48 protein-coding genes and 1 rRNA gene (1 of these 49 running past the window's edge) are annotated in these 57,671 nt (G+C 51.3%); 22 read left to right on the top strand and 27 right to left on the bottom strand.

Features of this window, described 5'->3' with window-relative positions; genetic code table 11:
• Positions 1–83: 83 nt before the first annotated feature.
• From rrf to AB4876_RS12030, 5 genes are all read left to right on the top strand, one after another.
• Positions 84–199, top strand: a 5S ribosomal RNA gene (gene rrf, locus AB4876_RS12010).
• Positions 200–959: 760 nt separating this feature from the next.
• Positions 960–1,769, top strand: coding sequence for an alpha/beta hydrolase fold domain-containing protein (locus tag AB4876_RS12015; RefSeq protein WP_368381908.1), 810 nt, complete (start codon positions 960–962; stop codon positions 1,767–1,769).
• A 311-nt stretch (positions 1,770–2,080) separates the two neighbouring features.
• Positions 2,081–2,722: a substrate-binding domain-containing protein gene (locus AB4876_RS12020; protein ID WP_368381909.1), complete on the top strand. Its 642-nt coding sequence runs from the start codon at positions 2,081–2,083 to the stop codon at positions 2,720–2,722.
• 135 nt (positions 2,723–2,857) lie between these two features.
• A complete protein-coding gene (locus AB4876_RS12025) occupies positions 2,858–3,469 on the top strand; it encodes an SOS response-associated peptidase (protein ID WP_368381910.1) in 612 nt (203 codons plus the stop codon).
• A 384-nt stretch (positions 3,470–3,853) separates the two neighbouring features.
• On the top strand, positions 3,854–5,101 hold the full coding sequence (locus AB4876_RS12030; protein ID WP_368381911.1) for an OmpP1/FadL family transporter: 1,248 nt from the start codon (positions 3,854–3,856) through the stop codon (positions 5,099–5,101).
• Between the two features lie 47 nt (positions 5,102–5,148).
• Here AB4876_RS12030 and AB4876_RS12035 read toward each other — a convergent pair whose 3' ends face one another.
• Genes AB4876_RS12035 through AB4876_RS12045 form a run of 3 tightly spaced genes read right to left on the bottom strand, consistent with a single transcriptional unit; the run spans position 5,149 to position 6,552 of the window.
• Positions 5,149–5,904, bottom strand: a complete 756-nt coding sequence (locus AB4876_RS12035; protein ID WP_368381912.1) for a hypothetical protein — start codon at positions 5,902–5,904, stop codon at positions 5,149–5,151.
• A complete protein-coding gene (locus tag AB4876_RS12040; protein WP_368381913.1) occupies positions 5,888–6,322 on the bottom strand; it encodes a hypothetical protein in 435 nt (144 codons plus the stop codon). The genes AB4876_RS12035 and AB4876_RS12040 overlap by 17 nt, the downstream gene beginning before the upstream one ends.
• Positions 6,322–6,552, bottom strand: coding sequence for a hypothetical protein (locus AB4876_RS12045; RefSeq protein ID WP_368381914.1), 231 nt, complete (start codon positions 6,550–6,552; stop codon positions 6,322–6,324). Before AB4876_RS12045 ends, AB4876_RS12040 begins: the two co-directional genes overlap by 1 nt.
• Positions 6,553–7,120: 568 nt before the next feature.
• Between AB4876_RS12045 and AB4876_RS12050 the strand changes: the two genes are divergently transcribed.
• Both AB4876_RS12050 and AB4876_RS12055 read left to right on the top strand, forming a co-directional pair.
• Complete coding sequence (locus tag AB4876_RS12050) at positions 7,121–8,740, top strand: thrombospondin type 3 repeat-containing protein (RefSeq protein WP_368381915.1); 1,620 nt, start codon at positions 7,121–7,123, stop codon at positions 8,738–8,740.
• 42 nt (positions 8,741–8,782) lie between these two features.
• Positions 8,783–9,532: a hypothetical protein gene (locus tag AB4876_RS12055; protein ID WP_368381916.1), complete on the top strand. Its 750-nt coding sequence runs from the start codon at positions 8,783–8,785 to the stop codon at positions 9,530–9,532.
• A 249-nt stretch (positions 9,533–9,781) separates the two neighbouring features.
• On the opposite strand, the gene AB4876_RS12060 is transcribed toward AB4876_RS12055, so the two are convergent.
• Positions 9,782–12,379: a TonB-dependent receptor plug domain-containing protein gene (locus AB4876_RS12060; RefSeq protein ID WP_368381917.1), complete on the bottom strand. Its 2,598-nt coding sequence runs from the start codon at positions 12,377–12,379 to the stop codon at positions 9,782–9,784.
• A 269-nt stretch (positions 12,380–12,648) separates the two neighbouring features.
• Between AB4876_RS12060 and AB4876_RS12065 the strand changes: the two genes are divergently transcribed.
• Together AB4876_RS12065 and AB4876_RS12070 are read left to right on the top strand one after the other, a co-directional pair.
• Complete coding sequence (locus AB4876_RS12065) at positions 12,649–14,466, top strand: long-chain-acyl-CoA synthetase (protein WP_368381918.1); 1,818 nt, start codon at positions 12,649–12,651, stop codon at positions 14,464–14,466.
• A 116-nt stretch (positions 14,467–14,582) separates the two neighbouring features.
• Entirely contained in the window at positions 14,583–15,455 is an 873-nt protein-coding gene (locus AB4876_RS12070; RefSeq protein ID WP_368381920.1) for a bile acid:sodium symporter family protein, read from the top strand.
• 169 nt (positions 15,456–15,624) lie between these two features.
• Here AB4876_RS12070 and AB4876_RS12075 read toward each other — a convergent pair whose 3' ends face one another.
• Both AB4876_RS12075 and AB4876_RS12080 read right to left on the bottom strand, forming a co-directional pair.
• Positions 15,625–16,497 carry a universal stress protein gene (locus tag AB4876_RS12075; protein ID WP_368381921.1) on the bottom strand — a complete coding sequence of 291 codons (873 nt, stop codon included), beginning with the start codon at positions 16,495–16,497 and terminating at the stop codon, positions 15,625–15,627.
• Between the two features lie 391 nt (positions 16,498–16,888).
• Positions 16,889–17,032 (bottom strand): DUF3096 domain-containing protein, encoded by a 144-nt coding sequence (locus tag AB4876_RS12080; protein WP_368381922.1) that lies wholly within the window; start codon positions 17,030–17,032, stop codon positions 16,889–16,891.
• Between the two features lie 183 nt (positions 17,033–17,215).
• Between AB4876_RS12080 and AB4876_RS12085 the strand changes: the two genes are divergently transcribed.
• Complete coding sequence (locus tag AB4876_RS12085) at positions 17,216–17,650, top strand: cupin domain-containing protein (RefSeq protein ID WP_368381924.1); 435 nt, start codon at positions 17,216–17,218, stop codon at positions 17,648–17,650.
• Between the two features lie 60 nt (positions 17,651–17,710).
• Here the strand turns inward: AB4876_RS12085 and AB4876_RS12090 are convergent, their stop codons facing one another.
• From AB4876_RS12090 to AB4876_RS12120, 7 genes are all read right to left on the bottom strand, one after another.
• A complete protein-coding gene (locus tag AB4876_RS12090; protein ID WP_368381925.1) occupies positions 17,711–19,144 on the bottom strand; it encodes a coniferyl aldehyde dehydrogenase in 1,434 nt (477 codons plus the stop codon).
• A 429-nt stretch (positions 19,145–19,573) separates the two neighbouring features.
• Complete coding sequence (locus AB4876_RS12095) at positions 19,574–20,812, bottom strand: ribonucleotide-diphosphate reductase subunit beta (protein WP_368381927.1); 1,239 nt, start codon at positions 20,810–20,812, stop codon at positions 19,574–19,576.
• A gap of 67 nt (positions 20,813–20,879) precedes the next feature.
• Positions 20,880–23,771 carry a ribonucleoside-diphosphate reductase subunit alpha gene (locus tag AB4876_RS12100; protein ID WP_368381929.1) on the bottom strand — a complete coding sequence of 964 codons (2,892 nt, stop codon included), beginning with the start codon at positions 23,769–23,771 and terminating at the stop codon, positions 20,880–20,882.
• A gap of 395 nt (positions 23,772–24,166) precedes the next feature.
• Positions 24,167–25,243 carry an ABC transporter ATP-binding protein gene (locus tag AB4876_RS12105; RefSeq protein WP_368381930.1) on the bottom strand — a complete coding sequence of 359 codons (1,077 nt, stop codon included), beginning with the start codon at positions 25,241–25,243 and terminating at the stop codon, positions 24,167–24,169.
• Between the two features lie 136 nt (positions 25,244–25,379).
• Positions 25,380–26,294, bottom strand: coding sequence for an ornithine carbamoyltransferase (argF, locus tag AB4876_RS12110; protein ID WP_368381931.1), 915 nt, complete (start codon positions 26,292–26,294; stop codon positions 25,380–25,382).
• 27 nt (positions 26,295–26,321) lie between these two features.
• The gene (locus tag AB4876_RS12115; RefSeq protein ID WP_368381933.1) at positions 26,322–27,509 is read right to left on the bottom strand and encodes an aspartate aminotransferase family protein; all 1,188 of its coding nucleotides are present in this window, start codon (positions 27,507–27,509) and stop codon (positions 26,322–26,324) included.
• A gap of 260 nt (positions 27,510–27,769) precedes the next feature.
• Positions 27,770–28,942: an iron-containing alcohol dehydrogenase gene (locus AB4876_RS12120; RefSeq protein WP_368381935.1), complete on the bottom strand. Its 1,173-nt coding sequence runs from the start codon at positions 28,940–28,942 to the stop codon at positions 27,770–27,772.
• 181 nt (positions 28,943–29,123) lie between these two features.
• On the opposite strand from AB4876_RS12120, the gene AB4876_RS12125 reads away from it, so the two are divergent.
• The 7 genes from AB4876_RS12125 to AB4876_RS12155 all read left to right on the top strand — a co-directional run bounded on the left by AB4876_RS12125 (position 29,124) and on the right by AB4876_RS12155 (position 37,228).
• Positions 29,124–31,529 carry a TonB-dependent receptor gene (locus AB4876_RS12125; RefSeq protein WP_368381937.1) on the top strand — a complete coding sequence of 802 codons (2,406 nt, stop codon included), beginning with the start codon at positions 29,124–29,126 and terminating at the stop codon, positions 31,527–31,529.
• Between the two features lie 116 nt (positions 31,530–31,645).
• On the top strand, positions 31,646–33,208 hold the full coding sequence (locus tag AB4876_RS12130) for a hydantoinase B/oxoprolinase family protein (RefSeq protein ID WP_368381939.1): 1,563 nt from the start codon (positions 31,646–31,648) through the stop codon (positions 33,206–33,208).
• A 329-nt stretch (positions 33,209–33,537) separates the two neighbouring features.
• A complete protein-coding gene (gene grxD / locus AB4876_RS12135) occupies positions 33,538–33,870 on the top strand; it encodes a Grx4 family monothiol glutaredoxin (protein ID WP_301027941.1) in 333 nt (110 codons plus the stop codon).
• A 226-nt stretch (positions 33,871–34,096) separates the two neighbouring features.
• On the top strand, positions 34,097–35,272 hold the full coding sequence (locus tag AB4876_RS12140; RefSeq protein ID WP_368381940.1) for a putative porin: 1,176 nt from the start codon (positions 34,097–34,099) through the stop codon (positions 35,270–35,272).
• A gap of 45 nt (positions 35,273–35,317) precedes the next feature.
• Positions 35,318–35,881, top strand: a complete 564-nt coding sequence (locus AB4876_RS12145; RefSeq protein WP_368381942.1) for an FMN-binding protein — start codon at positions 35,318–35,320, stop codon at positions 35,879–35,881.
• Between the two features lie 3 nt (positions 35,882–35,884).
• The gene (locus AB4876_RS12150; protein WP_368381943.1) at positions 35,885–36,649 is read left to right on the top strand and encodes a PepSY domain-containing protein; all 765 of its coding nucleotides are present in this window, start codon (positions 35,885–35,887) and stop codon (positions 36,647–36,649) included.
• Between the two features lie 114 nt (positions 36,650–36,763).
• Positions 36,764–37,228 carry a hotdog fold domain-containing protein gene (locus AB4876_RS12155; protein WP_368381945.1) on the top strand — a complete coding sequence of 155 codons (465 nt, stop codon included), beginning with the start codon at positions 36,764–36,766 and terminating at the stop codon, positions 37,226–37,228.
• A gap of 169 nt (positions 37,229–37,397) precedes the next feature.
• Here AB4876_RS12155 and bfr read toward each other — a convergent pair whose 3' ends face one another.
• Complete coding sequence (bfr, locus tag AB4876_RS12160) at positions 37,398–37,874, bottom strand: bacterioferritin (protein ID WP_368381947.1); 477 nt, start codon at positions 37,872–37,874, stop codon at positions 37,398–37,400.
• Between the two features lie 166 nt (positions 37,875–38,040).
• Entirely contained in the window at positions 38,041–38,238 is a 198-nt protein-coding gene (locus tag AB4876_RS12165) for a bacterioferritin-associated ferredoxin (protein WP_301027947.1), read from the bottom strand.
• A 236-nt stretch (positions 38,239–38,474) separates the two neighbouring features.
• On the opposite strand from AB4876_RS12165, the gene AB4876_RS12170 reads away from it, so the two are divergent.
• Positions 38,475–39,077: a peroxiredoxin gene (locus tag AB4876_RS12170; RefSeq protein ID WP_368381948.1), complete on the top strand. Its 603-nt coding sequence runs from the start codon at positions 38,475–38,477 to the stop codon at positions 39,075–39,077.
• Between the two features lie 317 nt (positions 39,078–39,394).
• On the opposite strand, the gene AB4876_RS12175 is transcribed toward AB4876_RS12170, so the two are convergent.
• The 8 genes from AB4876_RS12175 to AB4876_RS12210 all read right to left on the bottom strand — a co-directional run bounded on the left by AB4876_RS12175 (position 39,395) and on the right by AB4876_RS12210 (position 46,225).
• Positions 39,395–39,979, bottom strand: a complete 585-nt coding sequence (locus AB4876_RS12175) for a superoxide dismutase (RefSeq protein ID WP_301027949.1) — start codon at positions 39,977–39,979, stop codon at positions 39,395–39,397.
• A 114-nt stretch (positions 39,980–40,093) separates the two neighbouring features.
• Positions 40,094–40,726, bottom strand: a complete 633-nt coding sequence (gene rnt, locus AB4876_RS12180; RefSeq protein WP_368382081.1) for a ribonuclease T — start codon at positions 40,724–40,726, stop codon at positions 40,094–40,096.
• A gap of 7 nt (positions 40,727–40,733) precedes the next feature.
• Positions 40,734–41,768, bottom strand: coding sequence for a dihydroorotase (gene pyrC / locus AB4876_RS12185; protein ID WP_368381950.1), 1,035 nt, complete (start codon positions 41,766–41,768; stop codon positions 40,734–40,736).
• Between the two features lie 191 nt (positions 41,769–41,959).
• Positions 41,960–42,244 carry a ComEA family DNA-binding protein gene (locus AB4876_RS12190; protein WP_368381952.1) on the bottom strand — a complete coding sequence of 95 codons (285 nt, stop codon included), beginning with the start codon at positions 42,242–42,244 and terminating at the stop codon, positions 41,960–41,962.
• Positions 42,245–42,358: 114 nt separating this feature from the next.
• The gene (locus AB4876_RS12195) at positions 42,359–43,417 is read right to left on the bottom strand and encodes a polyamine ABC transporter substrate-binding protein (protein WP_368381953.1); all 1,059 of its coding nucleotides are present in this window, start codon (positions 43,415–43,417) and stop codon (positions 42,359–42,361) included.
• Between the two features lie 43 nt (positions 43,418–43,460).
• The gene (locus AB4876_RS12200; protein ID WP_368381954.1) at positions 43,461–44,237 is read right to left on the bottom strand and encodes an ABC transporter permease; all 777 of its coding nucleotides are present in this window, start codon (positions 44,235–44,237) and stop codon (positions 43,461–43,463) included.
• Complete coding sequence (locus tag AB4876_RS12205) at positions 44,227–45,165, bottom strand: ABC transporter permease (protein ID WP_368381956.1); 939 nt, start codon at positions 45,163–45,165, stop codon at positions 44,227–44,229. The genes AB4876_RS12200 and AB4876_RS12205 overlap by 11 nt, the downstream gene beginning before the upstream one ends.
• Entirely contained in the window at positions 45,143–46,225 is a 1,083-nt protein-coding gene (locus AB4876_RS12210) for an ABC transporter ATP-binding protein (protein WP_368381957.1), read from the bottom strand. Before AB4876_RS12210 ends, AB4876_RS12205 begins: the two co-directional genes overlap by 23 nt.
• A gap of 229 nt (positions 46,226–46,454) precedes the next feature.
• Between AB4876_RS12210 and AB4876_RS12215 the strand changes: the two genes are divergently transcribed.
• Both AB4876_RS12215 and AB4876_RS12220 read left to right on the top strand, forming a co-directional pair.
• Positions 46,455–47,675 carry an argininosuccinate synthase gene (locus AB4876_RS12215; protein WP_008251863.1) on the top strand — a complete coding sequence of 407 codons (1,221 nt, stop codon included), beginning with the start codon at positions 46,455–46,457 and terminating at the stop codon, positions 47,673–47,675.
• 169 nt (positions 47,676–47,844) lie between these two features.
• The gene (locus AB4876_RS12220; RefSeq protein WP_368381958.1) at positions 47,845–50,784 is read left to right on the top strand and encodes a choice-of-anchor I family protein; all 2,940 of its coding nucleotides are present in this window, start codon (positions 47,845–47,847) and stop codon (positions 50,782–50,784) included.
• Positions 50,785–50,837: 53 nt separating this feature from the next.
• On the opposite strand, the gene AB4876_RS12225 is transcribed toward AB4876_RS12220, so the two are convergent.
• Positions 50,838–51,383: a response regulator transcription factor gene (locus AB4876_RS12225; protein ID WP_438273416.1), complete on the bottom strand. Its 546-nt coding sequence runs from the start codon at positions 51,381–51,383 to the stop codon at positions 50,838–50,840.
• The gene (locus AB4876_RS12230) at positions 51,374–52,624 is read right to left on the bottom strand and encodes an ATP-binding protein (protein WP_368381961.1); all 1,251 of its coding nucleotides are present in this window, start codon (positions 52,622–52,624) and stop codon (positions 51,374–51,376) included. Before AB4876_RS12230 ends, AB4876_RS12225 begins: the two co-directional genes overlap by 10 nt.
• 166 nt (positions 52,625–52,790) lie before the next feature.
• Here AB4876_RS12230 and AB4876_RS12235 point away from each other — a divergent pair, with 166 nt between their 5' ends.
• Together AB4876_RS12235 and AB4876_RS12240 are read left to right on the top strand one after the other, a co-directional pair.
• Complete coding sequence (locus AB4876_RS12235; protein WP_368381963.1) at positions 52,791–53,837, top strand: transporter; 1,047 nt, start codon at positions 52,791–52,793, stop codon at positions 53,835–53,837.
• 84 nt (positions 53,838–53,921) lie between these two features.
• Positions 53,922–54,461: a PepSY-associated TM helix domain-containing protein gene (locus AB4876_RS12240; RefSeq protein ID WP_368381964.1), complete on the top strand. Its 540-nt coding sequence runs from the start codon at positions 53,922–53,924 to the stop codon at positions 54,459–54,461.
• 24 nt (positions 54,462–54,485) lie between these two features.
• On the opposite strand, the gene selD is transcribed toward AB4876_RS12240, so the two are convergent.
• Together selD and AB4876_RS12250 are read right to left on the bottom strand one after the other, a co-directional pair.
• A complete protein-coding gene (gene selD / locus AB4876_RS12245; RefSeq protein ID WP_368381966.1) occupies positions 54,486–56,783 on the bottom strand; it encodes a selenide, water dikinase SelD in 2,298 nt (765 codons plus the stop codon).
• A gap of 30 nt (positions 56,784–56,813) precedes the next feature.
• On the bottom strand, positions 56,814–57,671 hold the 3' portion of the coding sequence (locus AB4876_RS12250) for a PhnE/PtxC family ABC transporter permease (RefSeq protein ID WP_368381967.1). Its footprint extends 633 nt past the window's final position; only the last 858 of its 1,491 coding nucleotides appear in the window; the start codon falls outside the window, past its right edge; it ends in the stop codon at positions 56,814–56,816.

Genomic DNA, 57,671 nt, shown 5'->3' on the forward strand with positions numbered 1-57,671 from the left:
ATATCAGCTTATTTACCACCTTATTTGGATTGAATGACGCAGTGCTTAGGCACGTAAGACATGCATTCAACCAAGCCAGTTTGCCTGGCGACCATAGAGACATGGTACCACCTGATCCCATCCCGAACTCAGAAGTGAAACGTGTCATCGCCGATGGTAGTTTGGGGTTTCCCCATGCGAGAGTAGGTCATCGCCAGGCTTCTAAATACTAGCCCCAATAGCTAACGCTGTTGGGGCTTTTTATTGTAATTTAAATGGCCAAAGCACTCGCTTTACTCGCGGGCCACACTGACCCGAGATTCAATAGAGTCTCGGGTTTTTTTATGGGTTGCTGGAAGTGCGCTCCACGAGGCGATGCCCTACGTAGGTCACAGCCAAAGCACTCGCTAACGCTCGCGGGCTGGGCCCTCGCCAGGCTTCTAAATAAATGGCCATAGCACTCCCTGCAGTCGTGGGCCACACTGACACCCCGTTCAGCTTATGCTGGACGGGGTTTTTTATTTAGGACGCGAGAAGCGTCTCTCACTAAATACCGGGCTCATGCGACATGGCCACAGCGCTTCGCGGGCCACGCTGAACTCTGTTCTGAAAGAACGAGTTTGGTGCGACATAGCGCAGCGGAGGCATCCCGAAGGGATTGCGTACCCAAAGCACTCGCTTCGCTCATGGGGCAGGCTCAGCACTGCTCGCAACACAAAGTAGGTAATCATTACGCACCCACTCAATTAAGAACCGCAGTCCGCCCTAAGCCTTTTTAAAACCCGCAACACCCCTAACAGCGCCACGCTAGACGGGAGACGGTGAACGGTAAACGCAAAGGCTGCGCACTTTAGTTGGTTAGTGTTTGTAGTTTAACGTCTCTCATTAAGTGCCTCCCCACGCTACCGATTAAAATCTATGATATCGATAAGCACGTAAAACCCCGTTTAATGATTTGTACAGTATCAGTGATGATCAATATGAAATTAGTAATTATTATTTTAGCGATAATCTTTGTTGTCGCTTGCGCTGGAGTAAAAGCGCGGTCGGATGGTGGTTATGTATTAACCCAAAATGTAGTTTATAAAACTATCGACTCCCAGCCTTTAGCGGGGGATATGTACATCCCTGAATCAACCGGTCTAAGGCCTGCGGTGGTTGTCGTTCATGGCGGCGGCTGGACTAATCGCAGTGGCGATATGGCAGGAATCAGTAGGCGGCTGGCTAAGGTCGGCTTTGCGGTGTTCAACATCACCTATCGCTTAGCTCCTGAAGACCGGCACCCTGCGCAGGTAGAGGACGTATCTGCGGCGCTAGAATGGCTTTACACGAATGCAGAACAATATCAGATAGACTCCACGCGTATTTCGGGTTGGGGCTACTCTGCGGGGGCTCATTTAATTCTACTAGCAGGATTAGATCGCCAGCGGCCGCCCTATCTCAAGAGTATAGTTGCTGGCGGCACGCCGGCAGATCTCACCGCGTGGCCCAACTCCCCGCTGGTATTGAAGTTATTAGGGAAACCGCTGGCAGGCGCGGAGGCCGAATGGCAAGACGCCTCCCCCGTTAATCATGTTACCCGCCAATCGCCGCCAGTATTTCTATATCACGGGCAGTGGGATGCACTTGTTGAGCCCGAGCAAATGGCTATGATGAAGACTGCTTTAGATGAAAAGGGGGTTTCAGCTAAAACCTATACAGTTAAGTTTCTCGGGCATATCGCGACCTATGCCTTAGCTTCTGGCGCGGAGCAGCAGGGTATGAAGTTTATATCTGAGCAATCTAAATAAGAGTATCGATAAGGTCGCCTGAGGGTGTCGCGCATCCACTTCATAAGTATTTTGCACAATGCGCTTTTAGTGGTAGTTATGACCATAATTGAGCGTCAATTTGTACTGATTTTAAGTGGCCAACACCCTCTGATTGCTGCGCGGCGGGATAGGGCATTATAAAGCAAGTACTATGATAAATATGGTGGGCATTAAAATTGATATTATTAGAATTGATCTGTTATCCATTAATGGAGCTGTTAAGAAAAGTAGTTGTGTGGGCTTGTTTTCTTTCTGCATCGCTATTGCACGCCGATGGAAGTGAAAGACCCGTGAGTGTTTGGGGTTTATCTATTTACGGAGTAGACATTACTCAAAATTATACCCAACCCTTTTTTGACGACCTATTCGAGGCGTTGGGGCGTCCCTATAGTGTGTTTTACGGTAACGATATTAAGTTGCTTCAAGCTAAATGCAATATTGAAAACCACGATCTCATCGTTGGTAGCTACAATTACGATATGCAAAATTTCGAGCGCAATTGTGGCTACCAGCTAGTTGCATTGACAGATCAAGCAATCAATATGTATATCCGCGCCGACGCAAATCTAGATGAGATTAAATCCCTAGCTCTTATTCAAGGTGTTAGTGCGGGTGAGGTCCTCATAAGCGACGATAAGTCCGTGGTGTATTACCCTAATCATGTTACTGCCATTCTCGCGCTGTATCGCGGTGAAATCGATGGGGTTGTGAGTAGCGAAACCGGTGTTAAACCGCTATTACCGTTATTGGGAAAAAAAATAAAAGTCGCATATACCTTTTCAGAGCAGGGCCACGCAGTGGTATTGATGTCCCGGAGCTATTTCGCCAGCGTGGACGGCAAAAAACTCCGTTCGCTACTGCTTAGTAATCGTGAAAAAAGTCTAGAAGTATTTGTCGATGGTATGGGCTTGGGAAGGTGGCGCCAACCCTAAAATAAACTGCGTACGCTATTTATTAATTCGCGCGGATGACCTTCGCCAAGTGTGTAAAGAAAACTAGGCTTTGCCTGTATAGTGCCCCTAAGTTGCAATGCAGATTTTCCAAAACAAAAAGGCCGGAGTACGAGAATGTGTGGGGCTTTTGAACAGCATGGCGTAGCGATGCACGAATGGGCCGCCTTGTTAAGTGAGTGGCCTGCGAATGACGCCAGCCGGATAAATATTCGTCCGACAGATATGGCAGGGACACTTGATGCTACCGGTTACGCACTGCGCAGGTGGTCACTTATTCCGCACTGGTCAAAATATCCCAAGCTAAAGTTTGCGACGTTTAATGCCCGTGCTGAATCGCTTACTGAAAAGCCTAGCTTTCGCGACGCGTGGCATCAATCCCAGCGGTGTATCATCCCGGTCTCCGCTTACTTCGAATGGCCAGTGGTGGATGGCAATAAACAATGTCACCGCCTGGCTCGACAAGATGGCGGTGCGATACTTCTTGGCGGGCTTTGGGAAAACTGGACGCAGGGGGAACTTGCTCTCAATACCTTTACAATTATCACTACCGCTGCGGCAAGCGATGTCGCCTGGGTGCATTCGCGAACTCCATTGCTAATAGATCCAGCATATATTGATCAGTGGTTGCGGGGGTCGCCAGAAGAGGCGGGGAAATTGCTGAGATCTAGAGAAAAGTCAAGCCTATTAGCTACGGGAGTGGCTAGCCCTAAAGATAGTTCTAAATAGTTTGAATAAGCCGAATGTGGCGTACTTCGGTTTTATTAATTGATGTTTTACGAAAATCCAGTCCTTCACGGGGCTGGATTTTTTTATTGTCTAATATTTAACCGAGCTTTAGGACGATTACCTTTCTCTGTGCGCGCCGCTACCTTGAGCGAAAGCTGTCTTTTATTTGCGAAATGGCAAAAAATAAAATGGAGCTTTTATTTATGTTGATATATTAGTTACTAAATAGCTGGTGTTTATAAGCTACTATTTTAATTGATTATAGTGCTGCGTATTTTGTTATTTTATAACTATTGGGCCAACAAATATTAGATATTAATCTCTTAACTCTGTAGTATTTTTCGCTACATAATGGAGATAATAATGAATAAGATAGGATCGTTTGTGGCTTTGCTACTGATGTCTACGCTGGCTATGGCGGGGAATGGACTTTATGTGACGGGCTTTGGCGTGCGCTCCTCGTCAATGGCTGGTGCGGATGTGGCCTATAGCCGAGACAGCACGGCGGTAAATACTAATCCGTCTGGTTTGTCACAGTTAAAACATAAGCAGCTGGACTTCTTTACGTCGAGTTTCTTTACGGGCAACAGTCATTCGGACTCACTTGGTAACAATAAAGAACAAAAGAATGACTTTGGCACAGTTGTTGGACTTTCCTATGCGCAGCCAATTGCTAACAGCCCTTTTACCGCGGGTATTGGTTTATTTATTCAGGGTGGCTTGGGTTATGTTTATCAAGATTTGGAAACCGGTTACGGCAATAAAGATGACACCGAAATACTGTTCAGCGTAATAAAACTGGTGCCGGGAGTAGCATGGCAGGTTTCCGATACGCTCAGCTTAGGCGCTAATATTGGCATTCATTACGCTCGTCAAGATACGAAGTTTTTTCCAGATACATCTTATTACGATGCTACAAATCCCCAAGATACATTTGCAGGCTTGCAACTCTCGAATCTACATACTGTAAGTTATAACGTTTCAGCAGGCTTGCAATGGCAGCCGAGCGAGGAAGTAGTGATTGGCCTTAACTACACGAGTCGTTTGGGGCTAAATTTAGTGGGTAAGGCGGAGCTTGACCTTTCGGCGACAGGGCAGGAAAAGACACTCTATCAGAATACGGTTATAAGCAAATTTGCCTTTCCCCAAGAGCTCTCAATTGGTGTTGCGTGGACCTTGGGGAAATGGGTTGTTGTGCCAGAAATTCGCTGGGTGAATTACTCCAATGCGCTTGATCAGCCGCGACTGCACCTTAGCAAGCCTAATGTAAGTGGTGCACCGGAGGAGATTCGCTCAGAGTTTACTTACCAGTTCCACGATCAATATATTTACGCATTGGGCGCTGCTTATACATTAAGTGACGAATATGATATTTATCTGGGCTATAACTACGGCAAGAGCCCGGTTCCCGAGCGCAATCTATCTCCAATCCTTCCGGTGGTAGCCGAACACCATCTGTCCGCTGGCCTGAGTTATAAACCAAAGCAAAGTGACTACATCTACAGCATGGGTGTTGAACACGAGTTCCCAGAAGATATCAGCTATGAAAATTCAGGAGCGCGTATCGGTAATGGCGCAAAACTACATATCGAAACGTACTTAATTCGCTTTATGTTGAGTAAGAAATTTTAAGTTAATTATGGCTGATATCAGTACGCTATATCGTTGATAACAAACATCTAGGTTTGTGGTTTCTCCAGCTGTGCTTGGTTACGTATTAGAATCTCATGACGGTGCTTAGTGGCGATGATGGTTAATAGCACGGGCATCAGTTTATTCCAATCGGTACCGGTTACTTTAAAAAAGCCATAGGTAGCAAGCGCGAGCCAGCCAGGAGGCCCAATAAGCTGGGCGATTGTGGCTGATAAGCCAGTGTAGGCGGCGTAGGGCAAGGTGATACCTACCGCGTGAGTGGCAAAGCCGAGTGCCGTGGTAGCGCCGGCATACACCGCATAGCCAGATGCATTGGCCAGCGCTAATACACTCGCCGCCGTGCGCAGGCCGCCAATCTCGCGGCTTTTGATTCCTGCTGCATCCCACATTGGAGTCGCATTAAACTCTTCAGTAAAAAAGCGGTCTCTTTGCGGCGGGTTCATTTTTGCTAACGCGGCGACGATAACGGCCTGGGGGATGTAGCGCTCGTAGTCGTCTACAGATGTACAGTACTTGTGGACGCCGAGCTTTTTCGCGGCGCCTGCCAATAACGTCTCGTAAGTCGGGCAGGACATGTCTTTACTCGTGTCTTGCCGTATTACACGCTTGAAATTGCGTTTAATGCTGTGCCTAGTGCGGGAGTTGTACAGCCAGCGTATTTGTTCGCTGATGACATCCGCAGTGGTGACGCCTTCGTCTAGGTCACAGAGAATGGCCAAGATGATTTTGTCGCGTTCGTCCCAATCTGCGATTAAGCTCTTAAGCTCAGTTTGCTTTGTCACGTTTTTTCCGTTCCAACATAAGTTCGGCACGGGAGCGCAACGGTGCGTTGTGGCGTAGGGCGTCGAAGCCGTCGTGCTGCTCCACTGGCTTGCTCGGCGTAGGCTTAGCGGGTGAGCGCGGCGCCTTGCCCAAACCGTCTTTCTGGCCGCGGGCCGATCTACCGGCTCTAATGATTTTGCGTTCTACAAAACACAGATAAGCAATGCCCGCCGTTAGCCAGCCCAGCCAACGGAAATAAAAGGCCAGTGGTGTTAAATCGAGTCTCTCCGTCGCTTTAAAAAATGCTACGGCTTCTGAATGAATTAAATTCACCGCTAAAACCATTAACACCGTAACAATTATACCGAGTGCGCGCTGCCTAATGTGGCGTCGCCATATCATATACAGCACGCCGCTGCGCAATAGAGGAATCAACATTAAAAGTTACCCAATGTTAGCGCGGCAATGAGTGCGGCAAGGCTGTAGTTCTTGAGCTTGCCCCGCAGTTTTACCTCTTCATCGTAGACCAGAATCTCAAGCTCATCCGCACCTAATTCGCCTGGTGCAATGCCTTTTAGTGCCAGTTGCTTCTTGGCATTGGCAATGGCGCCTTCTCGGATACGCGCGCGGTATTTGGCAAGGAGTTTTTCTTTGGCTTGGCTAATCATGGGCTCTTAGGTCTTACTCGTCTTCGCTCGTGTGTTCCTCCATTCTAGCTCGCTGACGGGGGCTTAGCGACCAGTAGCAGGAAATACGGGCTTGGGGGGTTGGTTCTTAACCAGTATTTGGTGGCGACTTGCTCTAGCTAACCTTCGAGTACTATGAGCCTACGCTTATAAGTATTGGGTAATGGAATCGCAGCATATACTGCCTGTTAATTACCCTTGCTGCGTCCAGGATACATTTAGATGTCTATTTTATTCAGTAAGTTATGAGAATTTAGTTTTCTAAAATTCTTTCTCGCCTGATCCCCAGTATTTTCGCAGTGTTGGCCGGTGTTGAGTGATTTTTAAGCAAGGGTTGGCTAATAATTTACTTGTAAAACAAAGACTTTAGTTATTAAATTCCGGCTAGGACACATATTAGCCATGGAGTGCATTAGGGAAAAGCATAATTATATTCAAGTAAACGCTATCTTTTTCAGCAGTTTTTGACTTCTTGCTGCCGAGTTTGGTCTTGATAGCAATCAATCAATTCGTACTAACTAAATAACGCCATACCTTATTTGGGGGTTTCATGTTACGACAACAACTCGCTCTTTTTAGAGCGAAAGGGTTTGCTATTGCCCTGATTTCTGCAGCAGTGAGTGCTTGCGGCGGTGGCGGAGGCGGCGGTTCGCCTGCAAATCCAAGCACTAGCATACAGGGCGCCGGTGTAAAGGGGCCGTTGGCCAACGCAAGTATTAACGCCTACGCGTTTGATGCAAACGGTACTGATTTATTCGGGTCCCTTTTGGGTGCTGGCACCACTAACGCAGGTGCTGCAATCACTGGTCTTAGCATCCCTGCCAGCCACAGTGGCGCGGTTATTCTTGAGGTCTTGGCAGACGACGATACTATTGATATCACTACTGGTAGTGCACCAACTATAAAACGATTTTTGACCGTAATTGACGTTAGTGATGTTAATTCTTCCTCAGTTTATCTGTCGCCGTTGACGACAATTGCGTATCGCCTTGCGGCTCAGAATGGCGATTTAGCAAGCGCGGTGTATAGCGGTAACGCTGACTCGCAACTGAGTGAAGCGGAGTTTCTGGCCGCTTTTTCGGCAGCTTCTCGGCAAACCGCAAGCGCCCTTGGTTTTGGTATGAGCGCGTCAGTATCACTTAACTCAACTGCGCCCTTGATAAATGACAGTGTGAATAGTATTGAGAAACAAGTGTTGGCCGCACAATACCGAACTGCAATTGAAGCGGTCAGTGCTGTTGCTAAGAGCCTTGTTGATAACGCGACCCAAAATAATTCTGCGATCACTGTGAGTGGCGAGGCAATGCTAGCTGCCCTTGCTGATGACTTGGCTGACGGCAGTATCGATGGTTTGTCTAAGGGCAATGCTATTGCGGCGTTTAGTGATGTCGACAATGTTGTTGGTTTAGTGACCGTTGATCCGTCCACTTTATTTATTCCTGGTACCAAAATTAAGGTCTCTGATATAGAGACTGTCCTAGTTAGTGAAAAGACCATTACCGGTGCTAGTTCGGACACTGCTGCCTTAGAAAATGGTTCCGCTAAATCGGATCCTGTCGTTGCACGAACTACTCCAGACTCCGATGACGATGGCGTTGACGATAGTCAGGATAACTGTCCTGCGCACATTAATACTCAACAGCTCGATTTGGATAGTGACGGCAAGGGTGACGAATGCGATGAGGATCGAGATGGTGATGGCGTTAATAACAGTGACGACGCCTTTCCGAACGACGACAAGGAGTCAGTTGACACAGATCTAGATGGCATAGGCAATAACGCCGATTCCGACGACGATGGTGATGGTGTCGCAGATGAGCAAGACGCGTTCCCATTGGATAAATCTGAATCGCAAGACACTGATCAAGACGGTATTGGTAATAACGCCGATACCGATGATGATGGCGATGGCGTTAGCGATGAGGCAGATGCGTTTCCGCTAGATTCAACAGAGTCAGTCGATACCGATAACGACGGAACTGGAGACAGCGCAGATACAGATCGTGACGGAGACGGTGTTGAAAATGAGTTCGATAACTGTCCGTTAACGCCTAACGAAGATCAGTTAGATTCTGATAACGATAATATCGGTGATGCCTGCGACGATTCAAGCGACTCCACAATTGCCGTGTGGGATGGATTTAATTGGGATGAAGCCAATTGGCAGTAATGGTTTCCCCAGAAAAACAAAAATTTATTTAAGGAATTATTTATGAATATGAAAAAAATGGCTTTATCACTTGCTGTAGCATCACTTTCAATGACTGCAGTCGCCCAGGTTCAAAACGGGGAGTTGAAAACATTTTCAGCTAATACACCTGCTAAAGCGACAGAGGTTAATCAGAACTTTACTGTTTTAAAGAATGGTATTAACGCTATAGCTGACTCTGTGGCTGCACTTTCTGATCGCGTTGTTGCGATCGAAGAATACGCTCCAAATCAATCTGTCGCTGGACGTTGCTATAGTGTCACTGGCTATGAAACGGAATTGGCGCGAGAAAATAACGCTAACTCTGATAACCCTTATAGTTCAGCTAAGGGCTACGTTCATAGTTTGCAAGTTAGGAACGGTTACGTGTTTTTTGATGGAGAAAATCAAACAGGACGTATTTCAGTTCGGCGAGATACAGTAAACCAGTATTTTCTAGAGTCGGGTGGCGGTAACTTTACGCGAGCGGATCAAGGCGAGGCTGGAGATTTTATCAGTACCGAATACATGGATTACGATATAACGTGGTCGCAAACTAACTCTTCAGTTGTAACTCAAGATCTTGACGCCGACGAAGGCGTGGAGACTATATCATTCACGAGCTCAAAGTCAGGCGACATTCTATTCGGTACTGAGATAGAAACGAATGGCTATTCGAGCGGTGCGAAATCTGGCGAAGTAAGGCTTTATCTTCTGAATGAAATGGCCTGTAGCGAGGCACAGCAGGGTGACGCTGCGCTCACTGCGCAATAAATATTAAAATGCCTTAGTCCTAGGGCTAAGGCATTTTAATTTTTCTATTTACCGCTCCGAACGTTAGCTACGGGCAATCTTGGCTACGAGCTCGAAAGGGCTTTGTTCTCTTTGGATGCCAGTGTAAAAAATGCCTATGTGTGGCATAGAGTGGTGAATGTAATAAGGCGAACTGAGCTCAGTTCGCCTTTTTTTGGCTTTGCGCCACCGAGGTCCCTGTCGGCGGGTAAATACCGATGTTGTCAGTCACTAAAAGTCATAAACGACACCGGCAAAGAAGTACGCGCCATTAAAACCGAATGGGGCGGAGCGTCGTGAGTACTGGAATACCCCAGGTGAATCAACAAAGACATTGCCATTGCTGTCGGCGATAGTGCCGGCTCGGCTTTGCCCAATTCTGTTTTGGTCTGGTGTCTCGTCAAAAATGTTGTTACCACCGAAGTTAAGCGTTACATCTTCTTGCAGGCGGTAGCTTAAATTAATGTCGGTTAGCACCTTCGCATCAAAAGTTTGCCGATTTGATGCGTTGTCGCAGGCCCCTTCGCACACGGTGTATTCACCATAGCGATTAAAGGCGAGCACTGCGGTGAAGCGCTCTAAGGAGTAATTGAAACTGAGGTTTATACGATCCTTTGGCTGCCACTCTTCAATAATCGATATGTCCTGCGGACTAAATACATCTGAGGGGTCGAGCGTAGAAAGACCGCCGCCGGCAAATATCTCGGTTACGTCGGTTTCAGTAAAGTTGGCGGCAAATGAAATGGCTAAATCGCCAGCGCCGGCCGCCATGGTGTAAGTACTAACAATATCCACACCGCTGGTTTCGGTGTCGGCACCATTGAGGAAAAACTGCGCGCTGCTGGCACCAGCGGCGGCGAGCGCCGCAGTTAAGTTCTGATCGCCCAGCGACGAAGTTAAGCCACCGCTAAGTACGATCCGGTCTTTTATATCAATTTGGTAGGCATCAACAGTGATTGTCCAGCTGTCGATGGGCTCCAGCACAAAGCCTGCACTCAAGTTAACCGACTCTTCCTCTTTAAGCTCTGGAATGCCAATGGCCTTGGCCACCGCACTGTCGTTACGAAAAGTGCCGCGCTCCTGTGCAGAGAGTCCGCCCATGCCGTCAGATACAAACTGAGTACTAATATTATTGAAGTACTGCTGCTGCATGGACGGCGCTCGGAAACCGGTACTTGCGGCGCCCCTCAAGCTCACCCTATCGGTTACCCGAAAGCTGCTGGCGAGTTTGAAATTAAGGGTGCCACCAAAATCGGCGTAATCATCGTAGCGCAGCGCGCCGCTGGCCAGCCACGACTCAGAGATTTCGTATTCGGTATCGGCATACAATGACCATACGTCGCGGCTTTCATCTAGTTCATTGCCAGGCTGAAAGCCCGGAAAAACCTGTATGCCGGCAGCCGCATCGGCGGTGTACATAGACGCGCCACTGGCATCGGTGTCGTAATCATAATAAGAGTACTTATCACCGGCGGTAATCTCATAATCATCGCGGCGCAACTCGGCGCCCCAGGCTACGCTCCACGCTCCAAGTGATTGAGTGAAGTCGAGATTGATGGTTTGCAAGCCAAGGCTAAGCTCACCAGCGTCGGCAGAGCGCGACGCCCGCGCGCGAATATCGGCATCGCTCAGGCCCTGCCCGTAGCGCAAGTCATTAACGAAAGAGGCATTTACGGAGTTGCTAATAAAAAAGGCAAAGTCGTTCCAGCCTACGGTGTAAGACAGATCCATTGTTAAGTCATCGGCAAATTCTTGGCGATAGCCTAGGCTTGCCGAAAAATCATCAATTTGGGTATTAATCAGCGGGAGAAAGCCATTGGGTGCAAAGGCTTCGCCATCTGCTAGCGTCGGATTGTTATCGATTTGATTGGCGCGGCGATAGAAACCCGCCGAGGTGCTTTCGCGGTCGGAGTAGGTAACAAAGCCATAGAGCTCGCCGGCCTCCAGCTGATAGGCGGAGTTAAGTATCACGGCTAATTGCTGCGACTCAGCATCACCAATTCTAAAATTCTGGCGCGGGAAGGTCGCCTCCCGTGGATCAGCGGCTTCATCAATACCGTCTGGGTCCGCACTGCCAGCGCCGTCATTTAAGGCATCGCAACCGGCTAAATACTGACATTGGCCACTGAGACCGGCGCGGTTGGTCGACGCACGGTCACGAAAATTCAAGGTTGCATTTACAAAGCCGCGATCGCCCAGGGGAAAGCCTTTGGAGAGGTCAATGTTGTAGGTCTCGCCATCGCCCTCGGAGTACTCGCCATAAGAAACGCCAATTCGGCCCGCTTCGGGTTCATCGCTGAGTACAATATTGATTACACCGGCAATTGCGTCTGAGCCATATTGCGCGGCCGCGCCATCGCGCAGTACTTCAATCCGTTTGATGGCGGCACCTGGCACTGCATTCATGTCGACACCGGAGGTGCCGCGTCCAACCGAGGTGTTAACGTGAATTAGGGCGCTGGTGTGTCGGCGCTTGCCGTTTATTAACACCAGAGTTTGATCTGGCCCTAAGCCGCGTAATGTGGCCGGTCTAAGCGCATCGGTGCCGTCGCTGATCGACGAGCTGGAAAAATTAAATGATGGCGCAACCGACTGGAGCATTCTGCCCACTTCAGTTTGGCCGGTTTGGCGAAGCGTGTCTGCGCCTAAGGAGTCTACCGGCACCGGCATGTCCACGGCGGTTCGCCCTGGTTTGCGAGACCCCAGTACCACCACCTCTTCTATCTCCAGCTTCTTTTCTGATGTGTTGCTTTGTGCGTAGATATCACTCGCCGTCAGTGATAACAGGCAGAGCCCAAGCGGTAGTTTTAGCTTTTCGACGTAGGACATAGATACATTCCTCATTATGATTATTATTTAAGTCTGGCAAACAGAGCGCTGTAACAGAAAGCCCTCGCTATAGCCTTCTTTCCACTATAGGGCAGATATCGTCTTTCACAAGCTGGTATTGGTACTATTACCATTTAGGCTAACCGAATATTTGGCGCAAAGCTCTGGTCTCTGCGGACTATTGGTATGCCGTGTCATTGTGCGATCATGGGCGTAAGTTGATGCGGTAGTGTGAATATGAGTAATTAAATAATAAGAGATATTGAACAATGACCGAATTTTCAAGAGTAATACGAGACTTAGTTTCGGTGCTGCCGGCAATTGCGTATAGGCCGCCAAAAGATGATGAAAAAAAATCCTTGGGTCGCCTTTTTCAAGAAACCGCACAACGCTATCAAGATAAGCCCGCCATTATTTTTGAAGGTCGCGAATTGAGCTGGGGGGAGTTTAACGCCCTCGTGAACCGCTTTGCGCATGCTCTAAAAAGCCAAGGAGTGAAACGCGGTGACTGCGTTGGCCTGTTAATGGAAAACCGCATCGAAATGCTTGCCTGTTTTATTGCGCTGGCTAAATTGGGTGCCGCGACGGGTTTGATTAATACCAGCTTAAAAGGCCGCGCACTGATTCACTGCATGAATATCACCAATTCTATAAAGTGCATTGTCGGCGAAGAGCTCATAGAGAGTATCACCGAAGTAAAAGATGAATTGCCGCTAGCGGACAATGATTTTATCTGGGTTAAGGATGAGGGGCAGGCTGCAACCGCGGCCGATAAGCAATCTGGCGCACCGAAGTGGGCGGTAGATGTCATGGCAGTTTTAGAGAAAATGCCCACTGACAATTTGCCAGAAACGCTCGATATTCGCGCGGGGGAAAAAGCCTGCTATATACTCACTTCTGGCACCACGGGTTTGCCCAAAGCGGCGCTGATTCTACACCGCCGTTATTTATCTGCTGCTGAACCCTATTCGCGAATTGCGTTTCGCGCCAAACAGACCGATAGAATTTATCTTTGCTTGCCGCTCTACCACTTCACCGGTTTGGGGCCTGGTGTTGGTACTAGCCTGTATTCCGGTGCATCGATTTTTTTGCGCCGCCGCTTCTCTGCTAGTCAATTTTGGCCAGAGGTTCAGGAGCATCAAACTACGCTTTTTGTTTATGTGGGTGAGTTGTGTCGATACTTGGCGGCACAAAAAGAGTCGCAGCATGAACGAAATAACCCAATTCAAACCATGGTTGGCAATGGTTTGCGGCCGGATGTGTGGGATGTATTTCGGCAGCGCTTTAAAATACCGCGCATTAGTGAAATGTATGGCTCTAGTGAAGGTAACGCCATTTTTATTAATCTGCTCAATAAAGACAAAACGATTGGAACTACCTCTGCCGATATCTTGCTGGTTAAGTATGACTTTGATGCCGATGAAATGGTTTATGACAAGAAGGGAAAGTTGCTAGAGGTGCAAAAGGGCGAACCCGGTGTTCTTCTTATGAAAATTGATGAGCGGTTTAAATTCGACGGCTATAACGATAAAAAGGCGTCTAATAGTAAGATTATTACTGGCGTTAGAAAAAAGAATGATCGTTGGTTTAATACCGGCGACGTGATTAAACAGGTCGATGTGGGGTTTGCTTTAGGCCTCGCCCACTATGAATTTGTCGACAGATTGGGTGACACCTTTCGCTGGCGCTCTGAGAATGTCTCTACCAATGAAGTGGGTGAGGCCTTGAATGGCAATGCCCAGGTTGAGATGGCTAATGTTTATGGCGTTCAAATTCCAAATGCTGAAGGTCGTGCGGGTATGGCTGCAATTACCCTCAAACCGGGAGTAGAGTTTGATGCCAATGAGTTTTCTACCTTTGTTATGAATGAAATGCCAGCCTTTGCAAGGCCGGTGTTTATACGAATTCAGCCCGCCGCGGAAACTACCGTAACCTTTAAATTATTCAAGGCCAATTTACGGAAGCAGGCATACAATATCGATGAAATTGACGATGTGGTTTATGTGCTAAAACCGCGATCTAGTGTATATGAAGTGTTAGATAACGATTTCTATCGTGCCATTATTAGCGGTCAGCATGGCTATTAGCGCTTAAGTTTGTGAGGAATTTCACTGGAACTGTCATCTTTGTAACAGATAAATGGCGTTATTAAATCTACGTTAGCGCTCTAGATCATTTCATTACAACAATAAGGATAAAAGCGATGGCGCAGAGTGTGTTTATCGATATCGGTTTACCCGTGTCTCTTTTTATCATCATGATCGGTATGGGGCTTGGTTTAACCGTGAATGATTTTGTAAAAGAGGCGCGCCACCCGCGGGCAGCAATCGCTGGGAGTATCGGGCAGCTGCTGGTGTTGCCCGCGCTCGGATTTCTGCTGGCATGGGCCTTGGATTTAACCCCCGCTATTGCCGTTGGCTTGGTGATATTAGCGGCCTGCCCAGGCGGCGCTACGTCTAATGTGATTACTTATTTAGCCAGAGGCAATGTGGCGCTCTCCATTGTGGTTACCGCCATTGCCAGTATCGCTACGATTATGAGCTTGCCGCTATTGGTGAATCAGGCATTGAGCTGGCAGCTAGGACGGTCTGCCAACGTCAGCATGCCGGTTATTGATACTGTGGCTATGCTGGTGGTTATTGTTTTGCTGCCTACTGGGATTGGTATGTTGATTCGCGCGCGGGCGCCAATTTTCGCGGTTCGCTCCGAGAAGACATTCAACGCGTTTGGGGCCTTAGTGCTGCTGAGCTTGATTATTCTTATCTCCTACGGCCTGCGTGATCAGCTGTTAAGCTTATTAATTCAAGCTGGGCCGGCCTGTTTAATTCTTAACACCTTGGGGATTGCTGCGGGTTTAGGTATTGCGCGAATCGCCGGTGTCGCAAAACCTGATCAAGTGGCTATTGCGGTCGAGCTTGGAATTAAAAATAGCACCATCGGAATTCTTGTGGCAACAACCATTCTTGGTTCGCAGGAAATGGCAATTCCGTCGATGGTATATGGTCTAACCATGTATTTTTTCGGCGCGGGTTTGGTCACCTATGGGGTAGCTACAATTACCCCGAAAAAGGCCTAAGTATCTATGATTTTAGCGTTTATTAGGTGTTGGAGAGGGCCCGGCGATTCATTTTTTGCGGTGTTCAATATTAATGTACATTAGAAATTTATGGATAGTCCATTTGGAGCGCCATGAAGAATGAGGCTCTAAATGGACTAAGAGTGAAAATCTACATCAGCTATTGTGACTAAGGTCTTACCGTCAGAATATCAGTATACAGCCGGCTTAGTATTCCCTCGGCGGTATTTCCGATCAATTTCCCCTTAATTCCTTTTCGGCCTACGGTGCCAACAATTGTTAAATCAGCCTTCAGATCATTTGCGATACTAGGTATGACGCGTTCGGGTTCGCCTTGTTTTATATGAACATTCTCTGTGTTCAAGCCATGTTCCTCACAGAATTTATCGATCAACGGTTGCAGGCGTTTCCGTTTATCAGCGAGGTACTTCTTAGCGTTTATTAAATCGAGATCTATTAACGCTTGTGGTGCCGTAAGTGCAAATGCTAGGTGGATGCTATCGTCACCCAGTGGGCCGGCGAGAGCCTTTGCGTGTTCAATAATCTTGTTGTTTAACCGCTGTTTCGACTTTTCTGTGGTCGCAAAGTCTATGGTTGCGAGTAATCGCGATTTCTTTTTCCACGTTTTTCCTGCGGTGATCATCACTGGGGCCTTGGCCTCGCGGATCAATTGCCAGTCTGTGGAGGTATGGAACCAAGATCCAGTTTTGTGTGCAGACTTTATAATGAGATCGGAACTGTTGGTCTTTTCTCGCGCCACCAGCTCGCTGGCAATGTCCTTGCTCCAGATGACTTCGGTGGTAATAGCGTTGGTGGCTACATCAAATTCGCTCACAATCGCATTCAATTCCTTGCTGCGCTTTGCAACTAACAGTTCCTTTACTTTGCCGGCGTCATTTTTTGCATCACTATCATTGACTGAGGCATAGCAAAAACCGAGCAAAGTAATATCACAGCCGGTGCGGCTCTGAATCTGTAGCGCCCGTTTAAGTGCAGTATTTTTGCCGCCTTGAATGTCTGCAATTACAGTGAGGTTTTTCATTTTCAGAATTACTCCTAATGATTTTATTATGGCATTGACGCCATATTATATAGTCCATTATTGCGACGCCACTGGATTTTCAGCTCGCTGAGCTTTAGCCATGTGCTGGCGTCTTATTACAACTAGGTAAGGTAACTGTAGTTCATTACACGGTCTATCCGTATTAGCCGAGGCAAAATACAGGGGGTTGGCTGCGTATTTAGATTATTGGAAGGTATTGCTATTGCCCACACGGGCGATGAGCAGGCGGCAGGGGCGGGATAGGGCGTTTATTCTATGCGTATTGAGCAGCGTAAAGTTGTGGGTGTGGCTTGGTATGAATACCTCAAAACATCTAGTGTGGGGGGCTAATAGCGGTGCCCCACATCTAAACCGACTATCTCTTTGCTCATTAAATATGCAGATTTAACACGTCGATTAAGCCAACTGCAATTAAATAGCCGGCAACAATATAGTTAAGCAAGCGCGGCCTGATCAAGATCGCAACGCCGGCGGCAATGGATATAATTGGAATGATGTCTAAGGTGATTGTCATTGTAAGTCCCGTGATGTTAGCGATTGCTTAAGAATTCGATATAGAACCGCTTGTTGAGTTCAAATCTAATTTTTCTCGAGCAAGATGCCCGCTACTAAAGTAGCACGTTCGTTGTATTTTATCGCTTGCTGTTCGGTGCTGTAATCAGCAATGAATACTCAATTAAGCCGCTAAGAATACGTTATGGATAATTATAACTTTAATGATCAACAACTATCTTGGAACAAGCTTGCGGGTTTTGATCATCTTAACTACCTGATTCTCGATGTAGATCGAGAACGACTTAATGTTGACGTGTTGTTTAAATTCTCGACCAACCAGAAAATCGCGCTACATCGGCACGTTGCCTTGAATCATATGTTTGTTGTTCAAGGTGAACACCGAATTTACAGTGCAGATGGCCGCCTTACCGAAACTCGCCCGACTGGGCGTTACACGGTAAGCCCCGCCAGCGATGAGCCTCATCAGGAAGGGGGTGGCGATCAAGACGTCATTATATTGTTCAGCATACGAGGAACCAGCGGCACCATGTATGAAATACTGGACGCTCAACACAATATCATTGCTACGTTAGGTATGGATGAGTTTGAGGGCTTGTACGCGGCGCAAGCCAAGTGAAATTCTGGCTGCTGCTAGCGCCCCGATTTTCTGCTGGGGCCGCTAACAGCGTTGTTTTAATTAGAGTTTAAATTTCAGCATCAGCTTATACATTTTGTCGAAAGTAGCGCCGTAGGGCGGTGCCATCATGAGCAGCGCACTCATTGGCCCCTGTTTAAAGATTGGCCGCATTTTTGAAAACTCAATAAAGCCCTCGTGGCCGTGGTAATGGCCCATGCCGCTATTGCCTACGCCACCAAAGGGCATGTCGTGCTGCGCGACGTGCACAACGCTGTCATTGATGCACATGCCGCCAGACAGGGTGTTGTAGATGACCTGTTCTTGAACTGCCTTTTTGTTACTGTATAAATAGAGTGCTAATGGGCGCTCGTTCGCGTTGATGTATTCAATTACCTCTTCGATCTTGTCGTAGGGCTTAATGGGCAGCAGGGGCCCAAAAATCTCGTCCTGCATAATCATCATGTCGGAATTAACATCGCACACTAGGTGAGGTGCTAGCTTGCGCAGGGCGTCGTTGTTGGTGGTGTGGTCTATCAGGTTGACGGCGCGGGCACCTTTACTCGTGGCGTCTTCTAGGGTTTTATTCAGTCGCTGATAGGCCTTTTCGTCAATAATAGATGTGTAGTCGGCGCTGCTCAGGTTTGGGTAACGCTGCTTGACCACTGTTTTCGCGGCATCAATAAAAGCGTCAACCTTGTTACGAGGAATAAACACATAGTCTGGCGCTACGCAGGTCTGCCCAGCGTTCAAAAACTTGCCGTACAAAAGGCGCTCGGCAGCCAGCTTAATATCAAAATCGTCGGCAACTATAGTGGGCGATTTACCGCCCAGTTCAAGGGTGACCGGCGTCAGGTATTTAGCGGCGGTTTCCATAACGGTTTTCGCAGTGGCTGCTGAGCCAGTGAAAACCAAGTGATCCCAGGGCAGGTGAGTAAACTCGTGGGCCGAAACTCCCGCCACAACCGCCAGTACGCTTTCGTCAAATTCGGCGCTAATTAATTTCTCCATCAGTCTCGCTAAGGTCTGCGAGTTCGACGCCATTTTAATAATGCAGCGATTTCCCGCGGCCAGCGCACTAATCGCAGGGCTCAGCGCAAGGAACAGCGGGTAATTCCAAGGGGTAACAATACCGATAACACCTTTAGGCTGCGGAATAACGGTATTTTTTGCGCCGAAGAACGCCAGCCCAACGTGACGCTTCTGGGGCTTCATCCATTTTTTTAGACGCTTGCGCGTGTAATTACAGCCGCTGATCAGGCTAAAAATTTCTAGCACCTTAGACTCTTGACTGGGGCGGTTGCCAAAATCAGTCGAAATCGCCTCGGCGATCGCGTCTTGATTTTTTTCCAACAGTGCAGCGAGTCTATCGAGATGTTGAATTCGTTCCTGCACACTTGGATAGGGGCTGCGCCGTGACGCCGCGCGCTGGGTATCGAAAACCTGTGCAATACGTGATTTTTGCTGGATGGGTTGAGCTTCCGCCAAGTTGTTCATTGTGCCCCCTATGCTGTAATTGTCTATATAGGTCAGCCGTTTTCGTAATGAGCGGCCTGCGTACTTTATTAGGTAACTTGCCATCCTATGCCGAATCGCTCAAATAATAAACGCTTAGTGGGCATTCGGCGGCAGAGATGGCGGGGCGGGCAAACGCGAGGCGGGAGTGGACATTGGCTGAATGTGAGGCGTCTGATTAGGGGAGCTTTAAAAATAGGCCCGCTACATTTGGGCGCTTTTACTCCGGCCGCAAATGTCACGGGTTTTCACCAATAGCGGTGGGCGGTAAATGCATGCCTTCACTTTATTGATAATATATTGATGCTTAAGTAAAAAAGGCCGCTAATTAGCGGCCTTTTTTACTGTTTAGAATATTTTCTCTATTGCTAAAATATTCTCTCTAGCGCGAACTGGGGACATCAGCTGTGCTTACCAAGTCAACGCCCCGCCAGTCTGATACTCAATCACTCGCGTTTCAAAGAAGTTCTTCTCTTTGCGCAAGTCCATGATTTCGCTCATCCATGGGAATGGGTTTTGCGCGCCGGGGAATTGTTCTTTTAAGCCGAGCTGGCTTAGGCGGCGGTTGGCGATGAATTGGAGGTATTCTTCCATCATGCCGGAGTTCATGCCGAGTACGCCGCGGGGCATTGAGTCTTTGGCGTATTCAATTTCGAGCTGCATGCCTTCGACGATCATTTGGGTCACTTCGCCCTGGAATTTTTCGCTCCAGAGGTGTGGGTTTTCCAGTTTGATCTGGTTGATCATGTCGATGCCAAAGTTCAGGTGCATCGACTCGTCGCGGAGTATGTACTGGAACTGTTCGGCGATGCCGGTCATTTTGTTGCGGCGGCCCATAGACAGGATCTGGGTGAAGCCACAGTAGAAGAAGATGCCTTCGGTTACCGCGTAGAAGCCAATCAGGTTGCGGAGCAGTTCCTGGTCAGTTTCTGGGGTGCCGGTGTGGAAGTTGGGGTCGCCCAGTGCTTGGGTGTGCTGCAGGCTCCACGCCGCTTTTTTAGCGATGGAGGGCAGTTCGCGATACATGTTGAAGACTTCGGCTTCGTCCATGCCCAGCGACTCTACGCAGTACTGGTAGGCGTGGGTGTGAATCGCTTCTTCAAAAGCTTGGCGCAGCAAGTACTGGCGGCACTCTGGGTTGGTGATGTGACGGTATACCGCCAGTACCAAGTTGTTGGCAACCAGGGAGTCGGCCGTTGAGAAGTAGCCCAGTGAACGCATGATGATGCGGCGCTCGTCGTCGGTCAGGCCTTCTGGATTTTTCCACATGGCGATGTCGGCGGTCATGTTTACTTCTTGAGGCATCCAGTGGTTGGCACAGCCGTCGAGGTATTTCTGCCACGCCCAGTCGTACTTAAAGGGCACGAGCTGGTTGAGATCGAGATGGCAGTTGATGATGCGTTTGTCTTCTACCCGCAAACGGGCCGCGCCCATTTCCAGTTCTTCTAAACCGGCGGCAACGTCTAAGCTTTCGAGAGCAGCGTTGGCTTTGTCGAGAATAGCTTGGTCGACAGCAGCAGCGCTGTCTTCGCTATTCATGGTATTCAGGGCAGCAGAAACCACAGGCTCCGCTGCTTGTGGGGCTTGGGTTTTGGCAGCTGGCGCTTTGGCTGGTGCTTCTTCTTTATCGAACTCATCCCAACTTAACATTTTATAACCTCAATATTCTTTTATACGTGTTTTTCGTCAGACGAAGGGGCCAGCGGCCCCTATGCACTTACTGACAGGCTTCGCAGTCTGGATCGTCCAGTGAGCAGGCCAGCGGTACGGGCGCGGCCTGCGGTGCAGCAGCAGACGCGGTGGCGGCAGGTTTAGGTGCAGCCGATTGTGACGATACCTTGTTCATTGAGCCTTGAGAAACGGTGGATTTCTCGGTGGAGCTGGCGGCCAATGCGCGGAGGTAATAAGTGGTTTTGAGGCCACGGTACCACGCCATGCGGTAGGTGATGTCGAGCTTTTTGCCGTTGGCGCCAGCTATATACAGGTTCAGTGACTGCGCCTGATCTAACCACTTTTGACGGCGGCTCGCGGCGTCTACCAACCAGCGCGGCTCTACTTCAAAGGCGGTGGCGTACAGCGCTTTAAGGTCGTCTGGAATACGGTCGATTTTGCTTACTGAGCCTTCGTAGTACTTAAGATCGTTAACCATGACCGCGTCCCACAAACCGCGTGCTTTCAGGTCTTTAACCAAGTAGGGGTTCACTACGGTGAACTCGCCAGACAGGTTCGATTTAACGTACAGGTTTTGGTAAGTCGGTTCGATCGACTGCGACACGCCTGTGATGTTAGCAATGGTGGCGGTTGGTGCAATCGCCATTACGTTTGAGTTACGCATGCCTTGGGTTTTAACAACTTCGCGCAGGCTGGCCCAGTCTAGCGTCTGGCTGCGGTCGACTTCGATGTAGTCGGCGCCGCGCTCTTGCACAAGGATTTCTACAGAGTCGATGGGTAGAATGCCACGGCTCCACAGCGAGCCTTCGTAGCTCTGGTAGCTGCCACGCTCGGCGGCCAAATCGCTAGAGGCTTTAATGGCGTAGTAGCTGATGGCTTCCATTGAGCGGTCGGCAAACTCTACCGCTTCGTTAGAAGAGTAGGGCAGGTGCTGCTTGTAAAGTGCATCTTGGAAACCCATCAAGCCCAGGCCAACAGGGCGGTGCTTGAAGTTGGAGTTTTTAGCTTGCGGCACGCTGTAGTAGTTGATGTCGATAACGTTATCGAGCATGCGTACTGCGGTCTTAACGGTTTTTTCAACTTTGGCTAAGTCGAGGCCGTTGTCGCCAATGTGCTGGGCAAGGTTAACCGAGCCAAGGTTACATACTGCGATTTCGTCTTTGCTGGTGTTCAGGGTGATTTCTGTACACAGGTTAGACGAGTGCACCACGCCAACGTGCTGCTGTGGGCTGCGCAGATTGCATGGGTCTTTAAAGGTGATCCATGGGTGGCCAGTTTCAAACAGCATGGACAGAATTTTGCGCCACAAGTCAGCAGCTTTAACGCGCTTGTAGAGTTTGATCTCACCTTTGCGGGTTAGCTCTTCGTAGTGCTCAAAACGCTCTTCGAAAGCCTTGCCGTAGAGGTCGTGCAGATCCGGTACATTGTTGGGCGAGAACAAGGTCCAGTCGCCGTCTTGGAAAACCCGCTTCATGAACAAGTCAGGAATCCAGTTGGCGGTGTTCATGTCGTGGGTGCGGCGGCGGTCATCACCGGTGTTTTTACGCAGCTCGAGGAATTCCTCAATGTCGATGTGCCAGCTTTCTAAATAAGCACATACCGCGCCCTTGCGTTTGCCGCCTTGGTTTACGGCAACGGCGGTGTCGTTAACTACTTTCAGGAAGGGTACAACGCCTTGTGATTTACCGTTGGTGCCTTTGATGTAAGCGCCGAGGCCGCGAACTGGGGTCCAGTCGTTGCCCAAGCCGCCAGCAAATTTAGACAGCATAGCGTTGTCTTGAATCGCGCCGTAAATGCCGTGCAGATCGTCGGGCACGGTGGTCAGATAGCAAGACGACAGCTGTGGACGCAGGGTGCCGGCATTGAACAAGGTTGGCGTTGAGCTCATGTAGTCGAATGAGCTGAGCAGGTCGTAGAATTCAATGGCGCGGGCATTGCGGTCTTCTTCGTTCATTGCCAAACCCATGGCAACACGCATAAAGAAGATCTGTGGCAATTCAATGCGCACTTCGTCGCTGTGTATAAAGTAGCGGTCGTACAGGGTTTGCAAGCCAAGATAATGGAACTGCATGTCGCGCTCGGGCTTGATCGCTTCGCCCAGTGCCGCTACGTCGTATTCGGTTTGCAGGCGTGGGTCGAGCAGTTCCAACTCGGCGCCTTTGGCTAAATACACCGGCAGGGCCTGCGGGTAGTAAATAGTCATGTCGTGCTGGGTCGCGCTCTGAGCAACACCTAAAAAGCTCAGGGCCTCGGCGCGCAGTTTGTCGAGCAGCAGGCGGGCGGTAACTAAGCTGTAATTGTGTTCTTTCTCAACCATGGCGCGAGCGGTAATCACCAGCGAGGTGTTGACCTCTTCCTGAGGTACACCGTTGTACAAGCTCTTAAGGGCTTCGTCTTGTACTTCTTGGGCAGAGACATCGCTCAGACCTTCGCAGGCTTCCTGTACGATAAATTCTAAGCGGCCTACATCCAGTGGCGACTCGGTGCCATCTGGGTGCTTAACGCGAATACTGGGGTGTACTTTTTCGCCAAGCGGTGCCAATTGGCTGCGCTCGTCGGCGCGGGCGGCGCGATACAGCACGTAGCCACGAGCAATTTTGTGCTCGCCGCTGCGCATTAGGGCCAGTTCAACTTGGTCCTGAATTTCTTCAATATGAATAGTGCCGCCGGATGGCATGCGGCGCTTGAAAGTGGCGCTGACTTGTTCGGTCAGTTTGGCAACGGTCTCATGAATACGGGTAGATGCGGCAGCGTTGCCACCCTCTACCGCTAAAAAGGCCTTGGTAATGGCAACGCTGATTTTGTCGTCGGTATAGCTAACCACTGAGCCATTGCGTTTAATTACGCGCAATTGGCCTGGTGCGGTGGCTTTGAGTTCGGCGTCGCTAGCGTGCTGCGGGGGGGCGCCAGTGGCGCTGGTGTCTTGTTGGGTTTGCATGTTATCTCCGGCCCTTGCTTAAATGTCGTAAAACCGCTCTGTGTCAGTCTTATTTTGCCTCGTGAGTTCCCAGTGCGGGAAGCGAGGGCTTGATGTGATACCCAAATAACACGGCTTCGGAATTGGTAGCCCGAAAAGTGTGAATAGTTGTTATAAGGCTTGGGTGAAAAACCCTATATATAGGGTTCGCTTGCAGCTGGGATACAAGATAATGCGGTTTTGATGTTTTCGCAAGTGCAAGATACTGTGTGCGTTCTGTGGATAAAGTGTGGGTAAGTGGTGAGTAAAAACTGCGGATTAAGGGAGTGCCCGCATTGCGGGCTTTTCAGGGCCTTGTTGCGGGAGTGAATACATTTTTGTGCTTGCTAGACGGATTAAGCATAAGAGAAATATTTTTAGCTACTTCTGGGTTTATGCTCACCGCTGTGAAGTGCTTCACGGCCAAAGGCAATGAGGTGATCTGCCTCGGTATTGATTTTCACAACTTCGTTAATGACAAAATCGCGGTGGCTGGGCAGCAGTGCTTCCACGTGGCTGCCGGTGGGCAAGCGCAGAGTGTAGAGGGTTGCGCTGCCAGAAAACACTTTCTTTTCAATGGTGGCGCTAATGCCGCCAAAGTCGCTGAGCACAATGTCGTCGGGACGCAGCAAGACTTCTACCGGAGTGCCAGGTGGCCATGCGTAGGCACGGTTGCCCATCAAGGTGCCGAGCTCGGTGGTAACGGTATTTAGCTCGGTGCCGATTACGCCGGGCAGGAAGCTACCTTCGCCAATAAAATCGGCCACCAAGCGATTGCTGGGTTCGTGATAGAGGTTGAAGGGCGTATCCCACTGTTGCAGCTTGCCGTTGTAAAGCAGGCCAATATGGTCGCTAAAGGCAAAGGCTTCGAGCTGATCGTGGGTGACTAAGATGGCGCTGATCCCCAGCTCTTTGAGAATGTCGCGCACTTCTAGGCTAAGGCGCTTGCGCAGCTCGGCGTCGAGATTGGAAAAGGGTTCGTCCATGAGTAGCAAGTCGGGGCTGGGCGCTAGCGCGCGGGCAAGTGCCACTCGCTGTTGCTGGCCGCCGGAGAGCTCGTGGGGGTAGCGGTTCTCTACACCCTCTAAACGCACAAGCTCCAGTAACTGTTTAACCTTGCGCTGCTGGGCGTGATTGCTTTGTTTGCTCAGGCCAAAGCGAATATTATCGAACACGTTTAAATGGGGGAACAGTGCGTAATCTTGAAACACCATGCCGATACTGCGCTGCTCCGGGGTAATCATTTTTCCCAGTTCGCTCAAGCAGTTACCGCGCAGGGTAACTGTGCCCATGGTGATCGGCTGAAAACCGGCGATGGCGCGCAAAATAGTGGTTTTACCGCAGCCGCTGGGGCCGAGCAGGCTGCAAATGTCGCCGTCGTTAACGTGGAAACTGACATCGTCGACAACGGAGATGCCTTCGTATTGGCATTGGATGTTTTTTACTTGCAGCACGGCTAGAGGCTGCTGGATGCTAGACGGGAGACGGGAGGCGCAAAAGCGGGCGCGGCTTTGCCGCGCAATGCTGAGTCTACGGCGTAGCCGTCAGGCCTTAGCGTCTCCCGTCTCCCGTCCAGCGTTAAGCTAAGCATTAGGCCCGCGCCTCTAACAACAAAAACTCCATCAACGCCTTCTGCGCATGCAGGCGATTCTCCGCCTCGTCCCAAATGACCGTATGCGGATTATCCATTAGCTCAGCACTGATTTCTTCTCCACGTTTTGCGGGCAAGCAGTGCATATACAGGGCGTCGGGATTGGCGTGGGCCATAAGCGCGCTATTGATTTGGTAGCCGGCAAGTTCACGGCGGCGCTCGGCTTTTTCTTCTTCCTGGCCCATGGATGCCCAGACGTCGGTAACGAGTAGGTCGGAGCCGCGGGCGGCGTCTACGGGATCGCGGAATATTTCCACGCGGCCACCGGCCTTGGCAACGATGTCTGCGCGGGGCTCAAAGCCTTCTGGGCAGGCAACTTTCAGATTGAAGTCAAACTGCATGGCGGCGTGAATATAAGACTGGCACATATTGTTGCCATCACCTATCCACGCGACTTGCTTGCCTTTGATGCTGCCGCGATGCTCGATAAAGGTTTGGATGTCGGCTAGCAGCTGGCAGGGGTGATGGTCATCGGTTAAGGCGTTAATGACCGGCACGCTGGAGTTGGCTGCAAAGCGTTCAATAATGCTGTGCTCAAAGGTGCGTACCATGATGATATCGCACATTGACGAGATCACGCGGCCGCTGTCTTCAACTGGTTCGCCTCGGCCCAATTGGGTGTCGCGGGGCGACAGGAAAATAGCGTGGCCACCCAAGTGCGCCATGCCCGCTTCAAAGGAGATGCGGGTGCGGGTCGATGCTTTTTCAAACACCATGCCCAGCACGTGATTAGGGAATTGCACGCTAGTTTTGCGGGCTTTGTGCTCAGCTTTGAGTTGAATCGCGCGCTGCATTAGGGCTTCTAATTCAGCAGGGCTCAAATCCATGAGAGTTAAAAAATGTCTTAATGCCATGCGGCTACCTTTGTTGCTGAACTGGCTTTACGCCGCGCTAGAAGCTGGCCACTGACTAATCAGAGGGCAGAGAATGGCGAGCAACTCGTCTATTTCTTGCTGGTTAATAATTAGCGGTGGCAGCAAACGCACCACCCGCTCCGAAGTTACGTTGATGAGCAAGCCTTTCTCTAGTGCTTGGGCTACGAGTCCCGCGCAGGGCGTGCTTAGCTCAACGCCGATCATCAAGCCTTCGCCGCGTACTTGTTTAACGTGGGCTTGATCGGCTAATTGAGTTTTTAAGGCGGCGAGCATGTAGCGGCCGTTCTCGGCAATGGTGTCGATCATATTGTTGGCGCGCAGGGTGTTAACCACCGCAAGACCGGCAGCGCAGACCAGCGGGTTGCCACCAAAGGTGGAGCCGTGGTTGCCGGGCTGGAATAAACTGGCCGCTTTGCCGTGGGCTAAGCACGCGCCAATCGGTACGCCATTACCTAGGCCTTTGGCTGTTACCACAACGTCGGGCATCATATCGCTGTGCTGAAAGGCAAAGTATTTGCCGGTCCGGCCATTGCCGGTTTGCACTTCATCTAGCATTAGCAGCCAGTCGTGTTTGTCGCAGAGCGCGCGCAATTGCGAGAGAAAACCGGCGGGTAACATATTGATGCCGCCTTCGCCTTGAATCGGTTCAATCAGTACTGCAGCAATACTGTCATTGTGCTCGGCAATATTTTCCAGCGCCGCTAAGTCGCCAAAGGGCGCGCGAATAAAGCCTTGCACCAGTGGTTCAAAGCCCGCCTGAATTTTGCGGTTGCCTGAGGCGGTAAGGGTGGCCAAGGTTCGGCCGTGGAAGGCCTGTTCCATAACAATAATATGCGGCACTTCAATATTGCGTTTATGGCCGTGCATACGCGCAAGCTTGATGGCGGCTTCATTGCCTTCGGCACCGGAGTTGCTAAAAAATACATTGTCCATGCCGCTCACTGCGCACAGCGCTTCAGCGAGTTCTTGCTGCTTTTGCACAGAGTATAAGTTTGAGGTGTGCAGCAGCTGGCCAGCCTGCGATTGGATGGCTTCGGTCACGGCGGGGTGGGCGTGGCCCAAGGCGTTTACGCCAATACCGCTAATGCCGTCTATATAGCTTTTGCCCTGCGTGTCGAACAGTCGCACACCGGCGCCCCGGGTAAAACTTACCGGTAGGCGTCCATAGGTGTTCATTAGTGCCGGCTGTGTCATCAACAGATCTCCATACGCCGAATATGCAATTAAATTGCAAGCAAGACGCAAATAAAACAGTACAAAGGGTTTAAAACGCAAAAAGGCAGCTAGAGCTGCCCAGTCAGACTCTCAATAGTATAAGGAACGCAGCGCAATTTCTAGGCCTGTGGATGTAAATGCGCCGCTCAATGTTCAGGGGTTAAGTCAGTGGCGGCATACCGCTGAGCCCGCGGCGAGTACTGGCTGCGGGCTCAGCGCGGCGCGGCGAGCTAGGTAATTTAATTGGCCCATACTTTTTGGTAGAGCGCGATTATTTCATCGGCGCTGGGTATGCGTGGATTGTTTGCCGGTGAGCCCGAGTTTAGCGCTTGCTGCGCCATGGTCGGCAGCGATTGCAGCCATTGCTGCTCACTAATACCGAACTGGGCTGGGCTGGGCACGTCGAGGTCGCGGCACAGCTGATGCAGGCCGCTAACGAGTTTTTGATTGGCGAGGTCATCGCTGTCGTCGGGGCTGGCCAGCGCCATGGCGCGGGCGCAGTCGGCGTAGCGGGCGGGCGCGCCAGCAATCGACCACGCGGTAATCTCGGGCAGCAGCATGGCATTGCTCAGACCGTGGGGAACATGAAATAAGGCGCCAATCGGCCGGCTCATGCCGTGAATAAGGGTGACCGACGAGTTGGAAAACACAATGCCGCCCTGGGTCGCGGCCAACATCATTGCCTCTCGTGCTTTGCGATTATCGGGTTGCTGGCAGGCCGTGCGAATGTGGCGGTTGATCGAGCTTATCGCGGCAAGGGCCATGGTGTCGGTGAAGGGCGAGGCTTTTTTGCTGACGTAGGCTTCTAGGGCATGACAAAGACTATCGAGGCCGGTGTCGGCGGTTAAGCGCCAAGGCATATTCATGGTTAATTCAAAATCGACTAGGGCGGCAATAGGCATCAAGCCAAGGCCCATGCACAGCATTTTTTCTTGGCTTTGGGTGTCGGTAATCACCGCGGCCCGGGTGGCTTCTGAGCCTGTACCGGCGGTGGTGGGAATAGCGATGATTGGCAGGCCGTCGTCAATAGTTTGCGGCACTTTGTATTGGCGCATGGGGTGTTCGCGATACGCCATGGTCGCAATGGCCTTAGCGGTGTCGATGGTGCTACCGCCGCCAAGTGCAACCACGCAGTCGTGTTGGTCTGGCCCCTGTTTTTGTTTGAGTACCGCCAGCCCAGCGGCAACGGCGTCGGTGGTGGGGTCGGGTACTACGCCAGTGAAACTGCTGTGTTGAATGCCGCAGTCATCAAGCTGGCTTTGCAGGGTGTTCAGCCAGCCGAGGCTAACAATAAAGGCATCGCTCACTAGCAGTGGATGCTTGAGCTTGAGCTCCTTTAGTATTTCGGGGAGCTGGCGGCTGCAGCCCGCGCCAATGCGTAAAATTCTGGGTAGATTGATATTGGCTGTCATACAAGGCGCTCTTTTTATGTTGCTGGTCATTTAATCCTGAGTGGCTTTGAAACACAAACTCAGTGTGGTCAGTGAAAACTTTTTTGGTCCATTTGGGTGCATTTTTGAATTGCTCTGCTATATAAAGGGGGGTGTAAGTTAGTCATTTAATAAGAAATACCTTCAGTACGGGGAGTGCATAATGAAAAATAAACGATCTTCTGGGCATGCTATTCTCGGCGCCTCAGTAGCGCTGGGCTTTGTCGCAGGTGCGCCGCTGAGCCATGCGGAGTCGACGCGGGTAATAGAGGAGGTGCTGGTTACCGCCCGTAAGCAATCTGAGACATTGCAAGATGTGCCGTTTTCAATTGCGGCGATGACAGAGGGCAAGTTACAGCAGAGCGGCGCAACTGATCTGGAGTCGATGGCGAACAATGTTGCGGGTATCTCTATTCAAAACCTCGGCCCAGGTCAAAGTCAGGTGGCGATTCGGGGTATATCGGCGGGGCAGATTGTGCGCGACCAACCTGGTGTGAAGGAACAGGTTGGTGTGTATATGGATGAATCAGTTATCTCCATGTCGCTGTTTACGCCAGATTTAGATTTTTACGACATCAACCGTGTGGAAGTGCTGCGCGGTCCGCAGGGTACCTTGTTTGGCTCTGGGTCTTTGTCGGGCACCATTCGCTATATTACCAATCAGCCAGATTTTGAAGCGCAGAGTGGCTCGCTGCAACTGGGCGGCGAAACAGTAAAAGATGGTAGTGAAGGCGGTAATGTCAAGGGCCATTGGAATGTGCCCTTGAGCGATACCGTGGCATTGCGGGCGGTGGGCTATTACCAGCAATACGCTGGTTATATTGATGCCCGTCAGCCTGATGGTAGTGTTAAGCAAGATGTAAATGAGGGGAACCGCGAGGGCCTGCGCTTAGCAATGACTTTTAAGCCCAGCGAGGCCTTAACAATCACGCCCAAAATTGTTTACCAGTCTATTGAAATGGACGGCTTTAACCGCGAAGACCAATACAATATTCTCGCTAATCCCTATACCGACCCAGGCAGTCGTGCGCCGGTTACGCTTGGCGAATACGAGCAGTTCACCCAACTTCAAGAGAAGTTCGAAGACGACTTTACCCTGTTTGATTTAACGGTAAATTACGACTTGTCAGACAGCCTAACGTTGACGTCGGTGACCTCTTATACCGATCGCGATGTACTGGTCTTGCGTGATGCGACAACCTTGAACGCCAGTATTGTTGGCGGTTCCTACGGCGAAGCAGAGCCGATATACACTTTGGATGCGCCGCTATACGACACCACCACCGCCGAGGTCACTACCCAAGAGCTGCGCCTGAGTTCAGCAGGTGACTCTGCGCTGCAGTGGGTTGGCGGGGTGTTCTATAGCGATGTGCGGCGCGACTACGCACAGTCCTTGCTGGTCACTGGTTTTGAAGCTTCTGGGCCAGTACATTCCGATTTGTCAGGTAGCACCGCAGGGGCAAGGGCGAAAACCGACGAGCTGTATTTCTCTGAAGTTCCCTACAAGCTTGAGCAGTTTGCAGTATTTGGTGAATTGTCTTACGACTTTAGTGATAAGACCACCGTCATTGTCGGTGCGCGTTGGTTTGACTACGAAGAGACGCGGGAGCTGACCTTTGACGGTATTTACACCGCATCGGTTATCGACAAAAAAGGCAAGGTCTCGTCCGATGGTGTGTCGCCGCGAGTAATGGTGCGCCACGACCTGAACGATGATGTGATGATTAACGCGCAGGTGTCGCAGGGCTTCCGCCTTGGCGGCATTAATGACCCACTGAATGCTCCGCTGTGCAGCCCCACTGATTTAACGACCTTTGGTGGCAACGATACTTGGGATGATGAAAAACTAACGAACTATGAAGTGGGGGCCAAATCGACGCTCTTTGGTGGCGCGGCAACCTTGAACGTGTCGGCGTTCTACAGCGACATCAAAGATCTGCAGGCCACCGTTGTTGCGGGCTCATGCTCGTCGCGACTGGTCTACAACGTTCCCAAGGCGCACAGCCAAGGCTTTGAAATGGAGCTGTTTAGCCGTCCCCTTGATAATCTGGAATTTGGTTTGTCGGGTAGTTATGTGCAGGCCGAGTTGGACTCTGAAGTGACCTCCACCACGGGTGGCGTGACCAGCGTTGTGGGTGGTATTCGCGATGGTAACGAACTGCCGACGGCGCCAGGTTTTCAGCTAGCGGCAACCGCGACCTACTATTTTCCGATTGTTGACGCGTGGGAGGGCTATTTCACTGCCACATATCAAAATATCGGCGCTCGCTACACCCAAATAGCCGATCAGGAAAATGGCGGTCAAGGCAGCGCAACATTGTTCCCTGGTGTTGGCGGCCCCTTGTCGCAATCGACCTATGAATACGATCGCGAACTGCCCGCTTACCAAATCGTCAATCTGCGTTTGGGCGCAAAAACGGATCAGTGGAATACCGCACTGTTCATTAACAATGCGGCCGATGAAAAAGCGATACTATCGCTAGACACCGAGCGCGATGGTCGCGGCAGAGTTGCCTACCACGTCAATCAGCCGCGCACGATTGGCCTCAGTGCGCGGTATGACTTTTAAACTCGTTTTTTTATAGCGTCACTTGCGGCCCTTCGGGGCCGTTTTTATTTCTGCCTCATTGGTATGCCCGACGATATTCGCGATAATGCTGTTTTCTCATTCTATGGAAATTTGCCATGGCCGCGCCATCTGCCAAGCTCGACCCCGTTAAGCTCGGCTTGTTTGTTAGCCGCATGGAGTCGGTGTGCGAGGAAATGGGTGCGGTACTGCAGCGCGCCGCATTCTCGCCGAATATAAAAGACCGTCTCGATTTTTCTTGCGCTATTTTTGATGCCGCTGGCCACTTGTGCGCCCAAGCCGCTCATATTCCCGTTCACCTAGGCAGCATGGCCTATGCCATGGCCGATATAGTCGGCACCTGCGAGTGGCGACCCGGTGATATGGTCGTGGTGAATGATCCTTTTTTAGGTGGCACCCACTTACCTGATGTGACGGTAATTGCGCCGTGCTTTGATGCGGCCGGCGTTTTGCAGGCCTTTATCGCTAACCGCGCCCACCACGCCGACATTGGCGCTTCGGCGCCGGGCTCCATGCCCTTGTCTAAAACCTTGGAAGAGGAAGGCGTGGTGATTCCGCCCACAATATTGGTGCGTGATGGGGTCTTGGATAAGGGGCTGCTAGATACTTGGTTTGGCGATGGCCAGCACGGTGATTTTATTGCGCAAGTCAGTGCCAACCGCACTGGCTTGTTGCGCTTAAATGAAGTGATGAGTACCTTGCCGGTTGATTTTGCCGTGGCGGTCGATCAGCTTCAGGACTATGCCGACGGCATTGCGCGGCGGCGCTTGGCCGAGTTGCCCAGCGGCTACTTCGCGTTTACGGACTATATGGATGACGATGGCTTTGGCCGCCAACAACTGCCAATCGCGGTAAAAATTAAATTAAGCCCCGAGGGTGTTCATGTCGACTTCAGCGGCACTGCGTCGCAGGTTGAAGGCAATATCAATTGCCCGCTGTCGGTGGCTGCCGCCGCGGTGTATTACGTGTTTCGCTGTTTAATGCCAAATGAGGTGCCAGTGTGCGCCGGACTCTTTCGGGCTATTTCCTTAGGTGCGCCCGAGGGCTGTTTGCTCAATGCTCAGCGGCCGGCGGCGGTGGCGGCGGGCAATGTGGAAACCTCAATGCGCATCACCGATGCGGTATTGGGCGCGCTGGCGCAAGCGGCGCCGGAGCTGATTCCTGCTGCCAGTCAGGGCACCATGAATAATGTTGCTATGGGTGGTCGCGGCGTGGGAGCCAATTGGGACTATTACGAAACCATCGCCGGTGGCATGGGCGCTCACGCGAGTGGTGCAGGGCTGAGCGCGGTGCAAAGCCATATGACCAACACCCTGAATACCCCAGTAGAAAGTTTGGAAATGCATTATCCACTGCGTGTGCGCCGCTATGAAATACGCAAAGACTCTGGTGGTGCCGGTCACCATCGCGGCGGTGAAGGCCTAATTCGCGAGTTTGAGTTTTTAGCGCCAACTCAGTTTACCTTGCTCACCGAGCGCCGCCGGCTCGCACCCTGGGGCTTGGCCGGCGGCAGCAATGGCGCGGTTGGTCACAATAGTTTTAATAGCCAAAGCTTGCCAGCCAAGGTCAGCATGAGTGCTGCAGCAGGTGATGTACTGAGAATAGAGACCCCAGGTGGGGGTGGCTGGGGTGGGTTGGGGCGTCTGACGTCGGAAGTCTGATGTCTGGCGAAGCATCGCGAAATGCTAGACGGGAGATGGAAGACGCTAAGATTACAGACAGTGCATAAATTAATGCCGGACAGCGTGCTTAGGTTTCTTTATGCTGAACTTGATCCAACATCTACAATTGCCGCTTTCAGCCGCTTTTTCGTTCAACGCCCGACGTCAATCGCCCGACTTTTTTAGCGTCTCCCATCTCCCGTCTAGCGTCTAGCGCGGCGAGAGCCATTACTTTTGCCCGCGATATTGCTAGAATAGCGCGAACTCTCCCCGATAAGCGCCGCAGGTGAATCAGGTCTTATCACTGTTATTCAACAAGTAGGTGGTCCATGGACACAATTGAAGCAATCAAACAGCAGATTACAGCCAATCCTATTATCCTTTATATGAAGGGTTCGCCAAATCAGCCTCAGTGTGGTTTCTCGGCACGGGCGTCACAGGCGCTAATGGAGTGTGGCGAGCGTTTTGCGTTTGTGGATATTCTGTCTAACCCCGATATTCGCGCCAAAATGCCAGAGTTTGCTAACTGGCCAACTTTCCCGCAGTTGTGGGTTGCTGGTGAGTTAGTAGGTGGCTGTGACATTATTTGTGAAATGCACGAAAGCGGTGAGCTGAAAACCTTGGTTCAGGAAACTGCTGCGACTAGTACACCTGCTGAATAAGCTTCATTTGTAAGTCGTTTCGAGAAACCCGGTGACGTATTCATCGGGTTTTTTTATGCCTGTAACAGAAATAGTAATGAGAATGCTTTGCATTTAGATTGTTGCTTGCTATGATTTGCCGCGTTTTACGAAGGTGTCTTCGCTGTTGCTGTTAGCTGGTGGCGAAGATGCTGATAAAAAATAAGCGGGCCGCGAGTTTCCGCGCTACTTGACTGGAGAGTTTTCAATGAAAAAGACCGTATTAGCTGCGGCCATTGCTGCGCTGCCCTTTGCTGCGTACGCCGAAACTGCACCCACAAATGCTGAAATGTGGCAGATTATTCAACAGCAGCAGCGTGAAATAGAACGTTTGACTGCTGAGCAAAAGCAAACTGATAGCAAAATTAATGCAACGGCAGATGCGGTAGAGCAATCAGCAACCATTGCTGATTGGGCAAGTCGCACCACGATTGGTGGTTATGGCGAACACCACTTTAACCATTTTAAAGACAAAGACGACAAAGTAGATGCTCACCGCTTTGTTATTTATGTTGGTCACCAATTTAGTGATACCGTGCGTTTCTTTTCGGAAGTCGAAATTGAACACGGCTTTGTTAAAGACACCGATGACGCTACCGGCCCAGGTGAGCTGGAAGTGGAGCAAGCCTACATTGCTTGGGACTTTACTCAGGGGCACACCTTGACCATGGGGCAATTCCTTGTGCCAGTGGGTATCCTAAACGAAACTCACGAGCCAGATACGTTCTACGGTGTTGAGCGCAACAACGTCGAAAAAGAAATTCTGCCGGCAACGTGGTGGGAGACCGGTGTGATGGCCAGTGGTGAAATTTTGCCGGGCCTTAGCTATAACGCAGCACTACACAGTGGCTTAAAAATAGACCCTGCCGGCAGTGGTGCTATTCGTGGTGGGCGTCAAAAATCAGCTAATGCGACTGCAGAGGATTTGGCTTACACCGGGCGCTTGGTATTCAACGGTATTCGCGGTTTGGAATTGGCTGCGACCTATCAGCATCAGCAAGATGTGACTCAGGGTGTCGGTGATGATGGTGAGGCTGATTTGATTGAATTGCAGGTTCGCTACCAATGGCAGAACCTGACCTTAACGGCGCTGAGTGCAGAGTGGGATATCAATGGCGATGATTTTGTTGCCAGCGGTAGCGACAAGCAGGAAGGTCAGTATGTTGAGGCTTCTTATATGCTCACGCCATCGGTAGGTGTGTTTGTGCGTCAAGGTGAATGGGATAACCGCGCCAACAGCGGCACTGACACCGAGGTTGAGCAAGTCGATGTCGGTGTTAATTACTGGCTGACTAAGAGCGTGGTTCTTAAAGCGGATATTTCTGAGCAAGACGGCGCCAAAGATGATGACGCAATCAATCTTGGCTTAGGCTGGAGTTTCTGATTGGCCGCCTGCTTATTTAAAGCGCCAAAAAACCGCGGCGGGCTTATGCCCGCTGTTGTTTTTGGCGTGTTCTTGATTTTGCAGTTGATGGCAATGCCATCGGTACAGGCCGCGAGTGCGGGGCAGTACTTAACGGTGGACGAATTTTTGGGCTTGGGTTTTGGCGATCACGCCAAGCCGGAGCCAAAAGTGTTCTGGTTAACGCCGGAGCTAAAAGCGCAAATAAAGTCGATTCGCGGAAAGGACTTCCCGCTGCTGCGGGTTCGATATTGGCAGCAAGGCAGAAAAACTGCTTGGATACTAGAGGAAATCGGCAAGGAAATGCCGATTACGATTGGTGTGGTTGTTGATGCTGCCGGCGCAAGCCCAAAGGTGGCGCGGGTCGAGATTCTGGCGTTTCGCGAGAGCCGCGGATGGGAGGTGCGTCACGATTTTTTCACCGAGCAGTTTCGCGGCGCAGCGCTGACGGATGGCCATTTACTTAGTCAACATATCGACGGTATTACCGGCGCGACCCTATCGGTTCGGGCGGTAAAACAGGTCGCACTTATTGCATTACTCCTTGCGGATGCGGTACAACCTTCGGCTGACTCTAACGCAGCGGAATAAGCAGTGAGCCCCTCTCGTATTTTTAGAATGTTGTTATTGCGTTGGCATCGCCGTATTGGCGTTGTCGTCGCAATTTTTGTGGTGATGTTGGTGGTGACCGGTATCGCCATTAATCACAGTGCAGATTGGGGTTTGGATAAAAAGCCTCTTAAGCAAACCTGGTTATTAAAGCATTACGGCATCCCCTCGCCAGTTTTGCGTAGCTTCCCTTTAAATGAATCGCTTCAAAGTGGTGCTTGGGTAAGCCAGCTTGGCAATGGTCTCTATCTCTCAGAAACCCAAATAGGCAGTTGTGATAGCCCGCTATTAGGGGCGGTGGTGTTGTCAGAAACGATCGCGACTTTATGCGCGGGTCGTTTGCAGCTATTTACCGAGGCGGGTGAGAAACTCGACGATATTAGCGAGTCGCTGGGCTTGCCGCGTGGCGCAGAGGCCTTGGCGCTTGATGGTGAAGTGGTTTTGCTGCGCACTCCCAGCGGCGTGATTGCTTTTGACCCCCGCAGTTTTATGTTTTCTGCCATAGATGTCGAGGGCGCGGTGTGGGTTGCCCCTGCACTGGCTCCACCGACCGTGCAGCGCAGTCTTTTAGATCAGTATCGTGGCAGTGGTTTAAGCTGGGAGCGTCTGCTGCTGGATTTACACAGCGGCCGCCTGTTTGGCTCTATTGGGGTATTCATTATTGACCTTGCCGGCATTGCACTATTGCTTATCGCGCTGAGTGGGGTGTGGGTGTGGGTGACTAAGCCGGGCCGCTGGCGGCATTCCTGAGAAGGCTGTAGCGCGAGATGTTGACCGGCGCTACGCGCTCGTTGCGGTGGGCGGTCAATGGCGTATTGCTCACTTCGTGCTACGGTCTAGCTTGTGATCTTTGGAGCGACCGAAATGAACTCAACCCTAAAAATGTGGAACAAGCTGTCTCCCTATCCCGCTGGTAAATGGACGTTCTCGAAGGCGGTTTGCCTTAAGGCTCCCTATTTTTCAACAATAAAACCCTGCTTTGAAGAGCTGGGTGTTGGCCATGCGGTGGTTCGTATTAAAGAGCACCGCGCGATTCACAACCATATTGGCAGCGTGCACGCGATTGCGATGTGTAATTTGGCCGAGGTCTGTGCTGGCGTGGTGAGTATGGTGTCGCTGCCGGAGGGGATGCGCTGGATACCCGCTGGTATGACCGTGCGCTACTTGGGTCGTGCCAAAGGCGTGTTGCGGGGCTATGCCACAATGCGGGAAATTGTCCCCGGCGAAAAAGGCTCAGTGCCAGTGGTTGTGGAAGTGAAGAACGAAGCGGGCGAAGTGGTGTTTGATGCTGAGATTGCGATTCATGTATCGCCTGTGAAAAAGGCTTGATGCTTGACGGGAGATGGGAGGCGCTAAGATTAGCCGGTTGAGTTAACCGGCATAATGCTGCGCGTGAAGTTCAAGGTATTGTCTTGGCCGGGCTAAAACACTTTAATTTCAAGTTGCCTCTACGCTGCCTTTGCGTCTCCCGTCTAGCGTTCGCCGTCTTCCGGGCTTTTTAGCTCAGACTGCCCATCATCGACTGCTGATAATTCTGAATACCCACCTTCTCAATTAGGCCAAGCTGGGTTTCCAGCCAGTCTACATGTTCTTCTTCTGACTCCAGAATCTCTTCAAACAGTTCACGACTGATGTAGTCGTTAACAGTCTCGCAGTATTTAATGCCGTCTTTTAAGTCGGGAATCGCTTTTAGCTCTAGGGCTAAATCGCATTCCAGCATTTCTTTGGTATTTTCGCCAATCATCAGCTTGCCGAGGTCTTGCAGGTTGGGGAGGCCTTCCAGAAACAAAATACGCTCAATGAGTTTGTCGGCGTGTTTCATTTCGTCGATGGATTCATGGTATTCGTGGTCAGCTAGCTGCTTTAGGCCCCAGTCCTTGTACATGCGTGAGTGCAGAAAATACTGGTTTATTGCGACGAGTTCGTTGCCGAGGGCTTTATTAAGATAGGCAATAACTTTGCTGTCACCTTTCATGGGGCGGATCCTTTATATGGTTGGCAGGTTTTCTAAGTGTGGACTGGGCTTGGTGAGTATTCAAGTCTGAGCGCTTTGCGGGAGGTGGGAGATGCAAAAGCGCTAGCTTCACGTCAGGTGCTGTGGGGGGTTGACGGAAGTTAGAATAAGTCTTAGGAAAACGAGCTTAGGCCGCGGCGTAACAGAGGCTTTCGTCGTAGCTATTGAGATAACTGTCGTAAATCTCTCTGGCAACAACGCCGCATTTACCGCATTGGCTGGCTAAATCGAGCGCACGACGCACTTCGCGAAAACTGCCAGCACCGGCATCAACGCTGTCGCGAATATGCTTATCTGTAATTCCTTTGCAAAGACAAACGTACATACTGGTATCGATCTCGGTCAGCACTTTATTGAATGGCAACGATAATGCAAATGAGAATGCTTGTCAATTGTATGTGGGCTGGTGGTAATAATAGCTAGAGCCTATGGTCACGATTAGAAAATTCAATGGGATAGATCGGGGGTGGGGTGTATGATTGCCGGTCTGAATAAAGCTTTTATATCTGTATTTTTCAGGTGTAAAAATCAAATCGAACATAAAACCGGAGGTTTATAAACATGGGTGTTTTAGTAGGTAAGCCAGCTCCAGATTTTACTTGCGCAGCTGTATTGGGTACTGGCGAAATCGTTGACAGTTTCACACTGAGCGAAGCCGCAAAAGGCAAATACGCTTTATTGTTCTTCTACCCACTGGATTTCACGTTTGTATGTCCTTCTGAGCTGATCGCATTGGATCACCGTATGGATAAATTCCGTGAGCTGGGTGTAGAAGTCATCAGTGTTTCTATTGATTCACAGTTCACTCACAACGCATGGCGCAACACCGCTATTAAAGACGGCGGCATTGGTCCTGTTACTTACACTATGGCTGCTGACGTGCGTCACGACATTTGCCGTGCCTACGACGTTGAAGCTGAAGGCGGCGTTGCTTTCCGCGGTGCTTTCCTGATCGATAAAGAAGGTCAGGTACGTTCACAGCTGATCAACGACCTGCCACTGGGTCGTAACATCGACGAGCTAGTGCGTTTAGTAGAGGCCTTGCAGTTCCACGAAGAGCACGGCGAAGTTTGCCCAGCTGGCTGGAACAAAGGCGACAAAGGTATGAATGCCTCGCCAGACGGCGTTGCTGCTTACTTGGCAGAGAACTCAGGCAAGCTGTAAGCTGGTCTGAAGTTCTTTAAAAGCCCCCTGCATCGGAAGGTGTAGCGGGCTTTTTTATGCCTTGCCGGCGGGAGATGCTGGATGGGAGACGGGAGACGCAAAGGCAGGATGGCACGAGCTTGAATTTATTGTGTTCTAGCGCTGCTCTGGCAATACTTCATACATAGGGCTGCCACTATGCCATCTACCTCGATCAGCCAATCTTAGCGTTTACCGTCTCCCGTCTAGCGTTACCCCGCTAGCAAGGCATAAAAAAACCCCGCCGAAGCGAGGTTCTCGAGTCGGGGGACTTTGCGTCTCCCATCTTCCGTTCAGCGTTACGCGAAATTCGCCGCTGCAAATTCCCAGTTCACCAAGTTCCAGAAACCTTCTTCCAAATACTTAGGACGGGCATTGCGGTAGTCGATGTAGTAAGCGTGTTCCCATACATCGGCAGTGATCAGCGGAGTTTGACCTTCGCGGGCGATCGGGGTGTCGGCGTCGTCAGTGTTAACGATTTCGAGGCTGCCGTCGCTGTTTTTAACCAGCCAAGTCCAGCCTGAGCCGAAGTTGCCCATCGCTTTGGCGTTGAATGCAGTTTTGAAGGCATCCAGTGAACCGAAAGCTTTGTCGATGGCTGCTGCTAGGTCGCCAGTCGGTGCGCCGCCGCCGTTGGGGCTAAGGCTGTTCCAGTAAAAGGTGTGGTTCCAAACCTGGGCGGCTTGGTTAAACATCACACCGCTAGAAGTTTTGATTATTTCTTCTAGGGTTTTGCCTTCAAACTCGCTGCCGGGCAGCAATTCATTGAGTTTGGTTACGTAGGCGTTGTGGTGTTTGCCGTGGTGAAAGTCGAGGGTTTCTGCAGAGATGTGCGGCTGCAGTGCATCTTTGGCGTAGGGCAGTGCGGGTAGTTCAAAAGCCATTGTGTACTCTCCTGAGAGTTGTTAGTTGCGTGGTTAATTGTACTTAAAATGGTGTGACCGTATTAAGGCGGCTATTCTCCGCCACTATCTGCTTTTTAGCGCAAAGCAGCAAAATTAAGGCCAGCGCCAGCCGCCTAGCTGCTGCCAGCGATTGACGATCTGGCAAAATAATTCAGCGGTCTTCAGCGCGTCATAAGCGGCGCTGTGGGCTTCGTTGTTGTCGAAGTCGATGTCCGCTAGCTGACAGGCTCTAGCGAGCACGGTGTGGCCATAGGCCAGCCCGGAAAGGCTGGCGGTATCCATCACCGAAAAAGGGTGGAAGGGGTTACGTTTAATGCTGCTGCGTTCAATAGCGGCTAATACAAAGCCAAGATCAAAGTGCGCATTGTGCCCAACTAGCACCGCTCGGGTGCACCCACTCGCTTTTACCTGTTGGCGAATTCGCTTCATCAGCTCGCCCATGACAGTCACTTCTTTCTGCGCCTGCCGTAGTGGGTTATGGGGGTCGATGCCGGTGAATTCAAGGGCGGCGGGTTCAAGATTTGCTCCCTCAAAGGGTTCGACGTTATAGCTTACTGTCTCATCTGGCTCGAGTTGACCGGAGTCGTCCATGCGTAGAAACGTCGCTGCAATTTCCAGTACGGCGTCGGTTTGGCTATTGAAACCGCCAGTTTCAACATCGATAACGACGGGTAGGAATCCGCGAAACCGTTGCGAAATCATTGATTTTTCATCACAAAAGTCCATGTCGGTCTCAACCAAGCTGCCAGTGGAGTTGTTCACCACCGCGCAGCGGATAAATAGTATCACTACCTAAGGGCAGTTGTTCGGGCGCCGTCCAGGACTGCTTTAGCAAAACAATGCTGTCGCTATTGCGCTCTAGGCCGTAAAAGTCTGGGCCGTAAAAACTGGCAAAGCCTTCGAGCTTGTCGAGGGCATTAGCGGCATCAAAGGCTTCGGCGTACATTTCAATCGCGGCGTAGGCAGTATAACAGCCTGCGCAGCCACAGCTGGTTTCTTTGCGGTGCTGGGCGTGGGGCGCGGAGTCGGTACCCAAGAAAAACTTGGGGCTGCCCGAGGTCGCGGCGCTAATTAGGGCTTGCTGATGGGTATTGCGCTTGAGGATCGGCAGGCAGTAATAGTGTGGGCGAATGCCGCCGGCCAGCATGTGATTGCGATTATACAGCAAGTGGTGCGCAGTAATGGTGGCGGCAATATTGCTGCTGGCAGCGCTCACAAACTGGGCGGCATCGGCGGTGGTGATGTGCTCGAGCACCATTTTTAGGGCCGGAAATTTCTGGGCGATAGGTGCCAAATGGCGCTCTATAAAGCGGGCTTCACGGTCGAAAATATCAATGTCGGCGTCGGTTACTTCGCCGTGAACTAAAAGCGGCAGACCATGCTTTTCCATGGCGGCCAAAACCGGATAGAGATTTTCGATGTTGGTAACGCCAGAATCCGAATTGGTGGTGGCGCCAGCGGGGTAGAGCTTGGCGGCAAAAACCGTGTCGGATGCGGCTGCCTCGCTAATGTCGGCGGCGGTGGTTTTGTCGGTGAGGTATAAGACCATTAGCGGTGTTAATTGATGGCCCGTCGCTGGTAGCGCTTGCACAATGCGCTGGCGATAAGCATTGGCCTCAGCGAGATTGCGCACTGGAGGGGTTAAATTGGGCATTACAATAACGCGACCGAAGTAGCGGCTGGCGTCGGCGACGGTGTGGTTTAAAACCTCGCCATCGCGCAGGTGAATGTGCCAGTCGTCGGGGCGGGTAATCTTTAGGGTTTGCATGGAAGGCCTTAATCAGTGTCGGCGGACACAATGCTGATTCGCACCGGTCCAGGAGGCAATGGCTCTGGCGCAGAATGCTACAGGAATTCGCGGGTCGTATAAACACCCACCGCACAGGCGGTGGGTGTTTGATGCTTTATGAATAATTAAAACTCAGCGTCGCGCTAATTCAAAACACTGAAATATCAGGTTTAATTAGTCGCTTTGCTGGCAAACTCAAGCTCCGCGCTATTGGCGGTAATAATGCTATTGCCAATGCCCGGCACCTTGAGTAAGTCGTCGGTGCTTTTAAATGGACCGTGTTCGCTGCGATATTGAATAATCGCAGCGGCGCGTTTTTCGCCAATACCTTTGAGCGTCTGCAATTCTTCGGCACTGGCGGTGTTTACATCCAGTGCGTAGGCAGAGTACATAGGTAATAACAGGCTGCTAAATAATATAAGGCTTGCCGACCAGCGGCGTAGGAAGGTTTTCATCAGCAAATTCCCTTTGGTAGATGAATGATGTGTCGATTATTTCAACCGGCGCCGTAATCTGGCGCCAGTTGAAATAGTAGGGCAGCTTGCGTCATTTGCAAAGCCCCAGCGTACTTAGCGCACTTTAATTTCAGTCCAAAGCTTGTTCAGCAAGCGGCGTTCCTTGGCGTTGCGAGCGGCTACGGTTTCCAATTTTGCCTGCAGCTCCGAGGTTGGGAAGATTGCGGTAATTTTAAGAATGTCTTCGTCGATGAATGGGGTCGCTGCGGCGTTGGGGTTGCCGGTGCCAACGATAGTGGTCAGCTCGGCGGCGTTTTGCGGGTCCATCATAAAGTTGATGAACAAATGCGCTAGCTCTGGATCGCGGGCTTTTTTGGGAATGACCATATTGTCTAGCGCCAGCACTGCACCCTGCTTAGGCAGTACGAAGTTGATGCTGAAATCGCGTCCGGCCTCGGCCGCGTCGGCGCGGGCTTGGAACATATCGCTGGAGTAGCCATGAGCTACCCAGATGTTGCCTACCGTTAGCTCCTTGATATAACTCGAGGAGTTAAACGCCGCCCAATAGGGTTTGGCTTTGAGGATGACCGCCTGCGCTTCTTTAAGGTGTTTTTCGTCATTGTCGTTAATCGAGTAGCCCAGGTACTTTAGGGCGGCGCCGAACAGCTCTTCTGAGTCGTCCATTACCGTGACCTTACCCTTGATTTTGGCAAGTACGGTGGGATCAAAAATAATTGACCAGTCGGCGGGGTCGATGCCCAGCTCGGCAATTTTGTTTTCGTTATAGCCAACCAAGGTGGTGGTAAAGGCGTAGGGCAGCGAGTAGACATTGTCTGGATCGTAGGCTTTGTTCATATAGCCCGCCGCGCTATTGCCAATATTGCCAAGCTTGGCTTTTTCTAGTGGCAGCAGGAAACCTTGCTTAATCAGCGCTTCCACTGCGTTTTGGGTGGGAATAACCACGTCGTAGTCGCCACCACCGGCCAGCAGTTTGGCCATCATTTCCTCGGTGGCGGAAAAATAATCCTGTACCACTTTGCAGCCGCACAAGGCCTCAAAGCGGGCGACGGTTTCCTCGGCGATATAGTCGTTCCAATTGAACAGGTGTAGGGCCTTATCGGCCATAGCAAATTGCGAAAGGCACAGCACAAAACAGCACAGTAACTTTTTCACGGTAGCGTCCTTTTAAAGGGGTGGGGTTGTGGGAGTGCAGGGCTTATTGCCGCAACACAGTAGGCGATATTTTGGACAGTAGGGTAATCAAGGTCAGGGTGACCAACATCAACAGGGTTGATACGGCGTTTACTTCAGGAGTCACAGCAATTTTAACCATTGAATAGATCTCCAGTGGCAAGGTTGAGCTGCCTACTCCGGCAGTAAAGAATGTAATTACAAAATCGTCAATAGATAATGTGAAGGCCATCATCGCGCCGGCGATAATACCGGGCGTCAGCAGGGGTAGGCTGATGAGTCGAAAACTTTGCCAAGGACTGGCGCCGAGGTCTCGGGCCGCTTCAATTAAACTTTGATCCATACCCGCCAAACGTGACTGCACTGCCAGTGCCACAAAACCAATACAAAAGCTGACGTGAGCGAGAATGATCGACACCGCTCCCAAGCTTACATTGAGCAGAATAAACATTAGCAGCAGGCTTACACCGATTAAAATATCGGGCATGGCAATGGGGCCGAGCACGAGTGCCGGCAGCCATTTTTGGCGACCACGGTGCATGGCGAGCCCCGCTAAGGTGCCGAGCACTGTGGCTATGACTGCGCTAATGACGGCGATGATCAGGGAGTTGCCCGCCGCGCGCAGAATATCCTCGTTGTGAATGAGTTTTTCATACCATTTCCAGGTAAATCCCACCCACTCGGCATTGAGCTTGGAGTCGTTAAAAGAAAAAATTACGACCACCGCGAGCGGAATGTAGAGGAATAAGTAAACCAAAAATCCTGCGCTGAATAGAGCTTTACTGGGCCGGTTATTTGCCATTGTTGGCCCCCCCAGTTTTACCGAGCTTCGCGGCAAGCAATACCAATAACAGGGTGATGCCGGTAAGCACGAGGGATAATACGCTACCGAAGGGCCAGTCTCGAGACTCGACAAACTGCTGCTTAATAACATTGCCAATCATAATGCCGTTGGTGCCGCCGAGTAGGTCGGGGATGGCAAATATGCCCAGCGAGGGAATAAAAACCAAAATCGCACCGGCATAAATGCCCGGCAATGATTGCGGCCACGTGATAAGCCAAAAGCACTGAAATCGATTGGCGCCGAGGTCTTGAGCGGCGTCGAGCAAGCGGCTGTCGTGTTTCTCAAGGTTGGCGTACAGCGGCAAAATCATAAAGGGCAGATGTACATACACAAGGCAGGTAACCACGGCAGTACTGCTGAACATTAAGCTAATTGGCTCGAGACCGAGTGCGGTAGTGACATGGTTAAGGCCGATGGTCAGCGCGCCCTGGGGGCTGAATATGATCATCCACGCATAAATGCGCACCAAGAAATTACTCCAAAATGGCAGAATAACTAAGAGCAGCAGCAAATCCCTAAACCGCTTTTGGCTGCGGGCAATCATCAGTGCTAAGGGGTAGGCCATGAGAGTGCAGATAAGCGTGGTCAGCAGCGCATAACCTAGGGATTTAAAAAGTAGGCCGAGGTAGATGCCCGACTCGAACAGGCGCAGCCAGTTCTCGAGGGTGAAATCGAGGCTGAATTGTCCGTCTTCCATGTAATACCACGGCGCCAAGCCGCCGTATTCGCCGGGGTAGCGAAATGAGGCAAACAGCATCATCAAGCTGGGTACGGCAAAAAAGAGCAGTAAATAGAGGCCGGGTGGCAGGGCCATCAGATTATTGCGAAGGCGTTCGGCGCGGTTCATTAAGGTTTGCACAGGCTTATGGAACCAAGTGGCCGGCATTGATACGCCAGGCTATTTGTACGGCGTCGCCGGTGTCGAACAGCCGAGTGCGGCCGGGGGCATCGTTAGCCAGCATTGCCTCGATCAACACACCGTTGGCGAGTTCAATGATGTAGACGGTCACGTCACCTAAATACAGCATGTCGTGGACCTTGCCGCTGAACAGAACTTCATCGGAGTCTGCCTCCAGGGTGGCGGCGAGGCGAATTTTTTCCGGCCGCAGTGTTAGTGCGCAATTGTCGCCAGGCTTAAAATTGATTTCTGGATTGGCGGTGGCGGAGATTTCGCCGAGGCCCGCGATGGTGATGTTCACTTTGTGCTCATCGCCGCCGACCACTGTGGCGTCGAGAATATTGCACTGGCCAATAAAGTCCGCCACAAAGCGATTGTCGGGGCAGCTGTAGAGCACCGAGGGTTCGTCGATCTGACTGATCTCGCCCTTGTTCATTACCGCAATGCGGTGCGACAAAGCCAGCGCCTCGCCTTGGTCGTGGGTTACGTACACAAAGGTGATGCCGACATCCTTTTGCAGGTTAATCAGCTCGATTTGCATCTGTTCCCGCAATTTGGCATCTAGTGCCGACAGCGGTTCGTCTAAGAGCAACAGCCTTGGCCGGTTGACTAGCGCGCGGGCAATGGCAATGCGCTGCTTTTGGCCGCCAGATAGGGCGTCGGGATAGTGACTGGCTTTGTCTGGCAGGCGCACATCGTTGAGCACTTCCGTCACGCGGTGGGCAATTTCGGTCTTGTTCATTTTGGCCATGCGCAGCGGAAAGGCGATATTCTCCGCCACGGTCATGTGCGGGAAGAGCGCGTAGCTTTGAAATACCGTGTGTATCGGCCTTTTTTCTGGCGGCAGGGCGCAGAGGGATTTGCCATCGAGCAAAATTTGACCGCTGTCGGCTTGGTCAAAGCCGGCAATCATGCGCAATAAAGTGGTTTTGCCGCAGCCAGACGGGCCCAATAGGGTGAAAAACTCCCCTGCTTGGATGTGCAAACTGACTTTATTGAGCGCGACAAAATCGCCGAAGCTACGGGAAACAGCATTAATCTCTAGCACGGCGTGGGGGGCTTCCGTCGCAATGTGGAATTTGCGCTATTTTTTTCCAGTGATGGCCTTGTCGTCAATAGCCCAGAGGCCACTCATTTCAATAGCTTTACCGCTTTTTTCGCGATATGGCGTCCAAAGGCAAGCTGGCATGGCGTAGCGGGGCAAAGACCGCTAAAATGGCGGTCTTTTTTTAATCCCGCAGGCACAGCGTTTTGCGGGGGCTTCAGCGGAGTGTTAAATGTCGGATATCAATAAAGTAGTGTTGGCTTATTCAGGTGGCCTAGACACCTCAGTGATTGTCAGATGGCTGCAAGATACCTACAAATGTGAAGTGGTCACCTTTACCGCCGATATCGGTCAGGGCGAAGAAGTAGAGCCAGCACGCGCTAAAGCCAAGGCGCTGGGCGTTCAAGAAATTTACATCGACGATCTGCGCGAAGAATATGTTCGCGATTTCGTTTACCCCATGTTCCGCGCCAATGCGATTTACGAAGGCGAATATTTGCTGGGCACCTCGATTGCCCGCCCGCTTATCGCCAAGCGCTTAATTGAAATTGCCAATGAAACTGGTGCCGATGCGATCTCTCACGGCGCCACTGGTAAGGGTAATGACCAAGTTCGCTTTGAGTTGGGCGCTTATTCTCTGAAGCCCGGCATTAAAGTGATTGCGCCCTGGCGCGAGTGGGATCTGACCTCCCGCGAAACCTTGATGGCCTATTGCGCAGAGCGCAATATTCCTGTGGATTTTGCTGGCAAGAAGAAAAAATCCCCTTACTCCATGGATGCCAACCTGCTGCATATCTCTTACGAGGGCGGCAATCTGGAAGACCCATACTGGGAGCCAGAAGAAGACATGTGGCGTTGGTCAGTTAGCCCTGAAGCAGCGCCAGATACCCCGACCTATATCGAAATTGGCTATGAAAATGGCGACCCAGTAACATTGAATGGCGAGGCGCTCAGCCCTGCTACTATGCTGGCTACGCTAAATAAAATCGGCGGCGACAACGGTATTGGCCGTTTGGACTTGGTCGAAAACCGCTATGTGGGCATGAAGTCGCGGGGCTGTTACGAAACCCCAGGCGGTACTATTATGCTACGCGCTCACCGCGCCATTGAGTCTATTACTTTAGATCGTGAAGCGGCTCATCTAAAAGATGAATTAATGCCTCGCTACGCAAAACTCATCTATAACGGCTATTGGTTCAGCCCAGAACGCCGTATGCTACAGGCGGCCATAGATGAGTCACAGGGTTTTGTTAACGGCGTGGTACGCTTGAAACTCTATAAAGGAAATGTGGTCGTAGTGGGTCGCAAGTCTGACAATTCGCTCTTTGATGAGAAAATTGCCACCTTCGAAGACGACGCTGGTGCGTATAACCAAAAAGATGCAGAAGGCTTTATTAAGCTAAATGCCCTGCGCTTGCGTATTGCCGCGAATAAAGGCCGCTCTCAGCTGTAATTTATTCGTTGTAAAAAAGGGGCCGTCACAGCCCCTTTTTTGATTTTAAAGACATTTTTCAAGTTAAATAATTTTCGTGACGGTGCCTGATTTACACTCGCAGCTGCACTGTCAAAACGCCGGTATGCGTGTTGGCGCTGGCCTGAATTTGTAAATTGGGATGCTATTGATGATTTTTGAACCGCAGATGTACGGACGTAAATTCTGGGCGCTGTCGCTCGCCATCGGCATCGCTGCCACTGCCGCCTGTAGCGGCAGCAGCAATAATAGCGGATTCAGGGGCACCGAACCCAACTCACGGCAGTTCAATGTCGATCAAAGCTTGGCCAGCGTGACCTTTTCGAAAGGCCTCGCGGTTGGCAATAATGTTAACCTCTCTCTCGCCGTGGGCAGTGGCGCGTTTCGGCCGCTAAACGCCTCGAATAATGTGTTCTACACCATTACCGATCGCGGCCCGACAATTCCTTGTGCAGACAGTAGCAGCGTAACGGGGCTTGCCAATTTCTGTGATGGCAATGCCGGCTCTATCTTTGCAGTGAAAGATTACGCGCCACAGATTATTAAATGGAAACTAAGCGGCATTGGCGCTGGTTTAAAGCTTGAGCAAACCGAGGTGATTACCCTCACCGATAGCAGCGGTAGCGCGCTTAATGGTCTGCCAAATAACTTGACCGGTGCGCGCATTGAAAAAGCCTACGACAATGAAGGCGTCGAATTGCTACCCAGCGCCAAAGGCGTCGATCCAGAGGCACTGGTTCAGCTCAGTAATGGCAGTTTTTGGGTTGCCGAAGAGAATGGCCCGAGCTTATTGCTCGTTAGCAGCACCGGTGAAGTACTGGATCGTCAGGTACCTGCTGGCATGGGTAACGATTTTACCAATGATCCCAATGGCGCGGCAGACTACCCAGTTAGCGATAGCATCATTCCCGCTATTTTCGCCAAGCGTAAAGTGGATCGCGGTATTGAGGCGCTGGCGATAAGCCCAGACAATAAATACCTGTATTTCTTTATGCAAAGTGCTTTGGATAATCCCGAAGGTGCCGCTGCCGATTCGCGCATTGTACGTGTTGGCAAGCTTGAACTGAACTCAGACGGCAGTGCGAACGCAATGGCTGGCGAGTTTCTTTACCAGTTGGATTCACCCTCGCGCTTCGGTATTAAATCTACTGGCGACGGTGATCTAGACGGTAATGGCGATTTTGTAGCTCAGAGCGAAGTTACCATCAACGAAGCTATTGCGCTGGATGAAGACTACCTGGTGGTAGTTGAACAGGCCAAAACTGTTAGCAAGTTCTACCGTTTGAATTTGGCTAATGCCACCAATATTCTAGATGGTGTTTGGGACTCCACTACCACTAGCCCAAGTTTGGAAGAGCAGACCGCACCGGCGAATATCAAGTTTATTACCAAGCAGCTGGGCTTCGACTCGCTGACCATGCCGCTACCTGCCGGTATCGATCCACTGGCTGAAAACATTGAAGGCTTCGCGCTGCTCGATGCTAATTTTGGCGTGGTATTGAATGACAATAACTACGGTATTGGCGGTGTTAGCAGTGTTGCTAAAGTGCTGCCGATTGGCGCTTTTGTGGTTACTGCAACGGCGCCAATAGAGCCCTATTTAGACTACGCAAAGTCGTCTTCTTTTACCGCTAGTGGCGCGACTTACGATATGGGTGCAGCCAAGGTAGTGGCGGCCGACTCCACCAACAAACGCTTGTTTGTAGTGAATGCCCAAAGTGACGCCGTTGATATTCTCGATATTACCGAGCCACTGAGCCCAGTATTAGCTAGTCCAGCCAGCCTTGATCTTGCTGCTGCAGCAACCGCCGCGGGCATCAGTCTTGGAGAACCGAAGTGGGTAACCGTTGGCGGTGCATACGTCGCGGTGGCGCTAGACAATGTTAACCCTCAGGAAAAGGGCATCGTCGCGGTGTATCTGCTTTCTGATCTGAGCCTAGTGACCACCTTTGAGGTTGGCGCCGCGCCTAAGATGGCCATTTTCGACTTAGTGCTTAATCGCATCGTGGTAGCCAATGAAGGTGTGCCAAGCGATGACTACAGTGTTGACCCCGAAGGCAGTGTTTCAATTATTGATATCAGTAGCGGCGTCGAGTCTGGCGTAGTAACTGATATTGGCTTTAGCGATTTTAATATTGGTGGCAGCCGCGCCGGTGAATTGCCTGCGGCGGTGCGCGTGCGCGGCCCGAGCGCCAGTGTTGCACAAGACCTTGAGCCCGAGCATATCGCTGTGAGCTTAGCCAATACCAAGCTGTTTGTGAGTCTCCAAGAAAACAACGCAGTGGCAGTGATCAATCTTGCCGACAATACTATCGACCGCATTATTGCCCTGGGCCGCAAAGACTTTGGTGTGATCGGCAATGAGTTAGATGTGAAAAGCGACAACGCTGCCGATATCCGCACTTGGCCTGGTGTTTACGGCTTGTATCAGCCAGATGGTATTTCCACCTATCGCTTTGGCAACAAGAACTATTTTGTTACCGCCAACGAAGGTAGTCCGCGCACTTACTCGGCGTATAATGAGCAAGTTAATGCGAATCAAATTCCAGTGGATAATAGCAATCCAAGTGCAGCCGATGCGGCAGACCCAAGTGCTCTGGGTAGCCTCAAGGTTAGTAGCGAAGACGGTGATACCGACAACGACGGTGATATCGACGAAATCACTGCCTTTGGTGCGCGCTCATTCTCGATTTGGAATGAGCAAGGCCAGCTGATGTTTGATTCTGGCGCCGAACTGGCGCAGATCACTAACGCCAGTTTAGGTGCTGAATTTAACGATGCTGATACCTCCAGCACCAGTAATGGTGCCGGACCCAAAAGTATCGTATTGGTGTCTAGCCTGAACCGGATTTACGCCTTTGTTAGCTTGCAGCGCGCCGGTGGTATCGCAATTTACGATATAACCTCACCGCTGGGTGTGCAGTTTGTTCAGTACGTGAACAACCGCAATTTCGGTGCAGTAACAGGAGATGAGGGTGCCGATGGCATTACTACCTTCTTTATCGATAGCAAAGCCTACCTTGGTGTGGCGAATGCCAAGAGTGGTAACGTGCGTATTTTAGAGCTGAACTCCGGTGCAAGCACCGACTGATTTTTGGCTAACAAGTGTCTAGATGAGGCCATCACCCGCTGTGGGTGATGGCCTTATTTTTTGGCGGGTCGCTTTTGTAATTTACGTTGTAAGGTGCGACGGTGCATGCCGAGTTGGCGTGCAGTTTCTGAAATATTTCCCGCGTTTTCCGCTAGCACGCGCTGAATATGCTCCCACTCTATACGGTCTAAGGAGGGTGGGCTGAGCTCGGCGTCGCTCGTGCTGGCTGGGCTGGTTTGATCTTCCAATGCCGCTAGTATCTCGGTGGTGCTTGCCGGTTTCTGTAAATAGTTATCGGCGCCGAGCTTAATCGCTTCAACCGTGGTCGCAATGCTCGAATAGCCGGTGAGCATCAGCATTTTTATATTGGGAAAGCGCTGGCGTAACACGGGTATTAAATTAAGGCCGGAGCTGGTCTCTAATTTTAAATCGACAACCGCCATTTCGGGTGTGAATTGCTCGCACAGAGTAATTGCATCGTCGACACTGTGGGCGACATTTACCGTATAGCCTCGACGCTCTAGTGATCGGCGTAGTGAGGCGCAGAAACTCTGGTCATCGTCGACCAGCAATATTTTTTCATTATTGTTCACGGGCATACCTTGGCAATTGGTAAACACAATTCCACACGGCTGCCGCCACCGTCGCGACGCCGCCAGCGCAGCTCACCACCGTAGCGAATGGCCGTGGCATTGCTCAAAAAGAGTCCTAGCCCTCGGCCTTTGCCTTTGCTGCTGACAAAGGCCTTGCTCATCATCGCCGCCTGCTCAGTACTCAGGCCTGGGCCGCGATCGCTGATGGCAAAAATAATACAGTGATCCTGCTCCAACACGTCTAAACGCAGGTCGTCGGTGCTGGTGTCGGCGCCGTTACTGAGTAAATTTAAAATAGCCTGGCTCACCGTGCCATCAAGTTTCAGCGTTATATTGCAAAGCGCGGGGCTTAGTGAACTGTGCAAATCGCAATCTGGCCGCAGTACCTGCCAGCGCTCCTGGAGCAGGGCTAAATACTGGGGCGCGGGGGTGGTTACTGTGTTGTCTGCACTGAGGTCTCTCGCCGTGCTAACGAGATTGGTGAGAATATCGCGGCAGTGATCGAGTTGCTGGCCGAGGGTGGCGAGGTCGGCACGGGTCTCGGTATCAAAATCTTGTTCTGTTAAATCTTCCAGCACTACTTTCATCGTTGAGAGTGGTGTGCCTAGCTCGTGGGCGGTACCAGCAGCAAGGCTGGCCACGGCCAGAAGCTGCTCGTCTTGCAGGCGGTGCTCTCGGCTGCTGGCCAATTCAGCTTCCCGCAGGCGCAGGCTGTGCGCCATCTTAAAAACAAAGTAAGTGATAAGTACCGTGCTCACCAAAAAATTGGCCCACATCCCTAAAATATGAGTGTTTGGCGCGCCGCCGTGTTGGTGTTGATTGGGCGCGACGGCCTCTAGCGGAATAAAATTAAACAGCAGCAAGCTGTAGGCGCCAAAGCCGATCGCGCCCAGTAGCCAGGTATAAGCCCAGGGCAGGGTTGCGGCAGAGATACACAAGGGCACCAATAAATAAGAGATAAACGGATTGTTCGCGCCACCCGAAAAATACAAAACCGCGCTGAAGCCAAGGGTGTCTATGCATAAGTGAATGAATAATTCGACGTCGGTCACTGGCCAGCTTTGATAGCTGCGCCACCAACTGAATACCGCAAAGCCAGAAAGTGCACTCAATAGCAGTTTTAAGGTGACGTAGGGCAGCATCCAGCCGAGCTGGCTTTCGGCATACAACACTGCGCCAAATTGACCGGCAATCACCAGGCTGCGAATTAGGCATAGGCCGCGCAAATTAGCGGTATTGGGATTCAATGTTGCTCCCCGCATCAATAAGAATAAAGACGCCAGTATAGCGTTTACGCGGCAACTGCGGGCAGGCGCTGCGACAAAGTGTCGCAGGCCACAGCTAAGCTCCCTTGTTAGACTGCGTTTTCGCTAAATTTGCCGTAACCCCGCCCAACCTAGATAGGACGCTATTATGCGCAAGCTTGCTTTTACTCTGTCGTTACTAGCCGCCGCGCCGGTTCTTGCCCATCAAGGTGCAGACCAAAATCAAATTGCCCAACCGGCACTGGCCAGCGGCGCGATTCGTCACGCGCCACTCGGCGTGATGGGCGACCACGTGCATAACACTGGGGAGTGGATGTTCTCCTACCGTTATATGCGTATGGAAATGGATGGCAATTTAGACGGCAGTAATTCGATTTCCCCTGCCGAAATTACCGGTACCATGATGAACCCCGGCCCGTATATGGTGGCGCCGCTTAAAATGACCATGGAAATGCATATGCTGGGTGCAATGTATGCGCCAAGCGATACCCTTACCCTTATGGCGATGCTGCCGCTGCTAAATAAAAGTATGGATCTCCGCAGCCGCATGGGCGCGGAATTTACGACCGAAACCGATGGTGTTGGCGACGTATCGCTAGCCGCTCTGCTGAGTGTCTATCAAGCCGCAGATAAATCGGCTGGCGTGCATTTAAATTTCGGTGTCAGCCTACCGACCGGCTCAATTGATGAGCGCGACGACACGCCAGCGATGGCCAATGCGAAGCTGCCCTACGGTATGCAATTGGGTTCTGGCACCTATGATTTAAAACCGGGCGTAACGTATCAAGCCTATTCAGCCCAATACAACTGGGGGGCACAGGCGCTGGCAACCTTGCGCAGCGGTGAAAATGACAATGATTACCGCTTGGGCAATCGCTATGAGCTAAGCGCGTGGCTGGCGCGAAGCTGGTCGTCCGCACTGAGTGGTGGGCTGCGTATAAAGCACAGCAGCTGGGCCGATATTCACGGCGCCGACCCCGACTTAAATCCCATGATGGTGCCTACCGCCGACACTCGCGCGCAGGGTGGCGAACGCAGCGAGCTACTCATTAGCGCCAATTATTTATTCCGCGCCGGTGCCCTAAAAAATCATCGTTTGGCCTTGGAATACGGCGTACCCATCTATCAAGAATTAGACGGCCCGCAAATGGAAATGCAAAACACCGTGAGCGTAGGCTGGCAGTACGCACCTTAATGAATATTTCACCGAGGGATAGTAGGCTGGGCTGTGTCTAATACAAATCGACTTCAAGGTATTTGTAATTAAAGGATTTAGCGTATGTCTCGCCGTTTGTTAGTTTCTATTCATTTGTACCTCGCTGCTTTTTTTGCGCCTATGGTCATTATCATGGCGGTATCGGGTGGCTTGCACTTGCTGGGTGTTAAAGAGGTGATGACCAGTACCGAATTGGGCTATGTGAGTGGCCTTAAGCTTGATGCCAACAGCCCCAGTTTAAGCAGTGATGTGCGCACGGCGCTGCAAAGTCTCGGCGTAGATGCGCGCTTTGAATACGTGAAGGGCAGAGGCGGTGAATTCTCAACGCGGCCAAGCAGTCGTGAACATTATCGTTTAAGCCAGCAAGCCGACGGTGTGGCGATTACGACGGTATCGCCAAACTGGCAGGCGGCGCTGATGGAGTTACACATGGGCCACGGCCCGCGCTGGTATAAGTGGTTTGAGACGGCGTTTGCACTGGGCCTCATTATTATTATGATCAGCGGCCTCTACTTGGGCTTAATGAGCGCGGCCTATCGGCGTCAAACTTTGGTGTTGTGCAGTGTTGGCCTGCTGCTATTTTTGGTGCTCGGATTTTTGTAAAGTCCGCTCTTTAACGCCATTGAATTACGCTGTTAGTTCAATGGCGCTTGTCGTTTCCTCATCTCGATAGACACCACCAATAATGCACGCCGCAGGGTAACCAGCCTCGCGCAAGGCCTGTACGCAGGCCGCTGCGCGAGCTTGTGGCACGCTGGCCAACAGACCGCCCGAAGTTTGGGGGTCGAATAACAATGGGTATACCGGGTGGCTGCGCCAGGCCTCAGCATTTTTGACGGCAGCGCCAATCCGCTGATTTTGAGCCTGTAAGCTGCTGCTTATGCCATTTGCTAAACACGCCAGCGCGCCGTCTAGGGCGGGGATGCTGCCGAGCTTTAGCTGGGCAGACAGGCCGCTGGGCTTTAACATTTCAACTAAGTGGCCGAGCAAACCAAAGCCAGTTACATCGGTACAGGCGGTGGCGCGGTGATCGTGGAATATCTTGCCCGCGCTGCGGTTACTGCTGAGCATGGCGGCCAAGGCGCCTTCCAACCATTTGCCCTGAGCCTGCAATTGGCCGTGGGCTGCAAACAAAGTGCCGGTGCCAAGGGCTTGGCTCAGTATTAGCACCTCGTTCTCATGCAAGTCTGCTTTGGTGAGTACCGCGTCTTGCGCGGCCAATCCGTTTACCACAAATCCAATGCTGAGTTCGGCGGCTTCGCTGGTGTGGCCGCCGGTCAGGCTGCACTGATTGTCGTTAAGCACTTTTACCGCGCCACTCATTAATTGCAGTAAATCGCGTTCGGTTATTTTGTCGCCAGCAAAGGGCAGGCTGGCGATGGCCATTGCGCTTTGGGGCTGGGCGTTCATGGCAAACAAATCACTTAAGGCGTGCTGGGCGGCAATTTGACCGAGTAAATACGGCTCGTCGATAAAGGCCCGAAAATGATCAACGCTTTGTAATAGCAATTGTGGCGCCGTGTTCTGATCTTGATTTATCCAGATAGCGGCGGCGTCGTCGGGAGCGTCTAGGCCCCAGGCGATATCGTCGCGCTGCACAGGGCTTAACTGCTTAATCACTTTGCTTAGGGTGCTGGCGCCGACCTTGGCGCCACAACCACCGCAGCGCATTGCCAGTGTATCGCTCGGGGTTTCGTCGCCGCTAATGAAGAAGTCGACAAGCTGCGTCCTAGGCTGATTAGTGCTCATGCGGAGTTCGCTAAACATGGCCATAAAGCGGCGATCAATGTTGTCTTTCCAGCGCCACACCCAGTCGCCGCTCAGTGTCGGCCATAAGGGCCGGTGGGCAATGGCGGTTTTTCCGCCCAAGGCCAAAATGCTTAAAAAGTCTTTTTGCGGACGATGTTGCTTTAAGGGCTGGCCCAATAGCTTGCGCTGCAAATTAGCGAATAATACTGGGCCTTGGCGCACCGCGAACACGCCAGCAGCAGGGCGGGGGTGATTCACTTGTTGGGCGGTATCGCCAGCGGCAAATACAAAGTCGTGACTGAGTGATTGCAGGCTGTCGTTAATCGCGATAAAGCCCTTGGCGTCGCAGGCAAGGCCGGAGCGTTTTGGCCAGTCGGCGGCTTTGGCATTGGTACACCAAAAAATATGCTCGCTGTGCAATGAATAGTTTTTATTTTGGCCATCATCTGCCCCCGCAATATCTATGCGCTGGTCGGCGATATTGACGACCTTGGCCTCGGCGTGCAGTTGAATGCCCTTGTTCTGTAAGGCGGTGTTCACGAGCTTGCGGATACGCTGGGGGTAGGCTTTGAGTAACTCGGCGCTGGAGTACAGCAAGTGATAGTTGGGCGCAACAATCTCTGGGTATTGGTTAATGGCCTGTTGCATGGCCAGTATTAATTCAACACCCGCAGCGCCGCCACCGACCACACTGATGGCTGCGGGTGTTCTTGCTTTGCGCAGCGTTTCAAGAGTGTGTTGCCAGCGGGGATAAAAATCACTGATCGGTTTCACCGGCGTGGCGAATTGCTCGGCTCCGGCAATGCTCAAATCTGGTGTTATACCGCTATTGATCGACAGCAGATCGAAGCCAATGGACGGACGGTCTTTGTCGGTTAGCAGCAGCTGTTTTTGCTCGAGATCAATAGCCACCACGCTGGCCTGTATAAAGCGCGCACCGGCAAATTGGCAGAGCCGCATTAAGTCGATATGGGCGTCGTCAAATTGATAGTGACCGGCAACCAGACCCGGCAACATACCCGAGTAAGGGGTTTGCACCTGCGGCGAGATCACGGTGAGCCGCACGCCAGCCAGCGGCTGCATGCCCCACATTTTTATGACTTGGGCATGGGCGTGGCCGCCGCCGATAAGCACGAGGTCGCGATAGTTCACTGCGGGGGGGATTGCCATGCTCATGTATTGTTATCGGCTTTTATTGATGGTGGCCTACAGGGTCTCAGGGGACGGTCGCAGATGCAATCGCTGGCGCAACGTGCGGGTGAACATATCGGCGATAATATTCAGTATAGCGGCGCAGAGAATCAAGAGCAGCGCTCGATCAAAACGAAACTCTTCAAAGGCCGAGTCAATATAAAAGCCCAAGGTGCCAATACCGAGCATACCGAGAATGGCTGTCTCGCGCATAATGACCTCCCAGCGGTAGAGTAAAAAGGCCAGAAATTGGCGATAAACTCGCGGCAGTATTTCATAGCTGTAGCGATTGATGCCGGTGCAGGCATCCTCGCGTAACACTAACTCGCCGCTGTAGCGCCCCAGCAAATGGGCAATGATCGCCCCGTTGTGAAAACCCAGCGCGAGTATGGCGGGCAGCATCGATGGCCCCAATAACAACAGGCCGATAAAGGCCAGTAAATACTCGGGCAGGGTGCGGGCAATAATTAAAAAGCCATCGCCTAGGCTGCGTTTTAGCGGGCTAAAAAACTGCCGTGAATTAAGCGGGAACCACACTAGACTGAGTATGGCGGTGAGCAGTAGGGCGATTTGGCTGAGGATTAAGGTACTGGTCACGCCCGGTAAAATTTGTTGTTGCCACAGCATCGCCAACCAGTCGAACACGGCGACATAATCAATATTCGTTTTATTGCGCAGTGGCGCAGGAATAATATCTTCGCTAAGAAAACGCGCAATATTTGCCCAGCTGAAATGCGCGGTGGGCGGCAAATAAATAAGTGCGGCAATTAAATACACTGGTAGCAGCGCTTTTTTAAGCCACCAGCGCAGGCTAAGCACAATGGCCAGCAGCACATATAACAGCGCGGCGGCGTCATTATACTGGCCATTGCC

It is taken from the genome of Zhongshania guokunii, from assembly GCF_040892635.1.
In the GTDB taxonomy this organism is placed as follows: Bacteria; Pseudomonadota; Gammaproteobacteria; order Pseudomonadales; family Spongiibacteraceae; genus Spongiibacter; species Spongiibacter guokunii.

Bases quoted from the DNA above. Each gene is read 5' to 3' on its own strand.
- AB4876_RS12065 (WP_368381918.1), top strand. From the start codon at position 12,649: ATGACCGAATTTTCAAGAGTAATACGAGACTTAGTTTCGGTGCTGCCG.
- AB4876_RS12115 (WP_368381933.1), bottom strand. From the start codon at position 27,509: ATGACACAGCCGGCACTAATGAACACCTATGGACGCCTACCGGTAAGT.
- AB4876_RS12055 (WP_368381916.1), top strand. From the start codon at position 8,783: ATGAATATGAAAAAAATGGCTTTATCACTTGCTGTAGCATCACTTTCA.
- AB4876_RS12090 (WP_368381925.1), bottom strand. From the start codon at position 19,144: ATGAACAACTTGGCGGAAGCTCAACCCATCCAGCAAAAATCACGTATT.
- argF (WP_368381931.1), bottom strand. From the start codon at position 26,294: ATGGCATTAAGACATTTTTTAACTCTCATGGATTTGAGCCCTGCTGAA.
- AB4876_RS12130 (WP_368381939.1), top strand. From the start codon at position 31,646: ATGGCCGCGCCATCTGCCAAGCTCGACCCCGTTAAGCTCGGCTTGTTT.
- AB4876_RS12125 (WP_368381937.1), top strand. From the start codon at position 29,124: ATGAAAAATAAACGATCTTCTGGGCATGCTATTCTCGGCGCCTCAGTA.
- AB4876_RS12155 (WP_368381945.1), top strand. From the start codon at position 36,764: ATGAACTCAACCCTAAAAATGTGGAACAAGCTGTCTCCCTATCCCGCT.
- AB4876_RS12220 (WP_368381958.1), top strand. From the start codon at position 47,845: ATGATTTTTGAACCGCAGATGTACGGACGTAAATTCTGGGCGCTGTCG.
- AB4876_RS12170 (WP_368381948.1), top strand. From the start codon at position 38,475: ATGGGTGTTTTAGTAGGTAAGCCAGCTCCAGATTTTACTTGCGCAGCT.
- AB4876_RS12215 (WP_008251863.1), top strand. From the start codon at position 46,455: ATGTCGGATATCAATAAAGTAGTGTTGGCTTATTCAGGTGGCCTAGAC.
- AB4876_RS12235 (WP_368381963.1), top strand. From the start codon at position 52,791: ATGCGCAAGCTTGCTTTTACTCTGTCGTTACTAGCCGCCGCGCCGGTT.
- AB4876_RS12085 (WP_368381924.1), top strand. From the start codon at position 17,216: ATGGATAATTATAACTTTAATGATCAACAACTATCTTGGAACAAGCTT.
- AB4876_RS12240 (WP_368381964.1), top strand. From the start codon at position 53,922: ATGTCTCGCCGTTTGTTAGTTTCTATTCATTTGTACCTCGCTGCTTTT.
- AB4876_RS12060 (WP_368381917.1), bottom strand. From the start codon at position 12,379: ATGTCCTACGTCGAAAAGCTAAAACTACCGCTTGGGCTCTGCCTGTTA.
- AB4876_RS12205 (WP_368381956.1), bottom strand. From the start codon at position 45,165: ATGCCGGCCACTTGGTTCCATAAGCCTGTGCAAACCTTAATGAACCGC.
- AB4876_RS12050 (WP_368381915.1), top strand. From the start codon at position 7,121: ATGTTACGACAACAACTCGCTCTTTTTAGAGCGAAAGGGTTTGCTATT.
- AB4876_RS12165 (WP_301027947.1), bottom strand. From the start codon at position 38,238: ATGTACGTTTGTCTTTGCAAAGGAATTACAGATAAGCATATTCGCGAC.
- pyrC (WP_368381950.1), bottom strand. From the start codon at position 41,768: ATGCAAACCCTAAAGATTACCCGCCCCGACGACTGGCACATTCACCTG.
- AB4876_RS12225 (WP_438273416.1), bottom strand. From the start codon at position 51,383: ATGCCCGTGAACAATAATGAAAAAATATTGCTGGTCGACGATGACCAG.
- AB4876_RS12200 (WP_368381954.1), bottom strand. From the start codon at position 44,237: ATGGCAAATAACCGGCCCAGTAAAGCTCTATTCAGCGCAGGATTTTTG.
- selD (WP_368381966.1), bottom strand. From the start codon at position 56,783: ATGAGCATGGCAATCCCCCCCGCAGTGAACTATCGCGACCTCGTGCTT.
- bfr (WP_368381947.1), bottom strand. From the start codon at position 37,874: ATGAAAGGTGACAGCAAAGTTATTGCCTATCTTAATAAAGCCCTCGGC.
- grxD (WP_301027941.1), top strand. From the start codon at position 33,538: ATGGACACAATTGAAGCAATCAAACAGCAGATTACAGCCAATCCTATT.
- AB4876_RS12120 (WP_368381935.1), bottom strand. From the start codon at position 28,942: ATGACAGCCAATATCAATCTACCCAGAATTTTACGCATTGGCGCGGGC.
- AB4876_RS12045 (WP_368381914.1), bottom strand. From the start codon at position 6,552: ATGATTAGCCAAGCCAAAGAAAAACTCCTTGCCAAATACCGCGCGCGT.
- AB4876_RS12025 (WP_368381910.1), top strand. From the start codon at position 2,858: ATGTGTGGGGCTTTTGAACAGCATGGCGTAGCGATGCACGAATGGGCC.
- AB4876_RS12140 (WP_368381940.1), top strand. From the start codon at position 34,097: ATGAAAAAGACCGTATTAGCTGCGGCCATTGCTGCGCTGCCCTTTGCT.
- AB4876_RS12040 (WP_368381913.1), bottom strand. From the start codon at position 6,322: ATGTTGATTCCTCTATTGCGCAGCGGCGTGCTGTATATGATATGGCGA.
- AB4876_RS12175 (WP_301027949.1), bottom strand. From the start codon at position 39,979: ATGGCTTTTGAACTACCCGCACTGCCCTACGCCAAAGATGCACTGCAG.
- AB4876_RS12145 (WP_368381942.1), top strand. From the start codon at position 35,318: ATGCCCGCTGTTGTTTTTGGCGTGTTCTTGATTTTGCAGTTGATGGCA.
- AB4876_RS12075 (WP_368381921.1), bottom strand. From the start codon at position 16,497: ATGAAAAACCTCACTGTAATTGCAGACATTCAAGGCGGCAAAAATACT.
- AB4876_RS12015 (WP_368381908.1), top strand. From the start codon at position 960: ATGAAATTAGTAATTATTATTTTAGCGATAATCTTTGTTGTCGCTTGC.
- AB4876_RS12080 (WP_368381922.1), bottom strand. From the start codon at position 17,032: ATGACAATCACCTTAGACATCATTCCAATTATATCCATTGCCGCCGGC.
- AB4876_RS12070 (WP_368381920.1), top strand. From the start codon at position 14,583: ATGGCGCAGAGTGTGTTTATCGATATCGGTTTACCCGTGTCTCTTTTT.
- AB4876_RS12100 (WP_368381929.1), bottom strand. From the start codon at position 23,771: ATGCAAACCCAACAAGACACCAGCGCCACTGGCGCCCCCCCGCAGCAC.
- AB4876_RS12095 (WP_368381927.1), bottom strand. From the start codon at position 20,812: ATGTTAAGTTGGGATGAGTTCGATAAAGAAGAAGCACCAGCCAAAGCG.
- rnt (WP_368382081.1), bottom strand. From the start codon at position 40,726: ATGGACTTTTGTGATGAAAAATCAATGATTTCGCAACGGTTTCGCGGA.
- AB4876_RS12190 (WP_368381952.1), bottom strand. From the start codon at position 42,244: ATGAAAACCTTCCTACGCCGCTGGTCGGCAAGCCTTATATTATTTAGC.